Raw genomic sequence first — 57,671 nt, 5'->3', positions numbered from 1 at the left:
TAGGAGTAGGTACATCTGCAATATACATGTTTGTAAAGCCGGTAATAATCTTTTTCCGTGGTACCATTTTAATTCTTCTAGAAAAGAAATAATACTCGGGATTGTCAATATCCTCGGCAGTGGTGAATTTTGCATTTTTGATAAAGACTACTGAGTCGTTTTCCTTTTTTGTCATCTCACCAAAAACATTAAAGTCGTTTTGGGCAGTACGGCTATTCCAGATTAATGCTTTCTCACTATCAAAATTAAATCGTATAGAATCCGGTTCTACAACCTGATCACCTTGTTTAAAGTAGGGGTATTGGGTTAGTATACCTGTACTGTCTTTAATTCGACCCGCATACACTTCATTTTTTGAATAATCTAGTATAATAATACCCGCCTTCAACTCAGTGTTCTGATAATATAACTCTGCTTCATCGTAGAGATAAATCTTATTCTCTTTTCTGTTGATTCTGGTGTATTGCTTAGCTTTATACTTGATTTTGTCAAGTAAAATAGGTTGTTTTTGCTTAGTAGTATCCGTTTTTGTAGTGTCTATTCGGGCACTCGGAATAAGACCTAGACTGTCTTTACCAACAACAATACTGTCTTTAGCTTTAGGCTGCTCTAATTTCTTTTCTTTAGGCGGTTCTTGGGCTAGAGCTGTAAAGCAAAAAAGTAGTAGCCCTAAGGTACTGTATATGTAGCGTTTAGTTATCTGCAACACGAATTATACAACATTAAAAGTATGGCGCGATTGTTGGAGTGTCAAACATACATATATTTTTTTGTCAAATATCATCATTAGTATTAATAGTTTGATAAAAAGTGTTCATAACGAGTTAATAAAAATCGAGCAGTTTGACCAAGTGAAATTAAAATTGTATTAATATAGCTTATATGCTTAAGCCTTTCTAAACATTATATAATAAGTGAAAAATAACGTTATCTATATCGGTATTGTTTTAAGCAGTTTGCTTCTTCTTACTTCATTTAGCATCAAAAAACCTGTCAAGACTGATGTGTTTACTGTGGTTTTAGATGCGGGTCATGGAGGTAAAGATGGTGGTAATTTAGGTGCTGGCAATAAATATAGAGAGAAGAATGTCGCACTGAATATTGTGTTGGAAATTGGAAAGATACTAGAAAAACAACCCGAGATTAAAGTTGTTTACACTAGAAAGACTGATGTTTTTGTTGATTTATATAAACGCGGAGAAATTGCTAATCGCGCAAATGCCGACTTATTTGTATCCGTACATTGTAATGCACATACCAGTCAGGCTTACGGAACAGAGACTTTTGTGTTAGGGCTGCATGGTAATAAACAGAATTTTGAAGTTGCCAAAAAAGAGAACGAAGTAATTTATATGGAGGATGACTACCAGTTAAATTACGAAGGCTTCGATATCAACTCCCCAGAATCGATGATCGGGCTGACGCTGATGCAAGAAGAGTACCTCGATCAAAGTATCAACTTGGCGAGTATGATTCAAAAGAATTTTAAGACGAAACTAAAACGAAAGGACCGCAGTGTAAAACAAGCGGCTTTTATAGTGTTGCATCAAACATATATGCCTAGCGTGTTGGTAGAAACTGGTTTTTTGACTAATACATCTGAAGGTAAGTACTTAAATTCTACTAAGGGTCAACAAGCATTGGCAAAGTCAATAGCATCAGCAATAATGTCATACAAATCAGAAATCGATGAATTTGTAGGGGATCAAATTTTTGATGCAGTTGAAGAAGAAGTTGAGCTGGTTGAGGAAGAAACTACAGCGGATTCATCAGTATTATATAAAATTCAACTTGCTGCCAGTAAAAAAAGTTTAGACACTAAAGCATATAATTTCAAAGGTTTAAGCCCTATTTCAAAGGAAAAATACAAAGACTTCTATCGTTATTTGTACGGTAGTACTTCCGATTATAAAAAGGCAAAACAGCTGCAGAAAAAGGCGTCAGAAACTGGCTATGAATCTAGTTATATAGTGGCTTATAAGGATGGTGTTAAAATCCCTATTAATCAGGCGATTAAAGCACAGCAAAAAGAAAGTACAGCTACTTCTAATAATGGCCGATAAAGCGCCCCTGTTGCAGTTTTAGTAAGTTGTGAAATGTATTAGTCCTATTTATAAGTGTTCTTCGGAAATTATTTCTAATTTTGTTTACAAGAAAAACGGATTATTTGAAACTGTCAAAAGAGCTTAAAACTGGCATGATCGTGCTAGGTGGAATTCTACTTTTTATCATGGGGTTTAGTTATCTAAAATCTAATTCCATTTTTAATGGTAATAAAGAATTTTATGCGGTTTACGATAATGTTGAAGGCCTTGCTCCTTCTACCAATGTAACCATCAATGGTCTTCCGGTTGGTAAAGTAAAATCAATAAATTTTAAAGATAAAACAGGTAAGCTGTTAGTTACTTTTACTGTTGAAAATGATTTTGATTTTTCAATAAATAGTACTGTAGAACTATACGAACCAGGACTTATAAGTGGTAAGGCCCTGTCAATTGTCCCCGCATTCGATGGTTCTACCCCAGCTAAAAGTGGAGATACTTTAGCATCTGCAGTAAAACCAGGTCTTACGGCATTGGTAAATGAAACGATTTCACCGCTTAGAAAGAAAATTGAATCAATGTTGGGGAGTGCCGATTCACTAATGTTGAATATCAACTCGATGTTAGATGACAAGACCAAAAGCGATTTTAAAAATAGCTTAACTGGACTTAATAGAACAATTTCAAGCTTTAACAATACCTCTAAAACTTTAAACGAACTTGTTTCTGGGAATAAAGACAAATTAGAAAGTACGATTAGTAATATAGATAAAGTAACTAAGGATCTTTCAGTGACAACAGATGCACTTGCGAAGGCCGATCTTGAAAAAACAATGAAAGATCTTAAGGAGACAGTTACTAACTTCAATTCGGTGCTAGCTAAAATAGATAAAGGAGAGGGCTCTATTGGTAAACTATTGAAAGATGAAGCGCTGTACGCCAATTTAAGCGGGGCTTCGAAACAATTAGAAGCACTTTTAGAAGATATGAAACTGAATCCTAAGCGTTATGTACATTTTTCACTGTTTGGTAAGAAGCAGGTAAAGTATGAAGGGCCAGAGGAATCAGAGGACAAGACAAACTAATCAAACTAATAAAATTTTAATCGATGCATTTTGGTATTGCTAACATACTTTTCTTAATAATATTTGTAGCAGGGGTCGGATATTTTACGATGAATGTGCGCAAGCTAATGCGTAATATTAAGTTAGGTAAAGATGTTGATCGTAGTGATAATAAATCGGCACGCTGGAAAAATATGGCAATGGTTGCATTGGGGCAGTCAAAAATGGTGACTCGCCCAATTGCTGGCCTTCTTCACATTATAGTTTATGTTGGTTTTATCATTATCAATATCGAAGTGCTAGAAATAATTATTGACGGTATTTTTGGTACGCATCGCATTTTTCAGCCTATTCTAGGTAATACTGTTTATGGCTTTTTAATTGGTACGTTTGAAATTTTAGCCGTACTCGTTTTAGTTTCAGTAATTATATTCTGGTTGCGTAGAAATGCCATTAAATTGGCTCGTTTTATAAAACCTGAAATGAAGGGATGGCCAAAAAACGACGGAAATATTATCCTGTATTTTGAAGTCGTTTTAATGACGTTATTCTTAACAATGAATGCTACCGATACCTCGTTTCAAGAAGCTGGAATAGGGAATTGGATAAGTGGAAGTTTTGCTTCGATTTATGGAGAGAATCCAGAAACACTTCACTTGATTGAGCGCGGAGCATGGTGGGCTCATATCGTAGGCATTTTAATTTTCTTGAATTATTTGTACTTCTCGAAACACCTACACATCTTATTGGCATTCCCAAATACTTTTTATGCCAATCTAAAACCAAAAGGGCAGCTTACTAATGTCGACTCAGTAACTAAAGAAGTTATGTTGATGATGGATCCTACTGCAGATCCTTTTGCGGCACCAGCCGAAGATGAGACTGAAGGCGAACCAGAAAAGTTTGGTGCTAGTGATGTAACCGATCTCAACTGGGTACAGCTACTCAATGCCTATACCTGTACTGAATGTGGTCGTTGTACTAGTGAATGTCCAGCGAATCAAACAGGGAAAAAACTTTCGCCTAGAAAGATCATGATGGATACTCGTGATCGATTGGAAGAAGTAGGGAAAAATATAGATGCTAATAAAGGTGAGTTTGTTGATGATGGCAAATCACTCTTAGATAATTATATCACCAAAGAAGAATTATGGGCCTGCACCTCATGTAATGCATGTGTAGAAGCTTGCCCAATTGGTATAGACCCACTATCAATTATTATTGATATGCGTCGTTACCTTGTAATGGAACAATCGGCTGCACCAACCGATTTGAATAACATGATGTCTAATATTGAAAATAACGGCGCACCATGGCCATTTAACCAAATGGACCGCCTGAATTGGAAAGAAGAAGTTTAAATTAATTAATTACTGTGAACAAAGAAGAAGTAGAGAAGTTATTACATGACAAACTAGAAGATGGAGAACATGTAAGCCCGGTGCTGCCAGAAGGCGTTAAGAATTATCTTATTGACATTGACGGAACCATTACGGAAGATGTACCAAACGAAGAACCGGAACGAATGGGAACTTGCGAACCATTTCCTGATGCGTTGGCAACATTAAATAGATGGTATGATGAAGGGCATATTATTTGCTTTTTCACCTCAAGAACCGAGGATCATCGTGCGGTTACAACGGAGTGGTTAAATCGTCATGGATTCAAATTTCATAGCCTGCTAATGGGTAAACCAAGAGGTGGAAATTACCACTGGATCGATAATCACCTAGTGCGAGCGACGCGTTACAAAGGGAAATTTACCGATCTTGTAGAAAAAGAAGTAACTATTGAAGTATTTGACGACGGACATCACGATTGATTTATTGATCGCGATTTTCTTCGTTTAAATAGTAAAGCATATGAGTGAGACATTAAAGGTGCCTACCATGGCCGAATATATGGCTGAAGGAAAACGACCAGAGGTGTTGTTTTGGGTTGGCTGTTCAGGAAGTTTTGATGACCGAGCAAAAAAAATTACGAAAGCCTTTGTAAAATTAATGCATCGTGCTAATGTTGATTTTGCGGTATTAGGTACAGAAGAGAGTTGTACCGGCGATCCAGCTAAACGAGCAGGTAACGAGTTTTTGTTTCAAATGCAAGCAGTCACTAATATCGAAGTGATGAACGGCTATGAAATAAAAAAGGTAGTTACTGCCTGTCCTCATTGTTTTAATACGCTTAAAAACGAGTATCCAGCTTTAGGTGGTAATTATGAAGTATTGCATCATACTCAATTTTTAAAATCACTTTTAGATAAAGGTCGATTAACTATTGAAGGGGGGAAATTTAAAGGTAAACGTATTACATTTCATGACCCTTGTTATTTAGGTCGTGCTAATAATGTGTATGAAGCTCCTCGTGACTTGATCAGAAAGCTCGATGTGGAGTTGGTCGAAATGCGTAAGTGCAAGAAAAATGGACTATGTTGTGGAGCTGGCGGAGCTCAAATGTTTAAAGAGCCAGAGCCAGGTAACAAAGACGTAAATATCGAACGTACTGAGCAAGCGCTTGAAACAAAACCAGACATTATAGCAGCTGGTTGTCCTTTTTGCAATACCATGATGACAGATGGTGTAAAAGGAAAAGAGAAAGAAGACAGTGTCGAAGTGATGGATGTTGCTGAATTAATAGCGAATGCGCAAGATTTATAGATTATTTGATGAAGTATAAAATTTTAGTTTCCCTCATTCTAATTACATCACTTTCTTTTGCTCAAGGCAAAGACAAGGTTTTAAATGATATTGCAAAAAGTGTTTGCCCTTGTATAGAAGGTAAAAATAGTGAGATAACAGCACAAGACAGTCCCAAGCAAGTAGAAATGATGTTGGGAATATGTATTCTAACTGCGTATTCAGAACATAGGGAAGCCTATGTAAAAGCTTTTGGAAAAGAGTTGAATATGGATAATGATGCTGAAATGGAGGCAGTAGGTGTTGATATTGGTTTGAAAATGGCATCGGAATGTCCTGAGATTTTGATGATGTTTGCGGATGGAGATTACGAAAGTGATCTTGAAAGCGATAGTGCACAAAAGCAAATGACCGGCAAGTTAATCGGTTTTAAAAAAGGAACTTTCACCATGATCGAGTTTCAGGAGACGGGAGGAAGAAAACATAAACTTGTTTGGTTAGATTACTTCGCTGGAAGTGAATTGTTAGAAGATCATACAAAAGCAAAAGGAAATACATTTACTATTTTCTTTGCAGAAAAGGAATTTTATGATCCTAATTTGAAAGAGTATCGTAACTATAAAGTAATGAGATCAATTACTGAAAAATAGTTTTAACTAAATCTCATAACTCAGAACTAAAAAAATGCTTGTCGATTTTAATACATTACCCGATACAGCTCGAGTTTGGATTTACCAAGCAAATCGTAGCTTTACTGAAGATGAGTTAGCCGCAATTCAAGATAAATTAGATGGGTTTATTGCTGAATGGACTGCTCATGGTTCAGATTTAAAAGCGGGATACGATATAAAATACAAGCGCTTTATTACGATCGGTCTCGATCAAAATATGAATGCTGCTAGTGGCTGTTCAATAGATGCATCAGTGCGTTTTATTCAAGAATTGGAAAAGGAATATAATGTCGATTTGCTAGATAAAATGAATGTGTCTTACAAACAAGGCGAATTCGTAGCTTACAAAACACTATCGGATTTTAGAAAAATGGCTAAAAACCGTTCCGTTTCTAAAAAAACGATCGTCTTCAATAATTTGGTTACCAATAAAGCCGAGTATGAGGAGAACTGGGAGGTTCCAGTCGAGGAGAGTTGGCATAATCGATTTATGTAAAATAGGGAAATTCCAATTTTCAAATACCAAATTCATATGAGTTTCCCTCCTTGAGTAGGGATTAAGGGAGGTGTTAGCGTTTGAGTAAGGTTTTAGTGCTTTAAGAATTCAACTATTTTCCTAATAGTTAAGAATTACCCTTATCTTTTAAATTTGGACCCGAGCCATGCATCCATCATCTCCTTTTTGTCCGAATCATTATTGTAATTGATATTTACTCCGAAGTCAAAACCATTAATTAGGCGACTGTATACTATTTGGTTTAAAATCACATCACCGTTTGGGGCGTATATCGTAAATGTATACGACAGAAAATCCAGTCCGTCAATTTTTTCAACTGTAGTTGCGGTCGAATCGGCTTTTATACCTTGTTGCCTATATGCATTATAAATCAGCTCCTTTATTCCAGCATTGTTTTCTTGCCATTCTCCATCATATTCGAGCTGAAATGGTTCTGAAGTTGATTGAAATATGTTAAACCTATCTTTTTCAAATCCGATTAGGTTTCTTAGTCCTGAAACATCAATTTCTCCTTCAACCAGCTCTCCCATTGCATCTAAACCTTTTTCTTGGTATTTATCAGTCTGTTCTTTTGAAATAACGTTCCAATTATTAGGTATCGTAATACTCCATCCAATTTCTTTGCTTGAATAAGAATTTTTTTCGACAGTACCCTCATCAACTTGTTTATTGGGGTCAATTTGGCGACAGGAAGATAAAATTATCGTAAGTGCTAAAAGTGGGAATGTTATTCTTCTGTTCATTATTGTATATACACTATGATTAGTCAGAGTTCCAATAAATATAAATATTATCTCTGGTTTTACTTGCTAATTAATTTATGATTATTCAATCACGCGTCGTTGGTATTAGGAAAACGTTCTTTCAGAAAGGGTCTTTGCAACCTTCAAATAACTTTGTTGATAGCAATTTGTTAAAACAAAATTTTATCCCACTTAAACCGTTATTTTAGGGGTAGAATTATGTACAGATTTTATGCGAGCTAGAATTACTTTTCTGCTTTTTTTGAGCATTACTTTTAGTGTCTTTTCACAACAACCTGATCCTTTATTAGCAAAGGATATTGTAGGACAACAACAATGGGTTGATAGTATTTATAGTCAACTTACTTTAAAAGAGAAGGTCGGCCAATTGTTTATGGTACGTGCTTTTTCGGGCACTAAAAATCAGAATAGCCACAAGATCAAAAAGCTAATTAATGATCACGCAATCGGCGGAATCATTTATTCTTTAGGAAATTCAGTATCACAAGCAAAATTGAATAATGAGTTTCAATCACTTTCTAAAATTCCATTAATAAACGGTATGGATGCCGAGTGGGGTTTAAGTATGCGCTTGGATGATACGTTCCCATTCCCTTACAATGTCACTTTGGGTGCCGTTAAAGATGAAAAATTAATAGAAGAGGTCGGTCGCCAAATGGGTGAGCACTGCAAACGTATTGGTGTTCATATTAATTTCGCGCCAGATGTTGATATTAATATTAACCCGAAAAATCCAGTAATTGGTAGTCGTTCGTTCGGTGAAGATAAGCAGCGAGTGACCGATCTAGGATTGGCTTTTACAAGAGGAATGCAAAGTGCAGGTGTTTTGGCGTGCGGAAAACACTTTCCTGGTCATGGTGATACGGATACTGATTCACATAAAGCATTGCCGACAATCCCATTTACTCGAGCCCGCATTGATAGTATTGAGTTGCATCCTTTCAAACGTTTAATTGAAGGCAATGTTGCGAGTATGATGATCGCACATTTGAATGTTCCGTCTTTAGAGAATTCAGCGAATACACCGTCTTCTATATCGGAAAAGATAGTTACTAATTTATTACAAGAAGAATTAGGTTTTAATGGTTTGGTCGTTACTGATGCTTTAGAAATGAGAGGCGTTGCAGATGCAGGAAACCCTGGAGATGTCGATTTAAGAGCGTTTTTAGCCGGGAATGATATGTTATTGATTTCCGAAGATGTGAAATTAGCCTCAGAAAAAATTATGCAAGCTTACAATCGTCGAATTATTACGGAAGCTCGACTAGAGCGTTCAGTAAAAAAGATATTGAAAGCGAAATACCTCGTTGGATTGAACAACTATTGCGACATCAACATAGAGAACCTTCGATCGGATTTGCATACTTTGAAGAATGATTTATTAGAAGAAAAAGTTTATGAAAATGCCATTACACTGCTAAAGAATAAGGATAGTGTGCTGCCTATACGAGATCTTGAAAGAAGTAAAATTGCATATGTAAAGTTTGGCGATGCTAATGAAGAAGCCTTTGTTCAGATGCTTAAGAATTATGGAAAGGTCGATGTTATAAAAGCACAGAAACTGGATCAATTATCAGCGAAGTTAAAACCATATACACATGTGATAGCAGGTTTACATAAGGCTACTGATACTCCTTGGAAGGACTTCAAATTTACCGATAAAGAAAAAGTTTGGTTATATGAAATTGCTCGGGAGAAAAAACTAATTCTCGATGTGTTTACAAAACCCTATGCCCTAAACGAATTATTGACTACGGTTAATATCGATGCGGTGATTGCTAGTTATCAAAATAACAAAGTGAGCCAAGAAAAATCAGCACAACTTATTTTTGGTGCTTTGCCATTCAGAGGGGTGCTTCCCGTAACTTCGGGCTCCGATTTTCCCGTAGGTACTTCATTAAAAACTAAGTCAGTTAACAGATTGAAATATGGCTTGCCTGAAACTGTAGGGTTAAGTAGCTATGGACTTCAAAAGGTTGATTCCCTAGCTAATTTGGTAGTAAAAGATGCAATGGCACCGGGGCTTCAATTGCTAATAGCTAAAAAGGGAAAAGTGGTATATCACAAGACTTTTGGTCATCATACATATAATAAAAAAATAAAGGTAAAACCAACTGACATTTATGATGTTGCCAGTATGACCAAAATAATGGCAACATTGCCTATGGTTATGAAGTTAGTAGATTCTGGAGCGATCAATATCGATACCCGATTACGAAAGCTCTCTAAAGAATTGAGAAAATCCAACAAAGACACCTTAACAATTAAGCAAGTCTTATCGCATTATGGAAGACTAAAACCTTGGATTCCGTTCTATTTAAAAACATTAGATAGCGGCTCAGGTAAATTATTGGCACAATATTATCAGCGTCGACGTTCTAAAAACTTTTCTGTCAAAGTTGCTGATGATCTTTATTTAAGAACTGACTATAAAGATAGTATTGTTAAAATGGTACTTGAAAGTGGTCTCCGTAATCGTTTGGAGTATCGCTATAGTGACCTGCCTTATTATTTGATGAAAGATTATATCGAAAAAGCCTATGGCGAAGGTTTGGATAAGTTGGTGCAGGATAATTTTTATAAATCACTAGGAGCTAATAATACTACCTATAATCCGCTTCAAAAGTTTAATAAAAAATTAATAATCCCAAGTGAGAATGATACGTACTTTCGTAATCAAACCGTACATGGTTATGTTCATGATATGGGTGCCGCAATGCTTGATGGTGTAGGAGGACATGCCGGTATTTTTAGCAATGCTAATGATGTTGCTAAGCTAATGCAAATGTATTTACAAGGAGGTAATTATGGTGGGAAACAGTATTTAGAAAAAGCCACTATTAATAGTTTTAATACCTGTTATTATTGCCCTGAAAACAATAGAAGAGGTGTTGGTTTTGATAAACCTCAATTGGGTGAGAAAGGGTCGACATGCGGTTGTGTGTCAATGGACAGTTTTGGTCACTCGGGCTTTACAGGGACCTATACATGGGCAGACCCAGATAAAGAAATTGTATATGTTTTTCTATCGAATAGAACATATCCAACGATGGCGAATAGAAAGCTAATAAAAACAAACATTAGAACAGAAATACAACGAGCTATTTACGAATCAGTAATTGAATAATAGTGTAAGTTTTTGATTAAAAAACGCACTAAAAAGAGAAGCTTTTAACTTAAACATAAAAATTTGAAAATAGCGATAGTATGTTATCCTACTTTTGGCGGTAGTGGTGTAGTTGCTACCGAGCTAGGTATAGCACTTGCAAATAGAGGTCATGAGGTGCATTTCATCACTTATAAGCAACCAGTGCGCCTCGCAATGCTGAATAGTAAAATTCACTTTCACGAGGTACACGTGCCACAATATCCATTGTTTAAATATCAGCCCTACGAACTTGCATTGTCTAGTAAGTTGGTTGATATGGTAAAACTATACGGTATTGATTTGTTGCATGTTCACTATGCAATTCCGCATGCATATGCGGGTTATATGGCTAAAAAAATGTTAGAAGACCAAGGAATCACAATTCCTATGGTAACAACATTACATGGTACCGATATAACGTTGGTTGGAAATCACCCTGACTACAAAACAGCGGTTAGTTTTAGTATCAATAAATCCGATGTGGTGACATCTGTATCGCAAAGTTTAAAGCGAGATACTATACGATTATTTGATATCAAACAAGATATTTCTGTGGTACCAAATTTTATCGATGCGGGGAAATATAATAATAATTTCACCGATTGCCAGCGAGATATGATTGCAAATGAAGATGAACGGATAATTACTCATATTAGTAATTTTAGAGAAGTAAAGAGAATTCCAGATATCATTAGAATCTTCCACAAAATACAAAAAGAGATTCCTGCACGTTTACTAATGGTCGGTGAGGGCCCTGAAAAGGAAGGTGCAGAGAAATTGGCTGAAGAATTGGGCATTGCTAATAATGTTGTATTTCTTGGAAATAGCGAGGAAATTGAAAAATTGTTATGCTTTTCTGATCTATTCTTATTACCATCAGAGACCGAGAGTTTTGGTCTTGCAGCTTTAGAAGCAATGATTTGTGGAGTACCAGTAATTTCCAGTAATACAGGAGGTATTCCTGAGGTGAATATTCAAGGAGTATCTGGTTTTTTAAGCAATGTAGGTGATATAGAAGAAATGGCCGCTAATGCACTTAAGATCTTAAAGAAAGATGATGTATTGGCACGTTTTAAACAAAACGCGATAAATGAGGCGAAAAAGTTTGACATAACACATATTGTTCCTATTTATGAGGAAATTTATCAAAAGGCATTCGAACTAGCATAATTTACGACGATGAATAAAATGGTATTGATTTTACTAACAGCGCTTATGGCTGCTTGCGGTCCAGTTAAACAACAAAACGGAAATATGGAAGAGGCATCATCCGAAAATCAGAAACAAGTTTCTTTTGAAGTGTTAGTGCAACATTCCCATGGCGGTTATGACAAACCACAAATAAAAGTTATCAAAGAACCGACGGAATTGCAAGCGGTTTATGCTAAGATCAATATGACAAGACGCCCAGGATTTCCGATACCTGAAGTTGATTTTGACAAGGAAATGATTATAGGTTTATATATGGGCGAAAAAAATAGTGGCGGTTATTCAATTTCCATAGATTCTGTAGAAGAGACCAAAAATGAATTAATCATTAATGTAAAAGAATCTGAGCCTGGTCTTGTCGCCACTACTGTTATTTGTCAACCATTTTGTATTGTAAAAATGCCAACTACCAAAAAAGAGGTAGTGTTTAAGAAGGTGAGTTAGAAGTGTCGAGACTCATTTTCAAATTATCTAAGTGTATAATGAACATCCGGTAAACTGCGCAAAGAATTAGCTGCCTGTTCTGCCGTAATATCCCGTTGTGGTCCTGCGAACATCTCGTATCCTACCATAAATTTTTTCACAGTTGCCGATCGTAAAAGGGGAGGGTAAAATGACATATGAAAGTGCCAGTGCTCATTGTCATTTCCATTGGTTGGGCTTTGATGTATTCCAGCAGAATAAGGAAAAGAAGTCTCAAATAGATTATCGTATTTCGTCGTCAATTCCTTAATGATTTCGGCAAATGCTTGCTTTTCTAAATCAGTTAACCGTCCGATGTGTTGTAGATGCCGCTTAGGAATAATTATTGTTTCATAGGGCCAAACAGCCCAATAGGGAATTAAAGCAACAAAATATTCATTTTCTAATATAATACGCTCATCAGCATCTAATTCTTGTGCTAAATAATCAGAAAGAATACTTCTTTTATTCTTGTTCCAATAGGCTAGCTGATGTGAATCCTTTTTAGCTACTTCGTGAGGTATGGTTTGTTGTGCCCATATTTGACCATGAGGATGCGGATTGCTGCAACCCATAGTTGCACCTTTATTCTCAAATATCTGAATATGGTTGATTTCTTCTAAGGCGCCTAGCGCGCTGTATTCGTCTTGCCAAAGTGATATGACATTAGATATCGCATCAATAGTCATAAGTGGTAAGGTTAACGAATGATTTGGAGAGAAGCAGACTACTTTACAAATTCCTGATTCAGTTTCAGCTATAAACAAACCATTTTCTAAAGTTTCATTTTTATCGCCACTAATTAAGGCGGCGAAATCATTTGTAAATGCAAAGGTGTTTTTATAAATAGGATTGACTTCTCCATTCGCTCGTGTATTCCCTGGACATAAATAGCAATTTTCATCAAAAGCTGGCTGTTTAGTAGGGTTCAGTTTTTCAACTTTGCCCTGCCAGGGTCTTTTAGTGCGATGTGGAGAAACTAATATCCATTCGCCTGTTAAAATATTATAGCGTCTATGCGGTTGCTCGTAAAAATGTACGCTCATTATTGGTTTGTTTTATGAGTTGTTCCACCATCAGGCTCTACAACAATAGGGCTTAGATTCAAAGAAAATTCCTGTTCATAAGCCATACTGACCTTATTTATATAATCTTCGATTGCATCTTCATGAATGATGTTAATAGTGCAACCACCAAAACCACCGCCCATCATTCTTGAACCTAGAATATGCTCGTTATTCTTTGAAAATTCAACCAAAAAATCTAACTCTGGACAACTTACTTCATATAATGTACTCAGTCCGTGATGCGACTGGTATAGCATATCTCCAAATGTATTCAGGTCTTCAGTTCTCAATGCATCGGCCGCTTTTTGAACTCGAGCATTTTCATTTACAATAAAGTGGCTTCGCTTGTATAAAGTTTCGTCCATTTTATTTTTTAAATCATAAATCATATGGTTTTCTGCATTGCGCAATGAATTTACTTCCGGGTAGTATTTTTGAATAAATTCAACTGCCGCCTCGCATTCCGACCTTCTAGTATTGTATTCGCTAGTAGCAAGATTATGAGAAACATTAGTGTTTAAAAGCAATAATTTATAAGGTTTCAAATTCATTGGTATTAACGAGTAAGAAACCGATTCACAATCGAGCAATACAACATGTTCTTTTTTACTGATCATTACAGCAAACTGATCCATAATGCCACACTTGGTGCCAACAAATTCATGTTCGGCATCTCTTGATAATTTAATCATATCAAGAGTAGAAATACCAAGGTCAAAAAGTTGATTTAGTCCGTATGCCATACCGCATTCTAAAGCAGCTGAAGAGCTAATACCAGAACCAATAGGTAATTGACTATCAATAATACAGTCAAAACCGGTAATTGCGTTATTCCGTTTTTGTAAGCCTTGAACAACACCAAGAATATAGTTTTCCCATTGTTTGTTACTTTTTTTGACTGAATGAAGATCGATTTTCAATACTTCATCAAAGCCAATACTGGTGACAGAACATTGGTTGTTAGAACTATTTTTTCTAAAGTACAGATGAATTTTTTGATTGATTGCTGTTGGTAAAACCAGCCCATTATTATAATCAGTATGTCCACCAATAAAGTTTATTCTGCCTGGTGAATGCACCACGAGTTCTGGGGAAAACGCTTCGATAAAAGCAGTTTGATCCTTCTTTACGTTACCCTTTAGATCTGCTGGTTTCAATTAGTGGGTTTTTAATATTGGCTTAATAATTCTTGTAGATGATGAGAGCAAATATAATAAATGTATTTTTTACGTTAATTAATTTTTTTATACTTTAAAAAGGATTTATTAATCATCATTAATGTTGAATGGAATAAAAACCTAGAAAATAAAAGAGTTGACTTATTTTTGAGGAAATCAAAGAATCATTATGAGTAACAAAACCTCACCCTGGTCGAAAGATTGGTATAAGGAGCATGATCCTATATATATAGCAACTGATTGTATCATTTTTGGTTTTGATGAAGGGATATTAAAACTTTTGGTTTTTAAGCGAAGGGTAGAACCCCAAAAAGGGGCTTACTCCTTAATAGGTAGTTTTGTGAAGTTAAATGAGAGTGTGACTGATGCTGCCAAAAGAGTTCTAGAAGAAATCACAGGTTTGAAGAATGTTTTTATGGAAGAACTTCGGACTTATAATGAGGTGATGAGAGATCCTGGTTATCGCTGTATATCGATCGGACAATATGCTTTGATTCGCATCAGCGATTATGACAACGAATTGGTGGAAAAGCACGGAGCGATCTGGTATCCCTTTAATGAGTTGCCTGAATTGGTACTAGACCATGATATAATGGTAAAAGATGCGTTGACAAGATTGCGCAGAAAAGCACGATACCAGCCAATAGGCTTTGAATTACTTCCTGAAAAATTTACAATCCCACAATTGCAAAATTTATACGAAGCCATCTACCAAAAACAAATGGATTCTAGAAATTTCAGAAAGAAAGTATTGTCATTTGGTGTCTTGATTAAGTTGAATGAAAAGGATAAGCTCAGTTCAAAAAAAGGGGCTTTCCTGTATAAATTTGATTATGATAAGTATCAGCAACTGGTAGCCAGCGGAATTAATTTTGAGGTTTAATCTAGATTATTGGATGACTATCAGTTTTTTAAATGGTTATTTTGCTCTTTTCAATAAACTTGCTATAATTTAAATCGACCAAAACGAAAACGTTAGAGGGATTACAATTTTTTAGAAAGCAATAGTTATTATCCTTAATGATGATAATTTCATTATTTTAACTGAATTATTCAATAAAATTGATTTTACTATTGAATAGATCTTTACTAACAAACCAACACGACAAATTCTTATGGATGCATTTTCGATTATTTCATTTATTGGCTTTACGCTTTTAGTTGCAGTTATTGCCTGGTATGCTACAAGAAAAACAAATGAAAAATCGGCTGATGGGTACTATTTAGGTGGACGAAGTTTAGGAGCCATAACAATTGCAGGATCTTTATTGTTAACCAATCTATCTGCAGAACAAATTGTTGGACTAAACGGGCAAGCGTTTACCGAAGGAATTTTGGTGATGGCCTGGGAAACCTTGGCGGCAATTGCAATGGTGATTACCGCACTTTGGTTATTGCCTAAGTATATGCAAGTAGGTATTACTACCATTCCTGAATTTATAGAGAAACGATTTGATAGTAATACAAAAGCAATCCTGTCTATACTATTTTTGATTGCTTTCGGCATTGTTTTATTACCAACTATATTGTATGCGGGTTCCAAAGCATTCATTACGATGTTTAAGCTTAATGAAATGTTGGGTCTTTCTGAAACAGCTACGTATTGGGTCTGCGTTTGGAGTATTGGTTTAATAGGAATTGTATACGCAATTTATGGTGGATTAAAAGCTGTTGCTGTATCTGACTTGGTCAATGCCATTGGACTATTAGTTGGAGGAATTTTAATTCCCATTTTTGGTCTTAAAATGATTGGTGACGGTAATGTAGGCGAAGGGTTATCAACCTTATGGATGGAAAGTCGAGATAAGTTCGATGTCACGGGTGGTGTTACGTCATCAATTCCATTTGGCACCATATTTACAGGTATGATGATTGCTCAAATGTATTACTGGGGAACAAATCAGGCAATTTTGCAGCGTGTTTTTGGGGCGAAAAGCCTTGCTGATGGTCAAAAAGGAATGATGCTAGCGTCTTTCGTGAAGTTTTTAATTCCCGTAATTGTTGTACTTCCTGGTATCATTGCTTGGCAATTATTCGGTTCGGAATTAAATGATGCCGATGCTGCATATCCCGAATTGGTAAGACGTGTTCTACCAGCAGGATTACTCGGATTTTTTGCAGCAGTATTATTCGGTGCAGTATTAAGCTCGTTTAATAGCCTTTTAAATAGTAGTGTTACTCTGTTTGGTTTTGATCTGTATAAAAAGTTTTTCAATAAAGCAGCAAATGAATTACAAACTGTAAAGGCTGGTAAGCGATTTGGTCTTGGATTGGCCGCCGTTTCTATGACGATAGCTCCTTTTATCCGTAATGCACCTGATGGATTGTTTGCTTATATACAAGAGTCTTTAGGAAGTTTAAGTGTGCCAATTTTAGCAGTTGTAGCAATTGGAATTTTGACTAAAAAAGTACCAGCCATAGGCGCAAAAGTGGTGCTTGTTGGTGGAGTCATTATGTATTTGATAAGTCAATTTATAATGAGTCCGATATTTATCCAAAGTGCATTAGATAAAGCGGGAATTCAAGGGTCTAATTTCTTAGGTGGATTGGAAGACGAACAACTAGCAGCTTACTTTAAAGAAATAGGGGTGACCGATATACCCGCCCACATGGAAAAAATCAGTCTGATAGAAGCTGAAGCATATCCCCACTTTTTACATGTTATGGGAATATTGTTCGTGGTTAATATTATCATTATGTTGATATTTGGCGCACTAAAACCAAAACAAAATATCTACGTTCCAAAAGTAACGAGAGTTATAGATACAACTCCTTGGAAATGGGCAGTTCCGGTCGGAATTTTTATAACACTATTAGTACTAAGCACCTATTTGATTTTTTAGGCGTTTAGGTGAGCATTAGGATGTGTGTGATTTTGTTTAATGTTTGATGCCAATTAAAACGTTTTCGTTGTTATTTTACTTAAAAATAGAGGGGAACAGGGTATGCTAATCCTTATTAGGCCTAACTTTAAACGAATCATCCATACATTATGAAAAAGAAATACGTCATTGCCTTCGATCAGGGTACAACTAGTACCCGGGCTATTATTTTTGATGTAAAAGGGAACATTGTTGCCATCTCTCAAAAAGAACTCAAGCAGCATTATCCTAAGTCTGGTTGGGTAGAGCATGATGCCAATGAGATCTATGCTGATCAACTTGCAGCTTTCAAAAATGTGATGAAAGATTCTGGTATTTCACCAGAAGAAGTAGCTGCTATTGGTATTACCAATCAACGTGAAACTACCGTCGTATGGGATAGGAAAACTGGAGAGCCTATTCACAATGCCATTGTATGGTTAGATAAACGAACTACAGATATTTGCGATGATATTAAAGCTAAAGGGCTAGAAGATTATATTCGAGAAAATACTGGCCTCGTAGTTGATTCTTATTTCTCAGGAACCAAGCTAAAATGGATTCTAGATAATGTTGAAGGTGCTCAAGAAAAAGCTGAAGCTGGAGATCTACTATTCGGTACAATCGATAGCTGGCTTATTTATAAATTCACGGGAAATCACTTAACAGATCATACGAATGTCTCGCGAACAATGATCTACAATATCAAAGACCTGACATGGGATGAGACCATGCTTAAGGCACTAAATATTCCAAAGTCATTATTACCTAAAGTTCAAGCCTCTTCATCTGATTTTGGTTCGGTTGAATACAAAGGACATAAAATTCCCATTTATGGAGTTGCAGGTGATCAGCAAGCTTCTTTATTTGGTCAAGGCGGATTCAAATCTGGGATTGCAAAAAACACCTATGGTACGGGTTGCTTTATGTTGTTGAATACAGGAAAAAAGCATGTCGTTTCTAAAAACGGATTGTTGACCACACTCACAGCCAGTTTGAATAAGGATGAGGTAAAATACGCTTTAGAAGGAAGCATTTTTGTCGGTGGTGCATCTATACAGTGGTTGCGAGATCAATTAAAAGTGATAAAAAAAGCGTCGGAAACTGAAGCAATTTGCAATAGCATTCCACCGCTTCAAGATTTATATGTAGTTCCGGCTTTTGCAGGCTTGGGTGCCCCTTATTGGGATGCAAACGCTAAGGGAGCGGTTTACGGACTTACATTAGATTCTGGTAGAGAAGAGTTGATAAAAGCAACAGTCGAAGCATTGGCATATCAAACACGTGACGTGATTGATGCGATGATGGAAGATAGCGGCAAGCAAATGACCACCTTAAAAGTAGATGGTGGTGCTTGTGCTAATAACTATTTAATGCAATTTCAATCTGATATTTTAAATGTGGAGGTAGACCGACCAAAAATGTTAGAAGTTACTGCCTTAGGCGCTGCGTTTTTAGCGGGAATTAAGCAAGGTATCTGGAGTTTGGAAGACATTGAATCGGTGAGAGAAGCAGAGCGTATTTTCAAGCCTGAAATGAAATCGAAACAACGCAAGCAAAAATATAAAGGCTGGTTAAAAGCAGTTGACAGAACACGTTCTACCAAAACGAAAAAAAAGGCTAAGGCTCATAAATTCTCCATTTTAAATCGGGAAAATCAGCTTAAAAAATTAGCTACTGACACCTTCGATCTTATAGTAATAGGTGGTGGAGTTACGGGGTCTGGAATTGCACTTGATGCCGCTGCAAGAGGAATGAAGGTATGTCTAGTAGAGAAGAATGATTTTGCTAGTGGGACTAGTAATAAATCCACCAAATTAATTCACGGAGGACTTCGATACTTAAAGCAATTGGAGATCGGATTGGTTAAAGAATCAGGATCAGAACGTGCGATAGTACACAAATTGGCTCCGCATTTAGTAGTTCCTGAAAAAATGCTATTGCCTTTGGTAGAAGGAGGTACTTATGGAAAAGTAATGACTTCTATTGGCTTAAAAGTATATGATTTTCTTGCAAATGTAGAGGGGAATGATCGCCGTAAAATGCTGGATAAAGAAGAGACGATAAGTAAAGAGCCTCTATTAGATGAAAGTACATTGTTAGGTGGAGGTTATTATGCGGAATACCGAACAGACGATGCGCGTTTGACAATTGAGCTGTTAAAAAAAGCAACTGAATTTGGCGCAACAGTAATTAATTACTGTGAGATGGAGGAGTTTGTATATGACAATGAGGGAAAGGTAAAAAGTGTGAACTGTGTTGATCATAACACAGGAACAAAATTGAATATTACCGCAAGAAAATTTGTTTCTGCAGCTGGACCTTGGGTCGATCTTTTACGGAAGAAAGATCATAGCATGAATAACAAATACTTGCATCACACCAAAGGGGTGCATATAGTATTTCCTGCCGAAAAACTACCTATAAAACAATCAGTTTATTTTGATGTGCCGGATGGCAGAATGATATTCGCTATTCCACGTGGTCGAGTTACCTATGTTGGGACTACCGACACGAATTATAAAGGAAACCTAGATAGAGTAGTGGCAACAAAAGATGATGCTATCTATTTATTAGATGCAGTAAATGCCACATTCCCGACAGTAAATGTAACAATCGATGATATTGAATCAAACTGGGCGGGATTACGTCCACTAATTCACGAAGAAGAAAAAGACCCTTCTGAATTATCGCGTAAGGATGAAATTTTTGTTTCTGATACGGGACTTATTTCGATAGCTGGAGGAAAGCTAACGGGATATCGTAAAATGGCACATCGTACCATTGATGCTGTTTTAAAAACAATGAGCAGTAAGCGTCGTGACAAATTCAAGAAATCAAAAACAGAAAAAATCCCATTGACATCACCCGCTTTAACATCAATGAAAGAGGTGAATGCATATCAAAAAGAATTAGAGACTAGGTTGGGTGAAATAGGAATTGATAATGCCTATTTCGCTTGGTATTTAGCTACTACGTACGGTAAACAAGCCGATACCATTTTAAATAAGATAAACTACTTTGCCAACGATAATGTGCATGAGCGCTTAATTCGCGCTGAGCTTTGGTATTGTATTCACAACGAAATGACAAATAGTCTTACCGACTTTTTTGTAAGACGGACAGGTCGACTTTATTTTGATATCACTTCGATTCCCAAATATCTGGATGTGGTTTTAGAAGATATCGTAAACTATCTTGATTGGGATGAAAAACGCGTCGAGAGCGAAAAATCATATCTAAATGATTTGGTTTATGATGCTACGCATTATTATGAGGAGGAGTTGGGCTAGCTATGTGGTTTATGGATCATATCTATGTAGAGAATCCGTCATCGGTTAAATAACTTGTGGTATTTCTACATTTAAATCGTACATGCGTTCTATTTATTGGAACTTCGCTTTTCTTTAGGTTTAGTTTCCTTTTTGAATTCAGTTTTCGTTTTTGGAGTAATGAACTTTGGAGTTTTAATTAAGCGGCCATTAAAAGCTTTTTTAAGTATATCATCATCTTTCTTTTTCATATTCTATGAATCTTGATTATCGTTGGATTCGGTTGTATTTTGATTAGGTTTTTCATTTCCTGTATCACTACTTTGAGGATTTGTCTGAGGAACGTGAATAGTTCTCCCTTTTTCAATTCTGTCCTTGTCTGGCATATCTATTTTGCTTTTGTTATTAATATTTATAGAAGAAAAAATTACTATCATAAAAATTCCTGATAATAGTTTCGCGAGTGAAATAATGTCTAAGTTGGAAATAAACTTATTTCTTTTTTTTACATTTTTAATTAATTCCTCTTCTTTTATTTTCTCTCTCTCGAAATCATCATATTCATCTATAGTTTGGAGATTCAATTTTCGGGAAACAAGGATAGAGATTAAATTAATGGATAGTGTTAATGTTAATAATATCCAGCCAACTATTAATATCCAGAAATGCTCGGCTTTAGATAAATCAACTATTTTATCGATGAAGGTTATAGATAGCGCTAATGCTCCTGCAGAAATTTGAGTTATTTTTTTCTCAAAATCGTCTTCAACTTTCTCGATTGTATTGAATATATTTTCCCTATTTGAGTTTTCTGCCAAAATCACACTTGGTTTAATATTTTAAAATTACAAATTGATTCTCTGTTGGTTATTAAATAGAAACACTTTTTTATGCACAAAAAATGTTTATTAATAGTTGTAAAAGGAAAGTAAATTATCTATGTGTGTCGGAAATGCTGAATGCACTATAAAATAGTTAACCAATTACAATTGTTTACTAATACTATTAGAATAAAACATTTTCTCAATTTTCAATTCAAAACACCATTAATCGGTAAACATTGCTAGATAGCCACTTTCTCACGTACTAAGTAAGGATTATACTATTTTGTACTAGCAAGTATTTCTAAAACCAACTAACATGAGACTAGTATTAGTAGTATTCTTGCCCCTTACATTTCTTTTTACAACTTCAATTAATGCGCAAGACAATGACAAAGTGTTGCACGCTGCAGCAGGATTTGGTATTAGTGCGGTAACCTACACCATAGTAAAGTCGACCACAAAAAATCGAAAAAAAGCATTAATCTGGAGTTTTGTTACATCAACCGCAGCCGGTATCGCAAAAGAATTAATTGACAGTGGAGAAGATGGCAATAAATTTGATGCTGTTGATGCACTCGCAACTACCGGAGGTGGAATTGTTGGTGGATTCACAATGCATTTAATTTTAAATGACAAAAAGAAGCGCACCGCTGAGATTAATGAAACAGAATTAGCTCAGGAAGCATTTTTTGCGTTGGATGCGGAGATATCTGGCTCAATGGAAAGCAGTAGGTAACTCCCTTCCCTTGAGGGAAGGGGCGGGGATGGGTGTCCATTTTAGTATAGTACAATTTTGTAATGAAAATTTAGTCTAATTTGAGAAAAACACCCCTCTAAACCTCCCCTCCAGGGGAGACTTCAAAAATACGTTAAATAGGAAATCACCTCTCCATAAGTTCTTAGCGAATATCTAACTTATATTTCTTCAGTAAACCCGCTAACCCATCTTTCGAAAATTTAGCTCCCTTTAATTGATTTTCTTCAGGATCAATTGAGAAGTTGTATGCGGTTGTCAAATCTGCTTTGGTAATATCAGTCTGATCAAAAATGGCATTTTTTAAATCGCAATTTGCAAAGAGACCTTGACTAAAATCGGCATCGGTAAAATCAACATCGGTTAATTTGCAGTCATTAAATGGGGTTGCTTTCAAATTAGCATTGGCAAAGCTTGAGAATTCTAGGTTACAGTTTTCAAACTGCAGTGATACCAAAAAGAAATTCATCTCACTAAAAATGATTCCAATCATTTTACAATCTACGAAGCGAGCATCATTAAAGGTTGTGTTTTTTAAACGTACTTTGGTCAAATTGCAATCGACAAAAACACATTCATTAAAACAAGAATTGGAAAGATCGGCATCAGTAAAATCACAATTTTCAAACCGACAGTTTTCAAATTCTTTATGTGTATAGAAAGACCCAGAATGATCTTCTTTCTTAAATGTAGTATCCAACACCATAAATTCTAATGTTTTGCAAACAAGGTCGACGCTAATGTAGCTATATAATTTTCTATTTTAGCATGAATTAATGACGAGATTGGATTTAAAGAAGCTTCATTTATTTATTGTTTTTTTTGCTATAACACTGGCTATTCATAGTCAGCAAAGTAGCGCGGGATACACCGCTTTCGCAACGAATCCTGCTAAAGTTCCGAAGTCGTTATTAGATAGTCTTAAAAATGAATCGAATCCTCTTTCTCGATTTCGATTAATAGATACCATTTCAAAAATTCACCTGAAATACGGCTTTACAGATTCAATTATAAGCTATGGTCAGATGCTTCAAAGAGAAGTGGAATTCAATAGAGGTGAGTTTGTAAACAAACCATATTGGCTTGCAAAAGCGTATTACATCACTGGTGTAGGCAAACAATTAAACGGACTTTTTGATCCTGCACTAGGATATCATTTAAGAGCCTTAGAACTTAATATTCAGGATGCTTTGCTGCTAGATCAAATTCAACTTGGTATCGCCAAGGCATATTATTCCAAAAGGGAGTACGAAAAAGCCCTGCCACTTTTCCTATCAATATTCGAGGATAGCAAGGATTTATCTATCTCTTCAAAAGCCGCCTTATACACTTCTCTTTTATATAGGGCGAAGGGAGAAAAGTCAGAGTCAGAACAATTTTTATTAGCTGCACTTGGTAAAGCAAAGAAGGCTGGTAATGATAAACTTAGAATGATTATTGAGTTGAGTGAAATTCAAATGATTCAAAATGGTGAATATGATGAATCATTGTTTAACCGGCTTGAGAATATAAAGAATGAGGCATTAGCAGGTGATTACTATGATGTATATACGGAGGTGGTCATAGAGATTGGTAAGATGTATATGGCAAGTGGTAATACGGATGCTGCTAATATGACCTTAAGTATGGCATATACTAATGCCATACAATGGAATCGTTGGCAATTAGAAAAACGGTTACAACGAGTATTGACGAAATTTTATAGCGATCAGGGCGATTACAAAAATGCCTACGCATTGATGACACAATACACAGCATTAAATGAAAGGATCGTTAAAAACCAAAACTATAATGCAGTAAAGGAGCTTGAGATTAAACACGAAGTTGACAAAATAGAGCAAGAAACTGATAGGCAACGTTTGATTAAAAACAGCTTACTTATTGGTTTTTTAGTACTTCTTATTCCTGTAATTGCTTTGTTGGTTACATACTACCAAAAATTAAAAACTCAGATTGCCTTAAACGAATCTCAGGAAGAAGTAAATCAGCAAAAAGTGACTTCTATAATAAAGGATCAAGAATTAAAATTGATAAAAGCATCTGTTGAAGGAGAGGAGAAGGAACGAAAACGACTTGCACAGGAACTACATGATAGTATAGGCGGAAATTTGGCCAGTATCAAATTGCAATTAGCAACTAATGAAACCCAATCACCTGCCTATAAAAATATTGCTAAACAATTGGATGATACCTATGAGCAGGTACGAAATCTGTCCCATAATTTAACCGCCAAAAAATTTGAACAAAACGCTTTCACCCAACTTGTTGCCGAATACATTGGTAATATTAATTCGGGTACTGAGGCAACAATTAGCTTTAATCCCCATCCGGAGGAAAAAGTAAATACTGTTGAGCAGCATATTCAAGTGGAGGTTTTTAAAGTAATTCAGGAATTACTAACGAACACCCTAAAACACGCAAAGGCGACTAATATTGAAATTCATTTGAATGTATATGACCAAAAACTTACCGTTTTATTTGAAGATGATGGTGTTGGTTTTGATCTCGATAAAGTAACTTTGGGAATGGGATTGTCTGGAATGAAAAATAGAATTAAAGCCATTGATGGGACTATGTTTATAGATGCAATTTCGAATAGAGGAACGGCTGTTAATATTGAAATTCCGGTTTAAAAAAAGTATGTATGGGTCCTAATATTATTATTGTTGATGATCATAAGATGTTTTTGGAAGGTTTATTGGGAATCCTTCAAAAAGAAAAGAATTTCAATATTCTATTTACCGCGAATACCGGAGCCAATGTGGTGAAGTATCTTGAGATTAATGATCCTAAAACGGTTCAACTAGTCGTAACGGATATTAGTATGCCTGAGGTCGATGGCATAGAATTAAATCAGCTTATAAAGAAAAAGTATCCTAGTGTAAAGGTCTTAGTGGTTAGTATGCATCATGATCCTGTTAAGATAAGTACTTTAATTAATGATAAGGTGGACGGATATGTGCCAAAAAATGCGGAAAAAGAAGAACTTTTATTGGCGATAAATACCATTTTAGGCGGGAAAAAGTATTTTTCTGATAGTATTAAAAAGGTTTATTCTAATAGCATTTTTAATGATGAAAGTATAACTGTTGCTCCTTTGACCAAACGAGAAAAAGAAGTACTAACATTAATCGCTCAAGAACATACTACTCAAGAAATTGCTGATAAGTTATTTCTAAGTAAACATACCGTTGAAAGCTATCGCAAAAATTTAATCGCAAAACTAGACGTTCGCAATCTAGCGGGCTTGACCAAGCAGGCAATTAAAATGGGACTTGTGGAATAGTATTCAGTAGGCAGTAGAAGTCTTCAGTTTGCAGTCGTAGTTTAAAATCTAATCCGTTAACAACAAAAATACTCCTCCCTTTAGTAAAGGGAGGTGACTCCGATTTTATCGGAGTCGGAGGGATTCAACCCCAGACTAATAATGATTAGAAAGAACCTTACACATCTCCCCCCTATTCAGCAGAGCTCAATTCATTCCCCTCTTTACTAAAGAGGGGAGCTTAATAAAATAGTAAGATATTTAGTTCAACTTTGAAACTAATAATAAAAAGAAACCCGGACTATAGGAATAATCCGGGTTTAATTGTTTCACTACATATGGTGATCTAATGTGTGATGTGCATCAATCAAAGGACCGCCATTTATTATTTCGTCAGATGCCTGATTAATAAACTTATCAAAGTTTAAGTGAAAAGAATGTGCCAGTTGAATAGATTTACTGATATATGCTCCTTTCTGTAACCATGTATTTATGGGATCTAACATTTCTGTTGGAACATCATGTATGTATTTAGGCATATATAAGCCAAAAATTGGATGCTGCTCAAAATCAATATTGTCAAGGTCACCATTCATGGCCGCTGTAATCATAGCTCTTGTATATTTAAGCTTAATACGAGATCCTACGCCATAAGGACCGCCACTCCAACCGGTATTGACCAACCATACATTTACTCCTGCATCTTGCATTTTTTTGCTTAACATTTCTGCATATACAGTTGGGTGTAATGGCATAAAAGGTTCACCAAAACACGCAGAAAACGACGGAACTGGTTCGGTAATCCCTGCTTCGGTACCGGCAACTTTAGCCGTATAACCAGAAATAAAATGGTATGCAGCTTGCCCAGGACTTAGTTTCGATATAGGAGGTAATACTCCAAAAGCATCACAGGTTAAAAAGAAAATGTTAGTGGGATTATCGGCATATGAGGGTTTCATAATATTGTCAATATGCTCGATAGGGTAACTAACTCTTGTATTTTGAGTAATAGAACTATCCTTATAATCGGGTTGTTTAGTGCCTTCTTTGAAAACTATATTTTCTAATAAAGCGCCCGGTTTTATGGCTCGATAAATATCCGGTTCTTTTTCCTCAGTAAGATCAATCACCTTGGCATAACAGCCGCCTTCAAAATTGAAAATTACATTTTCAGCGGTCCAACCGTGTTCATCGTCACCAATAAGTTTTCTTTTAGGATCGGCAGATAGTGTAGTTTTTCCTGTTCCCGATAGTCCAAAGAAAATAGCGGTGTCACCATCTTCTCCTACATTGGCAGAACAGTGCATTGGTAAAACATTTTTCTCAACTGGTAGTATAAGGTTTAAGGCGGAGAAAATACCTTTCTTCATTTCGCCTGTATAGGCTGAGCCACCTACTAAGGCAATTTTTTTAGAAAAGTTTAGAATCGAAAAATTACCCTGACGAATTCCATAAGCTTTTGGATCGGGGCAAACATAGCCAGGGGCGCAAAGCACTAGCCATTCCTCTTCAAAATCTTCCATTTCATCTTCATTTAGCCTTAGAAACATGCTGTTGACAAAGAAGTTGGACCAAGGATATTCAGTAACCGTCCTTACATTCATTCTGTAACTAGGATGGGCACATACATAACCATCACGGGCGTAAATTTCCTTGCCAGATAAATATTTTATAACCTCACTATGCAACTTGTCAAAGTTATCGGGGTCAATGGGTTTATTAATTCTTCCCCACCACACTTTATCTTTTGTATAATCGTCTTTTACTAAAAAACGATCTTTAGGGGACCTTCCAGTAAACTTTCCTGTATTTACAGCCAAAGTGCCATTTTCCGTTTCCTGTCCCATTCCGCTCTCGACAGTTCTTCTTTGTAGTTCCTCAGCGGAAAGATTCCAATTTACATTCGCTTCTGTTATCCCATAAATGGATAAATCAGATTTCTTGGGTGTTCGAGATAAAATTTCCATATCGTTTCTTTTAAGTTAATATTTAAAATGGCCAGAAAACAGGTACTATTAGTAATGTGACAATAAAGAATAATAAAAGCAATGGAGCTCCGACCTTTACATAATCCATAAACTTATATCCGCCTGCTGCCAATACCATGGCATTTGTTGTCGTACCTACAGGTGTTAAAAATGCTGTTGATGCGCTTACTGCTACTGCAATCATAAATGGTTTGGGCGATACGCCTAATGAGGTAGCTGCCAAAATCGCTATTGGCGCCATTAATACGGCAGTTGCCGAGTTATTAATAGTCTGACTAAAACTAGTCGTTAGCAAGAAAATGCCTGCTAATAACATTATGGGGTGAATATTACCTAAATAGTTTACCAAACCTTTAGCTGTTAGCTGTGCCACTCCTGTTTTTTGCAACGCAATACCCATTGGGATCATTGCGGCTATCATGACCACACTTGTCCAGCTAATACCTTTGTATGCCTTTGAAATTGGTACACAACCAGATAACATCATAATTCCAGCACATACTAAAGCGGTAATGGCACCAGGCAGTATATTAAAGACTAATAAAATGATCATTAGCAGCAAAGTGCCCATTGCTATGTATGATTTGGTATTAAGTTTATCCACATTTTTTGCCATTGCCTCAGGACTTCCTGCTATTAAAAGGTGCTCATATGCAGTTTGTAATGCTTCAATGTCTTTCCATGAGCCTCTTATAATAAAGGCATCCCCAGCCCGTACTTTTATACGAGTGTCTTTTAAAGGCATATTATTTCTTGAAGCACCCAATAGCTGAATACCAGCCTGATCAAGGTAATATCCCAGTGGTATGGTATTACCTACAAAGGCTGACTTTGGAGTAATAATCATTTGTGCCATGCCTACCTCATGATTAATAAGCTCTTCCTTTAATTCTTTGTTATCGTATTTGGTAGGAATTATACCAAGTTTGAGTCCAATTATTAGTTTATCAATGGCTTCTGTTTTTCCTTTTAAGGTGATAATATCATGGTAACGAAGCTCAGTTTCTGGTTTTGGGAATTCGACAAAAGGCTGAATACCCTTCATTGTATTGGGATGTCGTCGTCTTAACCTCATGACTGAGACGTTGTATTTTTTTTCAAATTCCCAATCCCCAAGTTTGGTGTTAATCATTGGAGACATTGACCGTATGCGTAATCTGTATACATTATCATCAATACTGTAATCTTCAATCCATTTATGCATTTCAGAATCAATATTTACTGGTTTATTTTTTGTTCGGTTGTCTGGCAGTAATTTGTATCCTAAATACCTGAAATACACAATTGCGATAATTAATAGCGGCAGACCTATTAAAGCGAACTCAAAAAATGAAAACCCCTCTAATCCTTCTTCTACTAATGCATTGCTAACTATAATGTTTGGCGGAGTTCCTGTCAAGGTCAAAAGCCCACCTGTATTGGAGCCAAATGCGACTGGCATTAAAAGTTTAGATGGCATAGTGCCAGCATTCCAGGCGGCAGAAATCGTAACTGGTAATAAAGCGGCTACAGTACCTGTATTGCTTACAAAACCCGATAATACACTTGAACCAAGAGTTACGATCATTAACAATCTAGGAGCGCTTTTTTTAGCCCAACCCACAAACTTTTGCCCTGCTAAAGCAGTCCAACCAGTTCTTGATAAGCCTTCACCAATTATGAAAAGTGCCGCAATCATTATTACTGTAGTATTGCTAAACCCTACTAATGTTTCTTTTAAATCAAGTATTCCTGATATATATAAGGCTAACATTGACATGAGCGCAACCACATCTGGCGGGAATTTCCCCCAAATAAATAATGCAATGGTAATAGTTAGAATGATAAGAAGTATGGTCATAGTATGAAACCTCTTAAGTTTTAATCAATTGCTAGTACAGGTACCTGAGAATGTAATGTTAGAAGCTTGGTAAGTTTTCCTTTTGAAGCCTCTCCTTTTTTGATATGATTTCTTGGTAAAATAGCCAACAAATCAATTTGATTTTTATTTACATAATCAAAGATGCCTTGTAAAATATCACTGCTTTCTGGGAATGCATGTTTCGTATAAAAAGACTCTAAATAGTACTCCAATGTATTTTCTGTTTTTTCATCAATAGCCGAAAAATTAGTGGAATCATTATCTATTGAAAGTACATGTACCTGAGCACCAAAACGTCTTGATACATCTAGTAAAACATTTAATGAAGAAGGTTCATCAATTGGTTCAGCACCTATAGCTAGAGCTATCTTACTTATTGAGTTAGTCTTAATATGTTTAGGTACAACGATTACTGGACAATCTGCCGCAAGGACTAGTTTAGAGGTGTTGCTTTCAGCAGTATCAGAATCACTAGTTCCTTTGGTTCCCATTATGATAATATCTGCCCTTTTAGCTATTTGTAATTCAACCAAATTATTAATTAAGTCACCTTTTCCTGTCAGAAAATCAACTTTTACTTTTGGAGGCCTTTTGTATGTACTAATCACCCTGTCAAAATGCACTCTAGGATCATAATTAGGCACAACATCACCATTTTCAATAGTTGCTAATAGTATTGTTATGTCTTCTTCATTTTTAGAAAAATTGATGGCATAGTTTAAAGCAACTTCAGAAGTGACAGAATTATTGAAAGGGACGAGTATTGTAGTAATTGTATTCATCTTAACGCGCTTAGATTGTTAGTAGATGTATACAAAAGTATAAGTGTAGTTTCTTGAAAATTATGACAAATATCAATTATTGAAGAGAAAGTATTTCCTTAACAACAAGATCAAAATTTGTTATTAATAGAACTAAAGATTAGAAATTAGAAGGTTTCCTTGATCATAAAAAAATTAATGTTTTCTGATCAAGATCTACTTGTATCCCTGTTTTCAGGGAGGGCATTTTCACGCTTCCTAGTGTATTCTCAAGCAGGCATTTGCTGCAACTTTGTCGGCAACAATAATCTTTAAAATAACATATTATGATCTGGGGAATTTCATTAATCCTATTGAGTATTATCGCAGTACCATCTCTAATACTTTCAAAAAAACCAAATGCTAAAGAGCTTTTAGAAAAAATTGAACCGTACCAAGGTTGGATTGGTATTGTTTTCTGTTTCTGGGGTGTTTGGGGAATTATCTCATGTATTCTAAACATGGGTCTTTTAACGTCGGCACCTATCTGGTGGATTACTTGGTTAGCAGGATGTGTAGTTGAAGCCACTTTAGGTTTTATGCTAGGTTACGGACTTATTAGCAAGTTTTTCTTGTCTAAAAACGAGGCGGCAAAAGAAAAAGGAGAGCAGCTAAGAAAGAAAATTGCTCCCAAACAAGGTAAGTTAGGCATACTAGGAATAGCAGTAGGTGCTTGGATGATCGTTGCTACATTCATCTTTACTATCGCCTAATTACACAACTTTAAAATCAAACAAAAATTTTTAAATAGATGAAAAAGTATTTCGCACTATTGACAATTTTGTTGGCTATTGGCTTGGCTAAAGCACAGCAAACAGGAACTAAAGAAACAAGTTCTAAATTAAAAGTAACTGCCTATGTTAAGTATGATCTAAAAGCAACTAAGTATCGAATTAAATTAATGGTTCGCGAGGATACTTATGCCGACCAATACGGGAAAATAGCAACAATTGATGAGCTAAAGGCTGCTTTTTTTACTTCACTTGAAGAAAAAGGAATCGATACCTCAAAATTTGTTGACAATAGAATGGAGTATGCATTATCGAGTTATTACGATACTGGTACTATTCTTACCTATGAAACCGTAAAAAAGAAAGATCTAGAAACTATTTTGATGACTAAGAAACCTAAAAATGTTACTGTTTTTAAGGCAGAGATGTATTGCAAATCGTCCAAGGACCACTACAAAAAAATTGTCACAAAAGGACTAGAAGAGGCCGATTCAAAGGTAAGAACACTAGCAAGACAGATTGGTAAAAGTGTAGACAAATTAGAATTAGTAGAAGACACATATTACGACCGTAGCGAATGGTTTTATATGACTGGAGAAACGAAACAATACTATACTATAACAGCTACTTATAGTATCAAGTAAAAGCAAACACTAAAGTTATTTTTTGTTTGAGTAGAAAGTCGCTCCTTAGTTAATTGGTTGGTATCCTGGAGCGGCTTTCTTATTTGTAATCAATAACAATGAAAAGTGACCTACAAGGTTTTTAAAACTTTGTAGGTCACTTCTGTTTATAAGCATATGTAAAAAAATTTCGCGACCCTATAGTATGAGTGAGTAATCAAGGATTATCAACTAATCGGTTTTAGGCCTATTTTGCCGAGGTTTTAACATAAAAATAACAGCTTTATTGAATACTTTTTGAAATCTTGTAGGGCAATACAATTTATCTATTTTTAGTACACCACAATTAATCAACCAAAATAACACAATCAAAAAATGAATAATTTATGAAACGAAGAGAATTTGTTCAATACGCAGGGCTCGGAGCGGGTGCCTTAATGGTACCTTCTTTAATGTTAGGTAATAACATTTCCGCAGAAGCTTTGCTCGCACCCGGAATGGATGTTGCGGTTAAAAAGCGACTAGCTGATGTGGCACTTAATACTGCCAAGTCCCTGGGCTCATCTTATGCAGATGCCAGAATTGGTCGCTACCTTAATCAGTATGTTTTTACTAGAGAAGACAAAGTGCAAAATGTTGTAAATACCGAGTCGTTTGGTATAGGAATACGTGTCATTACCAACGGCACATGGGGTTTTGCTTCTACCAACGATGTTTCCGAAAATGGAATTAAAAAAGCTACAGAGCAAGCAGTTGCAATAGCGAAAGCTAATTCCAAAATTCAGAAAGTACCGGTAAAACTTGCTCCTGTAGAGTCGTACGGAGAGGTTTCTTGGAAAACACCTATTAAAAAGAATTTTAAAGATGTTCCTGTTTCCGAAAAAGTGGATTTGCTATTAAGTGCAAATGCCGCAGCAATGAAAAACGGTGCAAATTATGTGAACTCAGCACTATTCATGGTGAATGAGCAAAAGTATTTTGCATCTACTGAAGGTTCCTATATTGATCAGGATGTACACCGCATTTGGCCAACATTTGGCGTTACATGTATTGATAGAGGTACGGGTAAATTTAAATCGCGCCAAGCCTTGAGTGCACCAATGGGAATGGGTTATGAATATATGGATGGACTTGATTCTGAGAAGTTAGATGGCCCAGCGGGTATTAAGCTATACAGAAACAGTTACGACATGGTCGAAGACGCTGCTTTGGGTGCGCAACAGGCCAAAGAAAGACTAACAGCTAAGTCAGTTGAAGCAGGCAAGTATGATTTGGTGCTAGAACCTAATCATTTAGGATTGACCATCCATGAATCTGTAGGACATCCGTTAGAGCTGGATCGCGTTCTTGGTTATGAAGCAAATTACGCGGGGACCAGTTTTGCGACCCTTGATAAATGGGAATCAAAAGACTTTAAATATGGTAGTGACATCGTCAATTTAGTAGCCGATAAAACGCAGGTAGGATCCCTTGGTGCTGTTGGTTATGATGATGAGGGTGTTAAAACGAAAAAATGGGATTTAGTGCGCAATGGCGTACTTAAAAATTATCAAGCAATACGTGATCAGGTTCATATGATTGGGCAAAATGAGTCACATGGTTGCTGTTATTCCCAAAGTTGGAACGATGTTCAGTTTCAGCGTATGCCAAATGTGTCCTTAGAGGCAGGTAAAGAAAAATACTCTGTTGCCGATATGATCAAGGACGTTGAAAAAGGTATTTATATTGCCGGGCGAGGCTCATATTCTATCGATCAGCAACGCTACAACTTCCAGTTTGGTGGTACCGTGTTCTATGAAATTAAAGACGGTAAAATCGTGGGTATGCTAGACGATGTAGCCTATCAATCAAATACGCAGGAATTCTGGAATTCTTGTACTAAGATTTGTGATGAAAGTGATTATCGAATGTTCGGTTCTTTCTTTGATGGTAAAGGGCAGCCTTCGCAGGTAAGTGCTGTTTCTCACGGAAGTTCTACTACAAGATTTAATGGTGTAAACGTCATTAATACAGGTAGAACTATTTAATACATCGTTTTATAACAAATAGAAAATATCATGGCAATATATACAAAAGAAGAAGCAAGAAAAATCATGGAAAAGGCTTTGAGCTTTTCCAAGGCAGATGCTTGCGAAGTTAATTTAAATGGAAGTGAAAGCGGTAATATCCGTTACGCCCGGAATACAGTTTCGACCGCCGGACATAGATCAAATCAAACGCTGGTTGTTCAATCTAATTTTGGTAAAAAATCTGGAACAGCTACTATTGATGAATTTGATGATGTATCATTAGAGAAAGTGGTTAGAAGAGCAGAAGAATTGGCAAAACTATCTCCCGAAAATCCGGAATTTATGGAGCCTTTGGGGCCACAGAGTTACGATGAATCAATAACATTTAGCGAAGCTACGGCTAACATAACACCGGAATATCGAGCAAAAGTTGCAAATAGCAGTATAGAGCCTGCTGCAGCGAAGGATGTTACAGCTGCTGGATTTTTAAACGACTCTGCAGGTTTTTCAGCAATGATGAACTCAAAAGGTCTTTTTGCTTATAACAAATCTACAAGTGCCAATTTTACGGTTACCATGCGTACTAATGATGGCACTGGTTCTGGTTGGGTGACTAGAGATTATAATGATATAAGCAAGTTTGATGCTGCTGAGGCCTCAAAAATCGCAATTGACAAGGCTTTGATGTCTAAGGAAGCAAAGGCTATTGAACCTGGTAAGTATACGGTTATACTTGAACCTGCAGCTTCAATAGGACTTCTTGGAAATATGTTTGGAGCATTTAATGCGCGTACTGCCGATGAAGGTCGAAGCTTTATGTCAAAAGAAGGCGGAGGTACTAAACTTGGAGAAAAGATAGTCGATGAGCGTATTCAATTATGGTCAGACCCATTGAACTCTGAAGTACCAACAGGTACATGGAATGGATCTGGGCAGCCTCTTAAAAAGATGAAATGGATTGAAAACGGAGTAGTAAAAAACCTTTCGTATAGCCGTTATTGGGCAAAGAAGAAAGGCGTAGAAGCTGTTCCTTTTCCATCAAATGGAATTATGGCGGGAGGTGATGCTTCATTGGAAGACCTCATAAAAGATACTAAGAAGGGAATTTTAGTTACTAGATTGTGGTATATACGCAGTGTTGATCCGCAAACGCTGCTTTACACAGGCTTAACCCGTGACGGAACTTTCTATATTGAAAATGGGAAATTAAAGCATCCAGTAAAGAATTTTAGGTTTAATGAAAGTCCGATAATTATGCTTAATAATCTAGAGACTCTAGGCCAGCAGGTTCGTATAAATGGTAATTTAATACCGTATATGAAGGTTAGAGACTTTACTTTTACAAGCCTTTCTGACGCGGTATAATTTTCATTAATAATAGTAATAAACTGGTTGTTTTGATAACATCATAATGGCCAGTTTTTCTTTTAGATAAACAATTCGTGTATTGAGTAATAAGTTTTTCTTTACTAGGCTGCAATATGAATCAGGTGATTGGGATGTCGATCAGCGTATGCCTTCTAACTTGCTTAATTCGTTAGTAGAGTATACTACTTTGGCTGTCGATACCCAGGAAAAAATAATTTCACTTAGTAGTAACGATATATTTAAAAGCCCATTTTGTTACTTATCGGGGCATAAACTAGTGCAATTCACAAAAAAAGAACGTGAAAACTTTAAGAAATACATAAGTAACGGGGGGTTTGTTTTTGTTGATGATTGTAATCATGATATTGATGGTTTGTTTTCAAAATCTTTTGAAAGACAGATGGAAGATATCTTTCCAGGACAATTAAAAAAAATCCCTAATGATCATGAGCTTTACAAAGTCTTTTTCGAATTTGAAAATGGACCGCCTACTACTTCCCAAGAACTTAATGGTTGGGGTGATGACTTAGTGCATGACTACCTCAAAGCCATTACAATTAATGGGCGGATAAGTGTGTTGTTTAGCAATAAAGATTATGGATGTGAATGGGACTATGATTTTAGAAATAAACGTTGGTATAAAATTGATAATACTCGATTTGGTGTTAACATTGTTATGTATGCACTAACATCTTAAACCACCTCAGGTCAAGCCAAAGAGACATTCGTTTGGAAAAACATTTAAATTAGAGGCAAGCCTCGGAGCATTTAAATCTCAATTATCGAGTAAAAAAGTATATATGAATAAAGAATTAGCAAGTATTGAGCAGGAGGTAAGTACACTTACTGATAAGATTGATGCTTTACGAGTGGAAATTGCAAAAGTTATTACCGGTCAACAAGAAACGGTCGAGCAACTTCTAATTACTTTTTTGGCTGGTGGGCATGCACTTTTAGAAGGTGTACCCGGCTTGGCGAAAACATTAATGATACGAACCCTAGCTCAAGCAATTGATTTAAAGTTCAGACGTATTCAGTTTACACCCGATCTCATGCCGTCGGATATTATTGGGACGGAAATTTTAGAAGAAGATCATAGCACAGGAAAGAAGTTTTTTAAGTTCAATAAAGGACCAATTTTCGCTAATATTATTTTGGCTGATGAAATTAACCGTACGCCGCCCAAAACCCAAGCTGCACTTTTAGAGGCGATGCAAGAATTTAAGGTTACATATTCCGGAAAAAACTATCCTTTAGATAAACCATTTTTCATTTTGGCAACACAGAATCCTATTGAGCAATCTGGGACATTTATGTTGCCCGAGGCGCAGCAAGATCGGTTTCTTTTGTATATAAAAATCGGTTACCCGACCGAGTCTGACGAAACTACTATCCTAAAAAATACTACCGGAACAAAAAAGGAAACGGTAAATGCCATTATTAGTGAGGAAGAAATACTTCGCTTACAAGAGTTGGTTAGAGAAATCCCGATTAGTGATGACTTAATTGCTTTAGTAAGCAAGTTGGTTCGGGCTACTAGACCCGAAACTACTTCAAGTAATTATGTAAAGGAATGGGTTAGTTGGGGTGCCGGACCAAGAGCGGGTCAGGCAATGATATTAACAGCTAAAGCGAGGGCATTAGCGCAAGGTAGGTTATCGGTTACTTTAGATGATTTAAAACATGTGGCCTTTCCTGTATTGCGTCACCGTGTCATCATAAATTTTAGAGCGGAATCCGAAGGCATTACTGCTGATGATGTCACCCAAGAGCTTCTAAACAAGATGACATAGGTTAACAAACGTAGACGTGAAACAAGACTATCATCAACTTTTAAAACCAGAATTAATACGAAGTGTATCTGGACTGGCACTTATTGCTAAGGTTATTGTTGATGGATACCTTTCTGGTTTAAACCATAGTCGTAGAGTAGGATCCGGGATGGAATTTAGCCAGTTTAGAAATTATGAAGCTGGCGATGATCTAAGATTGTTGGACTGGAAAATGCTAGCAAGATCAGGTCGGTATTATATTAAGCAGTCAGAAATTGAAACCAATATAGCGGTCAAGTTTGTACTAGACGCTAGTGGTTCAATGATGCATACCGAAAATGAGCTGTCAAAAATGGATTACGTCCGAGTTTTGATCGCTACAATGGCTTATATGTCACAAAATCAAGGTGACGCTATTGGGTTGTTTGCTTTAAATGATGATGAATTATATAGCCTCACTCCTAAAATACAGAAACAGCATTTTAATCAGCTACTCGGCACCTTAACCAAGATTGAAAGTGGTGGTAAATGGCCTGAAAAATCAAAAGAATCCAATATTTTTCATGATCGCGGACATAAGGAATTGATTTTCTTTATAACCGATTTTTATGAGCATAGTAATGAGCTAAGCAGTTTTGTAGAGAAATTGAAAACTCCTAGAAACGAAGTTATGGTGCTGCATGTGATGGGAAAAAACGAAATGGACTTTGACTATAAAGGCACATTGACTTTTGAAGATTTAGAAACTGGTGCTAAGCGGAAAGTTGATACTAAGGAGGCTAAGAAATACTATCTACAATCGCTTAAAACTCATATTGCCGAAACGAAAAACAACTTACTAGCCAGCAATATTGGCTATCATCTTTTTAGGTTAGATGAACCTATTGGTAACGCACTGCAATTATTCATCAAAATGAGAAATAGAATTGCTTAACATGACCTTTTTAAACCCTACATACCTTTGGGCGCTGTTTGCGCTTGCTATTCCAATAGCGATTCATTTGTGGAGTAAAAAAGAGGGTAGAACTATTAAGATAGGTAGTATCAAATTAATTGAAGAGTCTGATTCAAAAAAATCTAGTAGTATCCAACTCAACGAGCTTTTACTATTGTTGCTACGTCTTTTTTTAATTACTGTTTTGGTTTTCATTATTGCCGAACCACAACTAAGAAAAAATGTTACTACGACTCCATTGACATATATAGTCGAGCCTTCATTATTAAATGACACTAAAATAGCTGCCATAATCGATACGCTGGATGAAAGTAGTATAAGACTATTACAAAAGGATTTTCCTGAATTTGAGGATGTAGATTTAAATGCTATTGTTGAAACTCCAAATTATTGGGATTTGGCAAAGCAGATGAAAGATATACGAACTGATAGTATTGTCGTTTTTACCAGTGCTTTTTCAAAAGGAATAAAAGGAATTCGCCCTGTATTAGATAACAGAATACAATGGGTGGTATTCAATACTGAAATGTCTCTTCGAGAACCTATAAAGGCTGAAAGAAAAGGAGATTCTATCAAGTTAGTGTCGGTTTTGAGTAACTCAGAAAAACACATCTATGACAGAAATATAGTTAAGGTTAACGATAACGCAATTCAACTAAATAATATAGGAGATAGTTTGGTCTTTAATGAAAATGGACTTGTCAAAAGACTAAAGGTAGATAGCGCAAGAGAGATCAAGACACACATCTTTTTTGAGGATAGTCTCCTTAATGAAAAACGGTATGCGGAAGCATCGCTAAATGCAATTTCTAAGTATACAAAATATCATATTGAAGTTAGTAGTAGCAATGATAGTAGTAGTGTAAAAAATATAGAATACGATCTTTTAGTTTGGTTAAGCAATAAGCAAGCTCCTAAAAATGAAGGTAAGTTATTAGTCTATAAACCTGATAATCTAGCAAATAGTCTTATTGAAAAGAGCGAAGAGCCGGATATGTTTTACTTAACAGCATCACTGAACTCAGACACGGTTATAGGACAACATTTTGCAGAACAACTATTAAAAATACTAGGGCTGAATAACGATCTAAAAAAAGAGAAAATCGAACAGTACGATAATACCTCAGTCGCATTAAATGAAATAAGTACTACGGGCGATGAATCAATAAAAAGCATTCATAAAACTGTTAATGTTTCTATTACCAAATGGTTATGGTTACTGTTGGTAGTATCTTTAATAGCCGAAAGGATAGTTTCAAAAATGAGAAAACAATAATGAGTGGGGCGACCAACATATTGATTCAATTTAAGAGAAAATGGCAGCTACTAAATTGGCTAGAAGTTTTTTTATATGCCTTTGGAATTGCATTCTTAGTATATTTTTTATTGGTTAATGTGTTAATTGCTATGGTTGTTTTTCTATCAGTTGGAACCATAATCTCTTTCCTCATCAAGCCATGGTCATCAAACTTAAATAGGGTGACTACTTACATTGATAAAAAGCTTGACATTGCTGAATACAGTACGGGTTTACTGCTTAAGCGAAAAGATACGCTTTCAGGTTTAGCGCAGTTGCAGCAGCATAAAGTTCTCGAGACGCTTAAGAAGAATTTAAATACTATAAAACCACCAAATAATGTATTAAAAGCCAGTTTGGTGATGCTCGCTTTCGTTTTAGTAGGCTTGGCCGTATATCAATTCAATTTAGTTGAATATGTCAAGGGGACTTCACCTAAAAGGCCGGCATCAGAAAGTATTGCTTTTGTGCCAATTGATTCTACTGAAACAAATTTTAAGCCCCCTAATATTACTGATCAATTGGTTAAAGTTCGATATCCTAGATATACGAATATTGGTGTGTTTAAAAACACTAATATGAATGTAAAGGCTTTAGAGGGCTCAAGCTTATCTTGGGAGCTACGCTTTGATATGAATATTAAGGATGTTTCTATTGAAAGCATGGGTAAAAGTTATCCGATGCAATTAGATGAAGGGATTTATAAAAAATCTTTTGTAGTACAGGCATCGGGGTTTTACAATTTTAAATTTACTGACCTTAAGGATAATGAATACACTTCAAAATTGTATTCAATAGAAATGCTAAAGGATGAACAACCGAATATAAAAATTAGGGATATTGAGCAGTTTACTTCTTTTGATTTCGATGAAGATATGAAGTTGTCATTTCGAACGGATATCACTGATGATTATGGTTTGGCCGATGCTTATATTATTGCAACTGTAAGCAAAGGTTCCGGGGAATCCGTTAAATTCAGAGAGGAAAAATTAAATTTTGATAACCCAATTTCAATAGGAAATAAAAGGCAAACTGTATCAAAAACAATGCAGCTAGAAAGCCTAAAAATGGAACCGGGGGATGAGCTTTATTTTTATGTTGAAGCTCTAGATCGCAAAAAGCCCAAATCAAATCAGGCAAGAAGTGAAACTTATTTTGCAGCAATAAAAGACACCGTATCCGATCAATTTGCTGTTGAGGCAACCATGGGTGTTGATTTGATGCCAGAGTATTTCAGGAGCCAACGACAATTAATTATCGATACTGAAAAGCTTATTAAGAATAAACCCAAACTAACAACAAAAGATTTTAAGTTTTCGAGTAACGAATTAGGTTTTGATCAAAAATCGCTGCGTTTAAAGTATGCAGAGTTTATGGGAGAAGAAACCGATTTTGGTGAATCTATTGAAAGTCAAGAAGAAACACCTGATCATGAAGCCGAACACAGTGAAGAAGATCCGCTTGCGGAGTATACCCACGATCATGATAATGAAAACGAGCATAATCTTGTTGAAGAAAAGGATAAGGACAAAAAGAATAACCCTCTAGAGGAGTTTATTCATGACCATTCTGATCCTGAAGAAGCAACGCTTTTTACTGAATCATTAAAAAGTAAATTACGCCAAGCCCTAAATGAAATGTGGGATGCAGAACTTTACTTACGCTTGTACACCCCAGAGAAATCCTTACCCTATCAATACAGAGCATTAAAACTGATTCAAGAAATTAAGAATAGCGCGAGAATTTATGTGCATCGTATTGGGTTTGACCCGCCGCCAATTAAAGAGGACAAAAGATTAAGTGGAAAACTTGATGAGGTTTCTAATTTTAGAAAAAATGAGGATTTAAAAATACCTGAAGTCTACCCATCAATACGACGAACTATTGATAGACTAGCGCAACTGATCTCAGAAAATAAAATGCCGACGACCGAGGATAGGGTTTTGTTTAAAAATGCAGGAAGTGAACTTGCTGCAAAAGCCATTGAAAATCCAGGAAACTACCTAAAAACGTTGCAACAACTAAAATTAATATCCGATACAAATCAATCAACACAGGTGCTATTGAGATCAGTTCAAAGAGGGTTGTATGCGGCCGTCCCATCAAAAAAGCCGAATCCATCAAAAAAATTTGTTGGTCAAAGTGAGATAAACGAGTTATTGATTAATGAACTTAATATTAATGACTAGTCTCCTGCTATTCCTGAATAAGACTTGGCTTTGGCAAGTGCTAATCATAGGACTTTTGTTAATGATTGTTTTTACCTGGAAAGAATGGCAGGAACGTGGTAAAAAGCGCTTTTGGATACGACTTTTTGCCGGCCTTATTGCAATTGTATCATTGGCAATGCTCGCTTTAAAACCTGTTATTAATAAAGAGACTAAATCGTATAAAGCAGTTGTAATTACAGAAGGTCATACCAGAAAACAGCTCGATAGTTTAAAAAGACAACAGAAGAATATAAAGCTCATTTCATACAAAGTAAATGAACCGTTATTTAAAGCTGGAGCTATTCCTGATACCACCTTTATAATCGGAAACGGCATTAAACCCTTTGATCTTTGGCAATTGGATTCTGTAAATACTATTTATTTAAAAGGAACCTTACCTAAGGGAATTACTAGATTTAAGTATACTAATGACGTAACGGTCGGCGAGCAGTTTTTATTCAATGGTATTTATCAAAAAGCACAAAATGGAAGGGTTTTGATACTTAAAGGACCCGGAGGCATTGACTTAGACTCCATTGCATTAAAGGATACACTAGTGCAACCTTTTAACTTAAAAACGGATATAGCTGTAAGTGGTAAGTTCGTTTTTTCTATTCAAGAAAAAGACTCAACGGGTACTGTTTTATCTTCAGATCCAATTCCCGTAATAGCAAACAATCCAAAAGCATTGAAGATTCTAATGCTCAATGGTTTTCCCACTTTTGAATCGAAATATCTCAAAAACTATTTGGCTGAAATGGGGCATGAGCTATTAATACGAACCCAAATCACCAGAGGTCGCTTTAAGTATGAGTATTTTAATAGAAAGAGGGCTCCTTTGAGTCGACTTACTGAAAAGAATTTAGGTGAGTTCGACTTGGTGATATTAGACCCACTTACGCTCAGAAATTTTGGTGGTAGTACTAAGCTTGAATTAAAAAATGCAGTACAACAGGATGGTTTGGGGATTTTTGTGCTAATGAATAACGGCGGTATAAACACCTTGAAAAGCTTTGGTGATTTTTCGTTTAAATCTGACGGATTAAATGAAATAAGTGTTTTGGATGATTCAAAGCTTAGGCTATCAAAATTGCCAATTTCGTTTAATGAGAGTTTAGGAATTAACGGTATTCACAAGAGTAAAAACAAATTAGTATCTGCCTATAAAACAATCGGTAATGGCAAGATTGGTTCAAGTGTATTGCAAAATAGTTACGAGCTACTTTTACGTGGAAATACAGATGAATACCAGCAGCTTTGGAGTAAAATAATTGGTGAGATTAGCGAAAAAGAATCTAAGCTAGTTGAATGGAATACCGATTCAAAAATTGCATACAAAGATTACCCTTTTGAGTTTGGTGTGAGAACAACAAATGACAACGTAAGAGTAAGATCGAATAACGAATTTAGTATCCCTTTGAAGGAGGATATTGATATTACCAACCTCTGGCATGGAAAAACCTACCCTAAAAATTTAGGTTGGAACTTATTGTCGACACAAGAAGACTCTGCATCAGTAATGAACTATTTCGTAACGGATACTTTAAAATGGAGGGCACATAACAAGTACCGAACTATCCTTGAAAATAAAAGATTTTCTAATAGGGCTTCTCATACTTTGAAAAAGTCATACATCTCAAAGGTCATTTCTCCTTTGTGGTTTTTCTTCGCTTTTATGTGTTGTGTAATATACTTGTGGTTAGAACCTAAGGTTTTGGGTTGAGAACCCTTGCTTAAATCTTTTTTACATACTTCGTAATGATTACGATTTGCTGCCCGTCTACTTTTCCTTCTATGTATTCAGCATTTTCATGATCTAAGGATACTCTTCTAACAGCGGTACCGCGTTTGGCAATCATACTTGATCCTTTAACAGGAAGATCTTTGATTAAAACCACACTATCACCGGCATTAATAATAGCACCATTACTATCACGATGCACAATTTTATCCTCATCATTTTCACCTTCGCCGCTAGCTTTTGCCCATTCTAATTCATCTTCCTCTAAATAGATTATATCAAGAAGATCATGTTTTTTTAAACGAGCCAGCATTCGCCAGCTTATTACTTTTACGGCTGCATGTTCACTCCACATGCTATCATTTAAACATTGCCAATGATTAGGGTCAGTTTTATCGGGGTTTTCAATTTGAGAAGTACAGTTAGTACAAGCATAAATGCTCGAGTATAAAGCATCTTTCTTTATGGGTTGAACCTCATAAATATTTAGCTGTTCATCGCTACCACATAATTCACATAAATTCCCACTACGTTTGCCCAATTCTCTTTCAATACTCATGTTTGGTTGTTTGCCGTAAAAATAATTAAATAGCCAAGGAATGGGGCGGCTGTCGCATTAATTACATAATTTTATCTTACCAACCAGTACATATACCCTTGAGTATTAAAAAGACAACACTAATTATATTATTGCTTTTTTGTGCATTGTACGCCGATCTTTCTGCACAGGATACTGATGCAGTAAAAGCACAAATTGAGGATGCATTGACTACGTCTAAAAAATATGCATTGGTTAATCGAGATAGTGCACTTTATTATGTTAATCGGGCAGAAGATCTTTCAAAATCTTTAAAAGATAAGACCCTAACTATTCGCGTAAAAAATCAAAAATCCGCCATCCATATTTATCGAGCTGAATTTGATAAAGCACAACAACTGCTAGAAGAAAACATAGACGAGGCAGAAATAGATGAGGTGTCTTTAACGACTTCTTATCAAAATTTAGGAACTGTTTTCAACTACAAACAAGATTTTGAAAAGGCAGTAGCCTATTATTTAAAAGCGTCTGAACTTGCTGAAAAAAATAAGGATACGGCCAGTCTGGGCAAAATATATTCCAATGTAGGAGGTATTCACGCTCGACTTAAAAACACTGACAAGGCTTCCGATTATCTCAATAAAGCCATTGAGTTTTTAGATAAAAATGAGCCTCAGAAAATGCAGGTGATAGTCAATCTTGCGGCGTTGGCATTTAGTGATAAAAAGATTGATGAGGCAATCTCACTTTCTCTAGAAACAGAGCAGTTGGCAATTAAAAATAAGATTCCCGTATTTCTAGGTATTATTTATTCTAATTTATGTAATTATTATCTAGGGGATGAGCAGTTTGAAAAGTCTATCTATTATGGTAAAAAGGGAATTGAGTATAAGAAACAGTTCAAACAAAACACCGATGTAATTCTAAATAATCTAGGATATGCATATTTGCAAAAAGGAGATCCTGATGAAGCGATTCGATATTTAGAAATGCTTTCTCCTAATATAAGTGCCGAGCTTCGGGTGTTAACTTATAATAATCTTCGCGAAGCATATCAATTAAAAAACGATACAAAAAAGGCACTTGGTTATGCCAATTTATATGCCGTTTTAAAGGATTCTATTTCGGAGGTGTCGCAACGTCGAGAAGTTGCTGAATTGACAGAGAAATACGAGTCTGCTAAACAAGAACAGCAGATTGAAGTACTGGAAGCAAAAGATGAATTAAATAGTGCAAAAATAAACGCGCAGCGCAGCTATTTTCTGATCGCAGGAATACTGGGGATATTGTTATTGGTCTCGGGTTTTTTGTGGTATCGAAATCAACGGACTAAGCAATCACTTAAGACGGCTAAAATTCAACACAAACTATTGCAAACACAGCTAAATCCACATTTTTTATTTCATGCATTAAACAGTATTCAAAGTTTTGTATTTCAGAATAGGAAAGACGAGTCCGTTAACTATTTAGGAAGTTTTAGTAAACTCATGCGCTCTATTCTAGAAAGCTCCGATCGTGATTTTATAGATGTAGAAGAGGATGTTAAGGCCTTAGAATCATATTTAGACCTTCAAAAACTGAATACAACAAATCAATGGGATTTTGAGATTGAAATGGATGATGGGATTGAAGATAGTATGCTTTTAATTCCTCCCATGTTCACACAGCCGCATGCGGAAAATGCCATTTTACACGGATTCAAAGAAATTGAAAATGGAATCTTAAAAGTAAAATATCAATTAATAGTGGATGGTTTACAAGTAACTATTTCCGACAATGGAAATGGAATAAATGAGAATAAAGAAGACGCCAAACAGTTAAACCGCTCAATGAGTACACAAATATTAAGTGAGCGTATTGATAATCTGAAAAAAACGCATCAATTTCATTGCAAAGTAAAAACAGAAAGTACAATGAAAGGAACCACGGTTTATCTTGATTTTCCCATTAGATACGGCAAATTGTAGTTATATTTAATTGATGAAGAAATCCATGTCGTGTATAATTATTGAAGATGATGTTTCAGCTGCTTCCATGGCACAAGAGATCATTACGACTAACTTTAATGAGATTTCTATTGCAAGTATTATCCCGGATATCCAGTCTGCCTATATTCAATTAAAACAAGAGCAGCCCGATTTTGTGATACTCGATGTTAATTTAAAAGATGGGAATGCATTCGATTTATTAAAGCAGTTAGACGCAATTAATTTCAAGATTATTTTCACCACTTCTTTTGATAAGTATGCTGTACAGGCATTTAAGTTTAGCGCTTTAGATTACCTACTTAAGCCCTATATCCCCTCTGATTTAGTAACTGCTGTAGAAAAGGTCATTGCAGATCTTGATAGGACTACGCAAACCAATCAATTAGACGCTTTTTACCATAATGTCAACACATCGAACATAGATAAAAAGCTTGTTTTAAAAAATTTAGATGCTATTTACGTGGTGTTGGTTAACGACGTCATTTATGTTGAATCTGATAATAATTATTCGAAGTTCTACCTTAATGATGAGCGAAAAATTCTTGTTTCAAAAACATTAAAAACCTTTGAAGAACAACTTAAGGAAAGCCGATTTTTAAGAGTGCACCAACGTTTTTTGATCAACTTAGATCATATACAAGCATATCATAAAAAAACGGATATGCTGCTACTTTCTGGCAATAGAGAAATCCCGGTTTCGCAAAGCAAAAAAGCGATTCTAACCCGTTTTCTTGATCAGCTATCATAAATTCTCAGGAGACACTATCAAATTCTAAACCGTTTAAGTCAAATTCTCATTAAGCCCTATAAACACTGCTATATGGGGTATCTTTAGTTTGGTTTTTGTTCATCATAATAAAACGATCAATCATGAAAAACACACTAAAGATATTATTCGCTGTAGTCGCAATAGCGTTCGTACAACAATCAGAAGCCCAAATTTGGAAGAAAATAAAAAAACGTGCTGAAAAGAAAGTAGAACAAAAAGTACTTAAAGAAACTGACAAAAAGATTGATAAGGTTCTTAATCCAAAACAAGCGGAAGAAAAACGAAAAAAAGATTCTATTACTGCTGCCAAGAATCCAAAAAAGGGAACTACAAAACCATCACAAAACCAAAATGAGAACCCTAAAGAAGGAGAAGAGAAGATAGGCTTTTGGATGAGCTATGATTTTATACCGGGTAAAGAAGTGATCTTCTTTGATAATATGCAAGAGGAAGATTATGGGGATTTTCCTCGTAGGTGGGATTTATTAGGAGGTAATGCTGAGGTTGGTCGATTTGGTAAGGAGAAAGTGCTTCTTTTTTATAACACAAATACTGTGATCAATCCATTGTTTAAGGAAGAGAAATATCTTCCTGATGCATTTAGTATTGAGTTTGACATTTATTTTGATGAGGTAGCCCAAAATAACAGATCTGAATACAAGCTTTACTTTAATGATGATTTGTATAACCCAATCGAAATCAAGTCCTACTTCCCTTTTGAGGTTACTTATAAAGCGTTCAAGCATAGCACCAGTCAGTATAAAAATATTCGTGATTTTAATGGTTGGCATCATATTGCCATTAGTTATCATAAAGGCTATTTAAAAATGTACTTTGATGAGCAAAAAGTATTGAATATCCCTAGGTTGGACTTTGTTCCGGAAAAGTTGAATAAAATCAAAGTGTACTATTCGGAGAGTTCTAAACAAAAACGCGTACTGAGTATAAAAAATTTCAAACTAGCAAAAGGTGGCGGTAAGCCCTATGCTCAAGTTATTGCTGATGGCAAATTTGTTACTCATGGTATTTTATTCGATACAGGGAAGGCAACATTAAAAGCCCAATCGGCTGGTGTCTTAAAACGTGTTACCGATATGTTGTTAGATAATCCTGATTGGAAATTCGAGATCGTAGGACATACTGATTCCGATGGTGATGATGAAAGTAATTTAGTATTATCTCAAAAAAGAGCAGAAGCAGTAAAACAAGCATTATTAGATAGAGATATTGATGCAATGCGACTTACTACTTCAGGAAAAGGAGAGGCGGAAGCTCTAAACGGTAATAGCACTCCTGAAGAAAAGGCGAACAATAGAAGAGTGGAATTCATCTTAAAAAAGTAGGGTAATGAAGATACGATCGATTATAGTGATATGTTTTTTGTTGGTATTAAGCATAGGAGAGGCACAGGAATGTAAGTCGGCTATTTTCTTTAAAGAAGGTTCTGTGTTGACCTATACAGACTATAATAAAAAAGGAAGGGCTAAGAACACCAACTCACACGAAACAACTAAAGTAATCTTTGTAGATGGCGGCATAGTAGCGGAGTTTAAGACTACACTCTACGATTTAAAGGGAAAAGAGCAATTTAGTAGTAATTATGGCGCAGGGTGTAAAAATGGACTATTCACAGTTGATATGCTTCGGTTTTTTGATATGGGGAAATTATCAGAACATAATGATGACGATATTGAATTGAAAATTGATGGGTCAGTAATTTCTTTTCCGGTTGAAATGAACGCAGGCGATGAGCTTGAGGATGGAGATATCACGATTAAGGTTAATAAAAATGATTTCACTTTGGTTACGATGACCTTTGATGTTTTTAATCGAAAAGTACATGAAAATGAAGAAATTACTACAGCTGCTGGAACTTTTGATTGTCAGGTAGTTACTTTTGACTTCGAATCAAAATTTGGGATCTTAAAAATTAGGGGTTCCGGCAAAGAGTGGTATTTAGATGATAAGGCAGTAGTTAGATCAGAATCATACAATAAAAAGGGTAAATTGATTGGGTATCATGAGTTGACCAAGATAGAATAGCTTAGTAGATTGTTTATTAGGAACTATTTAGTAATTTATACCAGATATTTCCTATTTGGATCAACATAAAGCTATGTCAACGCAAACATGCATTTTGGTAGACGATGAACAAGACGCATTGGAAACACTACAATGGATGCTTGATCGATATTGTCCTGAATTAGAAATTATAGGAACTTACAACGATCCTCTAAAGGCCGTTGAGGCCATTAAAAAACAAAGTCCTACCTGTTTATTCCTAGATGTGCAAATGCCCAAAATGTCTGGTTTTGATCTGCTAGAACAATTTAGTGAACCAGCATTTCAAACAATTTTCACCACGGCCCATGATCAATTTGCAATTCCTGCAATAAAGGTCTCGGTACTAGACTATTTACTAAAGCCTATTGAAAAAGAAGATTTAATTGCAGCTGTAGCCAAATTATCGGCAATAGTGCCTCAAAAAATAACTACCAAAGAAAGAATTGGTGTTGGGAAGGTGAAAATTCTGTACGAAGGAAATTTTCACTTGTTTGAACCAAACGAGCTTATTTATTTAAAGGCAGAGAAAAATTATACCCGAATTTATTTATCTGATGGCACGAAAATTTTGCTATCCAAAACATTAAAAAGTGTGGAGGCTGATCTGCCTCAGGATATTTTTTTTAGATCACATAACTCCTATCTAATCAATCTAAATCATATAAAAAAAATAAGCAAGGGTAATGATGCGGTAATCGAACTTACCAATGGTAATACTGCTTCTTTAAGTCGTACTAAGAAAGAGGAGCTGTTTAACAAATTATGAGTTTTATACAATTTCTTGAAAAGAGTGTAGAAGGCACTAATAGTTATGCACCTTTAAGTGGTATACAGGACCCAGATTGGCCTTTAGGGTTTTTCGCTTGGGTACAGGGTATGTTATTAGTGATGTTTTTATATCACTTTTTTATTTACGGACAGAATAAGAGTAGGACTTTCTTATTCTATAGCCTGTATATTTTGGCCTTAACCATATATTTTTTATTTGAATCCCCTGCCATATTTCTAGAGCCGATTCGTATTCCATTTATTCCGGTTATATACCATCAAATTCATCTGTTGGCCTATGTTTTTTATATCTCTTTTATAAGAGAGCTTGCAGAGACAAGAATCACTGTACCCAAATGGGATAAGGTTTTGAAATTTCTAGTGTACTTTTTACTTTTTTACATTGTTTTTATTGCGGTAATAGGCTATTTTATCGGTCCAAGTTTGTTATCGACATTAGCTTCTGTGGCACTTACTATATTGTCAATAGCGAGTATTACAAATGCAGTTATACTTTTCAAAATAAAATCGCCATATATTTATTTTTTCATCCTTGGTACTATTTGTTATGTGATCGGAGCTAATTTGGCATTGTATGCTTCCTACACTGTGCCTTCGGAACAAATTCAAAACCATTTGGCATTATCTCCTTCAGTTTACGTACAAGTTGGCGCCGTTATGGAAATTCTCTTTTTTGCTTTAAGTATTGGATCTAGAATAGCTTCGATAGAAAGAGATAAGAATTTATCTGAAATCGCTCTATTGCAAAAAACTTTAGAAGCTTCCGAATTAAAAATGACTGCCCTTCGAGCACAGATGAATCCACATTTTGTATTTAATGCCTTAAACTCAGTAAGAAGTTATATTATAAAAAACGATGCTGAAAAGGCATCAGATTACCTCGCTAAGTTTTCAAAACTAATAAGGCGAATATTGAAAAATTCTAACAAGAATAGCATAAGCTTAAGTGAAGAATTAGAAACTATAAAAACCTATGTACAACTAGAAGCGATACGTATTAAAGGAGGATTTAACTTTAATCTAGATTTAGATGAGAATATAGTGCCAGAGGACATTGAAGTGCCTGCACTTTTTTTGCAGCCCTATATTGAAAATGCCATTTGGCATGGTCTTAGTCATAAAGACGGAGAGAAAAAGCTTGACCTAACTATTCGTCAAGTAGATAACAATATTGAATTGTCGCTAACTGATAATGGTATCGGAATTATGGCTTCTTCAGAACTTAACAAGAATCTTGGTAAAACATCCGTAGGTACCAAAATTACTTCAGATAGAATACAATCATTTTACGATGATAATGCTTCAATACAAATTCGCGAACGGGATTATGACCTTGAAGAAGAGAAAGGTACAGAAGTGAAAATTATACTTCCAATCAACAAATAATCAAATTCTTACCATTCGTTCAGTAAAAATATCCATTGGTTCAAACCTGACCATTCCATAATGTGGATTCAGATATATTTACTTTAAAAGTTAAGGTCATGAAAAAGATTATTATTCCCCTACTATTGATTGTTCTAGTATTAGGCTGCTCTGAAGACGAGCCGCAGATAGGAGTATTATTAAGTGATGAAAAAGAGCTTTTAGAATTTAAATTCTTGAAGTCCGCAAATCAAATCGAAGTAAATTCTATTGGAGAAATAGATAACACGGGGGTTCTTCTTTTTTTACCTCCTGGAAGTGATTTGACAAATCTGAAGCCGGAGTTCGTGATTTCTTCAAAAGCAAAGGCAACAGTCAACGGTCAAGAAATTATTAGTGGGCAAAGTACTGTTGATTTTCAAAATGGGGCTTTGATAAAGGTAACTGCCGAAGATGGATCTGATAAGATTTGGGATATAAATATAATTATGGATTTCCCTGCCTTAGATGCAGCAATCGCAAGTCTGATGACACAGTATGAAACTCCGGGCTTTCAATTAGCCATTTTAAAGGACGAAAAATTAGTCTATAGAAAATCGTATGGAGAATCGAATGTAGAAACAGGAGAGAAGGTAACCAACAGTTCTCGATTTAGAGTGGCGTCAGTATCCAAACCTATTACACAGGCAGCTATTTTAAAGCTGGCCGAAGATCTAAGCGATTTTAGTCTTGACGATAAGGTTTTTGGACCAGGCTCTATATTGGGCAATCAATATGGTACTGCACCATATACTGCAGACAAATTAGATATAAGTGTACGTCATTTAATGGACCATGAGTCCGGTTGGACCAATACGCCTAATGACCCAATGTTTAGTGATATAAATTTGAGTCAGACTCAAATAATAGATGATATGGTTGATAACAGAGCGTTGACGACAACACCGGGATCTACTTATTCATACTCAAATTTTGGGTATTCGTTATTAGGTCGAATTATTGAAGAGCTTTCTGGAATGACCTATGAGAATTACATTAATCAAAATATTTTAGCTCCCTCTGGAGTATATAATATGGAGATTGCTGGAAATACGATTGCAGAACGTAAAAGCGATGAAGTGTATTACTATAGCCAAGAGTCAACAAGTGCTTATGATATGAATGTTCGTAGGATGGACGCTCATGGTGGCTGGATTGCTAATGCCACTGATCTAGCAGAGTTTTTGACGCATATTGATAGAAACTCTGTTGTTGCTGATATCATTACAACCAGCAGTTCAAATGAAACTTACTTTGGATTTTTTAATTGGCTTCATACTGGCTCTCTACCTGGAACAGCAAGCATACTTAATAGACTGAATGATTCTTTTGGGTATGCTATTATTGGAAACTCTCGAACCCGACCTAGCGATACAATTTTAGATGGGATGCAATTAGCGGTTGAAACGGAAATTAATACCCGAACACTCTGGCCGAGTTATGATTTGATCGATCGCAGTCTGCCAATAAGTAGTAGTAATAACTAAATATTACTTAAAAGCGGTTAATAGACGATATTTAATGTTTATTTATGACTTTCTATGCAATAAGTAAGTAGAACACAGTCTATCTTTGCCAGTCCTAAAAGAAAAGGATTGCTGGAAGATATCGTCATATCGTTTTTATGGAGTATTTCGCCTTTTGGTGAAGCCAAGGTTGGTATCCCTTACGGTATGCTCAACGGTGCAAATATTTATGTGATATTTTTTATTTGTTTAGCAGCCAACATCTTGGTGTTTCCTATCATGATGTTTTTCCTAGATAATATTAATCGATATCTACTTCGATTTCGTTGGTATAAAAGGCCAGCTATTTTTGTCGCAAGAAGGGCTAAATCAGGCTCTGGTGATAAAATCAGAAAATACGGTTTCTTAGGACTCACCTTCTTTGTAATGATTCCGCTTCCTGGTACTGGGGTATATGCTGGTAGTATTGCCGCTTATTTGTTTAGCATGGATAGGAGTAAAGCCTTCTTGGCAAATAGTGTCGGTATATCAGTATCTTCTATTATTATTTGGATCACTACTTTTTTAAGTATGGGAGCTAGTTTTTAACTGCCTATTTTTTAGATAAATTTTTTCGCGGAATCTTCCATAAATTATCATTTTGTAAAGACCCATAGTAACAAATTGATCTCAACCAAGACCTTGAAGTAATAACTCAAATAGTCAGAGACATTTTTTAAAGTTGCTCATTAGATGTTACGACTATCCTAATTACAGAAACAGAGCGTACCTGAAATTCCTTTGCCTTACCCTTACATACTACTCTATGTTATATTAACGGTCAGTACCAAAAAAATCAAAGAAAAATATTTTAAAAAGACCACGGTTTAAGGTACTATTTAAAAATGAAGATTAGGTTCTTATAGCATTTAAGATCAATCGGTTAAAAAACCTAATTCTGCTATTCTTCTTATCTCAACTCGTTAAAAAACAGCTAGTTGTGTGACTAATGTTACACAACTTTTTTAGTCATATGATAATTGTCATAGATGATTAGCGACTTGTAAAATACCTTTATTCACATAAAAGAGGGATCAATAAATTCAAGAATGATGAAAAATTTAGTCATATTAGGAGCAGGAACTTCAGGAACTATGATGGCAAACCATCTCATTAAAAAGTTGCCTAAAAGTGAGTGGAAAATTACCATAATCGATCAATATAAAACACACTATTACCAACCTGGGTTTTTATTTCTTCCTTTTGACATTTATACGACGAAACAAGTAAAGAAAAACGGAAAAAAGTTTATACCTAAGGGCGTTCGATACATTCAAGAAAAAATTGAGTTGATTGTACCAGAAAAAAATAAGGTAATCCTTGAAGAGGTTGGAGAGTTGACTTATGATATTTTGATTGTTGCAACAGGCACAAAGATTGCACCTGAAGAGATTGATGGCATGAAAAGCCCTAAATGGTATAAAAATATCTTTGATTTTTATACATACGAAGGCGCCAAAGCATTGCGTGATAAATTGCGCGATTGGGAAGGTGGTAAATTGGTAGTGCATATTTCGGAAATGCCAATTAAGTGTCCAGTAGCGCCACTAGAATTTGCTTTTTTGGCTGATTCCTACTTCAAGAATAAAGGAATAAGGGAGAAGGTTGATATCACTTTTGTTACTCCTTTAGATGGAGCATTTACAAAACCAAAAGCAACCAAAGCACTTCATTATCTATTAGAAGAAAAAAATATAAAGGAGGTCACCGATTTTAATATTGAACGTGTTGACTTTGAAAACAACAAGATTATTGATTATGCTGATACCGAAGTCGAGTACGATTTATTAGTAACGGTACCTACCAATATGGGGGATGCCTTGCTAGAACGATCTGGTATGGGCGATGACCTAAACTTTGTACCTACCAACAAAGCTACCTTACAGACCAAAGACTATGAAAATATTTTTGCTATTGGTGATGCTACTGACTTACCTGCCTCTAAAGCGGGATCTGTGGCTCATTTTGAGGCAGAAATTTTGACCGATAATATAATGAGGCATATTAATGGTGAGCCTTTGAAAGAAGAATTCGATGGACATGCCAATTGTTTTATAGAAACAGGAGGAGGAAAAGCACTCTTAATAGATTTTAATTACACCCATGAACCTGTTGAAGGTACATTTCCCTTTCCTGGTGTAGGGCCTTTGCAACTATTAAAAGAAAGCAGAACGAACCATATGGGAAAAATGGCCTTCAGATGGATTTACTGGAATATGTTGATAAAAGGTATACACATACCATTTGTTTCTGCAACGATGAGTACCAAAGGCAAGCAATTAGAAGAAGTAAACACGTAATAATAATTTTAAAATTCAATAAAAATGAACAAAACTATAGCACAAGCAACAATTTCTGTAAATGAAGAAGGCTATTTAACTGATTTCAGCCAATGGACAAAAGAAATAGGAGAAGAAATCGCTAAAGAAGAAAATATTGATATGTCTGATAGACACTGGGAGGTTATTGATTACATCCATAATCAGTACAAAAATGAAGTGGCTTTATCAATTAGAGGCATCAAAAAAAGTGGTGTTATCAATATTAAAGAGTTTTACGGTTTGTTTCCAGGAGGTCCTTTAAAAAAATGTACCAAGATAGCGGGTATTCCAAAGCCTAAGAGCTGCATATAAGTTTTATCGAAAACAGCTAAGAAATTAAGAACATTTAACTATTAAATTATGAGCGATACTAAAGTCAAAAAAATGCTTTTCATCTTATCAAAAGCTACCATAGAAAATGTGTATGCTGCTTTTATCATGGCAAATGGTGCTCGAATGGAGGGTATTGAATCGGAGATATTTTTTACATTTTTCGGATTGGAAGCTATCCAGAAAAAAAAGCTAGAACACCTACGTGTAGCAACAGTAGGAAATCCGGCTATGCATATGCCGACAATGTTAGGTGGTTTGCCAGGTGTTGAGGCACTGGCCACTAAAATGATGAAGAGAGAAATGGAGAAACTAGATATGCCTCCTGTTAATGAGTTTATAGAAATATTATCAGACTCGGGATGCAAATTATGGGGTTGTAAACTCGCAATTGATATGTTTCATTTAGAAAAAGAGGATTTAATTGATGAGCTTGATGGGATTTTGACTATAGGAGACTTTTATAATAGAGCTGATCGCGAAGATACCCATCTATTATTTATTTAGTACCATAGCGTTTATTAGAAGAAAAACCCCGTTTTAACGGGGTTTTTACTTTTAATAGAAAGATCAGATGAGTTATTGCTGCATTAGATTTTTGATTTTTCAAATCCATCATTTGTCATTCCATCTACTTCAAGCTTTTTGAAATCTAGAAAGACAACGGTATTGAAAGAAATATACCATTTTATAGATCTGTATTGTTAGAAAAACTCGGTAATACAGAACCTAATAGCCCTAAAGTAAGAAGTGATACACAACGTATATCACTTCCTACTAAAACTTTAAAAAATACGGTGTTAGTTATTATTGTTTTTTGATTTACCAAAGGTGTAGCTTGCACCAATCATGATCATTGAAGTGGTCATGTCATAAGACACCTCACTATCAGGAATAGCACCGTAGGGTGGAAAATTTTGTATGAATTGTGGATTTAAAACTGGTCCAGTAGTAGCATCTCCGCTAGATCCATAATGGTAAACGGCATCAAATGAAAATGCGTCACTAGCCTTATATGTGAAACCTAGTTGAAAGGCATTTTTAATGATTGCTGTTGCAGGGATATTAAAAAATGCTACATCACTGTTAATTGGATTTGAACTATAGGTGTAGCCAGCTCTTATGGGTAATTTATCGATCCCTTTATACTGAATACCGGCGGATATTATGTTGATGTTTTCCCAACCAAAGCCCGATACTGCCGCTGTCGGTGTCCAACCTGTTTCCGAAAATCCGTCTGTATTTTCATAATCTACAAGTCGATAATCAACGGCGAGATCAATATTTCCTAGAGAATACCCAAGACCGAATGACAAAATAGCAGGATAATCCATATTAAATTCATTAGTAGCGGTTGAACCATCTAAATAAGTATTGTCGAGATCAAAATCACTAAAAGACTGAGTGGTTTTATAAGATGCTCCAGCTTTAAATCCAGATTCAGAGTTAAAAAATACACCAACCTGACCACCAAAACCAATTGCAGTTGCTTTATCGGTTGATGGATACCCTGATTGATTTGGATTGGCAGTAGGGTTCGGAATAAGTTCTAAAGTTGCATAGTTTATCGTGGGCTGCACACCAATAGAAAATTGATCTGATATGTCATAGGCCCAAGCAAAACCAACTTGTAATAGAATATAATCAGATTCTATTCTTCCAAAACCGCCCTGACCTTGTGGTAGATTTATCGGGTTTGTGGTACTTTCAGGAAAAGTCACTCCAAAGCCACTAATTCCAAAAGCCGAAGCACCAAATGTATGTTTACTATCTTCTTTACCCCATACAAATGCGAGTGCAGGCAATGGTGAGATACCTCTGTCATCTTCTGTTACCCCATTGAAAAAATTGCCAGTTGGTTGTCCGTTAATGTCAAATTCTGGTACTGTCGAACTCAATTCAGGAGAGGAAGAGAAGAACCCTATATCAAATTTCAGAATACTTCCGTTAAAAGCTGATATTGTTGCGGGATTCCAGTGCAAAGCTCCTGAAATATCTAAAGGCTGTGCTGTAGCAGCGCCTCCCATAGACATATTTACAGATCCTACGCCCTGCATTATATGACCAGCCTGGGAAAATACTAGGGTAGAGAAAAGTAGTAAGCAAAAATTTAAAAAGTAATTTTTCATAATCGGATAGTTTAATATTTGAACATAAAACAAAGTCTTATTACTATGTTTTATATATCGAAAATATGATGTTTACTCGAGCTAAAGTATCTTATATGCACCTACGTTAAAATGATTATAATCATTGTTCAGAAAGGATTATAGTTATAGTTTCAATATATAATAATGAGTACCAGAGAGATTGTTGTTTTGTTTGAACAAATTATAAAGTATTTAATTTTAAATAGTAACATTTGTTACAAAAGGACTTTCGAAAAAGAATTAGCTTAGTACGATTTTATTTTCTAAATAACACTTATGAAAAGAAGAAAATTTGTCAAGAATGCCATGTTAGGCTCGATGGGTGCTATTATTGGCACAGAAATAGTGTTTGGGTCGTCTATGCCCGATGGTTATAAACCATTGGCGCTGCAAGATCCTGATCCGTTTAAAATGTTCGACAAAGACAGGGATATGGTGGTTCTTAATGACAAGCCATGGAATATCGAAGCACAAGCACACTTGCTAGATGATAAAATCACCCCCAATAAGTATATGTTCATCAGAAACAATGGTCTTATACCAGAAGATATTGATGAGAAAAATTGGACCTTGACTATTGAAGGAGAATCTGTAAAACAAAAGAAAACATTTACTCTTGCAGAGCTAAAATCAAAATTTACACAACACACCTATCAGCTTACTTTAGAATGTGGCGGTAATGGGCGTAGTGAATTCGATCCACCAGCCAAGGGAAATCAGTGGACTA

50 protein-coding genes (2 of these 50 running past the window's edge) are annotated in these 57,671 nt (G+C 35.7%); 38 read left to right on the top strand and 12 right to left on the bottom strand.

The window, feature by feature from the left end; genetic code table 11:
* Positions 1-709, bottom strand: partial view of a putative LPS assembly protein LptD gene (locus GWK10_RS01770; protein WP_317164662.1) — the 5' portion only. Its footprint begins 2,006 nt before the window's first position; 709 of the gene's 2,715 nt are visible here — the first part of the coding sequence; the start codon lies at positions 707-709; its stop codon lies beyond the left edge, outside the window.
* 205 nt (positions 710-914) lie between these two features.
* On the opposite strand from GWK10_RS01770, the gene GWK10_RS01765 reads away from it, so the two are divergent.
* The 7 genes from GWK10_RS01765 to GWK10_RS01735 all read left to right on the top strand — a co-directional run bounded on the left by GWK10_RS01765 (position 915) and on the right by GWK10_RS01735 (position 6,906).
* Positions 915-2,063 (top strand): N-acetylmuramoyl-L-alanine amidase family protein, encoded by a 1,149-nt coding sequence (locus tag GWK10_RS01765; protein ID WP_164029179.1) that lies wholly within the window; start codon positions 915-917, stop codon positions 2,061-2,063.
* Positions 2,064-2,167: 104 nt separating this feature from the next.
* A complete protein-coding gene (locus GWK10_RS01760) occupies positions 2,168-3,127 on the top strand; it encodes an MlaD family protein (RefSeq protein WP_164029178.1) in 960 nt (319 codons plus the stop codon).
* Positions 3,128-3,150: 23 nt separating this feature from the next.
* A complete protein-coding gene (locus tag GWK10_RS01755) occupies positions 3,151-4,467 on the top strand; it encodes a (Fe-S)-binding protein (RefSeq protein ID WP_164029177.1) in 1,317 nt (438 codons plus the stop codon).
* A 14-nt stretch (positions 4,468-4,481) separates the two neighbouring features.
* Complete coding sequence (locus tag GWK10_RS01750; RefSeq protein WP_164029176.1) at positions 4,482-4,928, top strand: LNS2 domain-containing protein; 447 nt, start codon at positions 4,482-4,484, stop codon at positions 4,926-4,928.
* Positions 4,929-4,968: 40 nt separating this feature from the next.
* Positions 4,969-5,760, top strand: coding sequence for a (Fe-S)-binding protein (locus GWK10_RS01745; protein WP_164029175.1), 792 nt, complete (start codon positions 4,969-4,971; stop codon positions 5,758-5,760).
* Between the two features lie 8 nt (positions 5,761-5,768).
* A complete protein-coding gene (locus GWK10_RS01740) occupies positions 5,769-6,389 on the top strand; it encodes a hypothetical protein (protein ID WP_164029174.1) in 621 nt (206 codons plus the stop codon).
* A 34-nt stretch (positions 6,390-6,423) separates the two neighbouring features.
* Positions 6,424-6,906, top strand: a complete 483-nt coding sequence (locus tag GWK10_RS01735) for an ABC transporter ATPase (protein ID WP_164029173.1) — start codon at positions 6,424-6,426, stop codon at positions 6,904-6,906.
* A gap of 140 nt (positions 6,907-7,046) precedes the next feature.
* Here GWK10_RS01735 and GWK10_RS01730 read toward each other — a convergent pair whose 3' ends face one another.
* The gene (locus tag GWK10_RS01730) at positions 7,047-7,670 is read right to left on the bottom strand and encodes a hypothetical protein (RefSeq protein ID WP_164029172.1); all 624 of its coding nucleotides are present in this window, start codon (positions 7,668-7,670) and stop codon (positions 7,047-7,049) included.
* Between the two features lie 262 nt (positions 7,671-7,932).
* On the opposite strand from GWK10_RS01730, the gene GWK10_RS01725 reads away from it, so the two are divergent.
* The 3 genes from GWK10_RS01725 to GWK10_RS01715 all read left to right on the top strand — a co-directional run bounded on the left by GWK10_RS01725 (position 7,933) and on the right by GWK10_RS01715 (position 12,492).
* Positions 7,933-10,818, top strand: coding sequence for a glycoside hydrolase family 3 N-terminal domain-containing protein (locus tag GWK10_RS01725; RefSeq protein ID WP_317164661.1), 2,886 nt, complete (start codon positions 7,933-7,935; stop codon positions 10,816-10,818).
* 63 nt (positions 10,819-10,881) lie between these two features.
* Positions 10,882-12,009 (top strand): N-acetyl-alpha-D-glucosaminyl L-malate synthase BshA, encoded by a 1,128-nt coding sequence (bshA, locus tag GWK10_RS01720; protein WP_164029170.1) that lies wholly within the window; start codon positions 10,882-10,884, stop codon positions 12,007-12,009.
* A 9-nt stretch (positions 12,010-12,018) separates the two neighbouring features.
* Positions 12,019-12,492, top strand: a complete 474-nt coding sequence (locus tag GWK10_RS01715; RefSeq protein WP_164029169.1) for a protease complex subunit PrcB family protein — start codon at positions 12,019-12,021, stop codon at positions 12,490-12,492.
* Between the two features lie 23 nt (positions 12,493-12,515).
* On the opposite strand, the gene GWK10_RS01710 is transcribed toward GWK10_RS01715, so the two are convergent.
* The gene (locus tag GWK10_RS01710) at positions 12,516-13,556 is read right to left on the bottom strand and encodes a UDP-glucose--hexose-1-phosphate uridylyltransferase (RefSeq protein WP_164029168.1); all 1,041 of its coding nucleotides are present in this window, start codon (positions 13,554-13,556) and stop codon (positions 12,516-12,518) included.
* Positions 13,556-14,734, bottom strand: coding sequence for a galactokinase (galK, locus tag GWK10_RS01705; RefSeq protein ID WP_164029167.1), 1,179 nt, complete (start codon positions 14,732-14,734; stop codon positions 13,556-13,558). Before galK ends, GWK10_RS01710 begins: the two co-directional genes overlap by 1 nt.
* Positions 14,735-14,924: 190 nt before the next feature.
* Here galK and GWK10_RS01700 point away from each other — a divergent pair, with 190 nt between their 5' ends.
* The 3 genes from GWK10_RS01700 to glpK all read left to right on the top strand — a co-directional run bounded on the left by GWK10_RS01700 (position 14,925) and on the right by glpK (position 20,909).
* Entirely contained in the window at positions 14,925-15,638 is a 714-nt protein-coding gene (locus tag GWK10_RS01700) for an NUDIX hydrolase (protein ID WP_164029166.1), read from the top strand.
* Positions 15,639-15,870: 232 nt separating this feature from the next.
* Complete coding sequence (locus GWK10_RS01695; RefSeq protein WP_164029165.1) at positions 15,871-17,598, top strand: solute:sodium symporter family transporter; 1,728 nt, start codon at positions 15,871-15,873, stop codon at positions 17,596-17,598.
* Between the two features lie 149 nt (positions 17,599-17,747).
* The gene (gene glpK, locus GWK10_RS01690; protein ID WP_164029164.1) at positions 17,748-20,909 is read left to right on the top strand and encodes a glycerol kinase GlpK; all 3,162 of its coding nucleotides are present in this window, start codon (positions 17,748-17,750) and stop codon (positions 20,907-20,909) included.
* 89 nt (positions 20,910-20,998) lie between these two features.
* Here glpK and GWK10_RS01685 read toward each other — a convergent pair whose 3' ends face one another.
* The gene (locus GWK10_RS01685) at positions 20,999-21,139 is read right to left on the bottom strand and encodes a hypothetical protein (protein WP_164029163.1); all 141 of its coding nucleotides are present in this window, start codon (positions 21,137-21,139) and stop codon (positions 20,999-21,001) included.
* Positions 21,140-21,142: 3 nt separating this feature from the next.
* Positions 21,143-21,706 (bottom strand): hypothetical protein, encoded by a 564-nt coding sequence (locus GWK10_RS01680; protein WP_164029162.1) that lies wholly within the window; start codon positions 21,704-21,706, stop codon positions 21,143-21,145.
* A gap of 322 nt (positions 21,707-22,028) precedes the next feature.
* Between GWK10_RS01680 and GWK10_RS01675 the strand changes: the two genes are divergently transcribed.
* On the top strand, positions 22,029-22,448 hold the full coding sequence (locus tag GWK10_RS01675) for a hypothetical protein (protein WP_164029161.1): 420 nt from the start codon (positions 22,029-22,031) through the stop codon (positions 22,446-22,448).
* 163 nt (positions 22,449-22,611) lie between these two features.
* Here GWK10_RS01675 and GWK10_RS01670 read toward each other — a convergent pair whose 3' ends face one another.
* The gene (locus tag GWK10_RS01670; RefSeq protein WP_164029160.1) at positions 22,612-23,172 is read right to left on the bottom strand and encodes a pentapeptide repeat-containing protein; all 561 of its coding nucleotides are present in this window, start codon (positions 23,170-23,172) and stop codon (positions 22,612-22,614) included.
* 70 nt (positions 23,173-23,242) lie between these two features.
* On the opposite strand from GWK10_RS01670, the gene GWK10_RS01665 reads away from it, so the two are divergent.
* Both GWK10_RS01665 and GWK10_RS01660 read left to right on the top strand, forming a co-directional pair.
* Positions 23,243-25,099, top strand: coding sequence for a tetratricopeptide repeat-containing sensor histidine kinase (locus GWK10_RS01665; protein WP_164029159.1), 1,857 nt, complete (start codon positions 23,243-23,245; stop codon positions 25,097-25,099).
* Between the two features lie 11 nt (positions 25,100-25,110).
* Complete coding sequence (locus tag GWK10_RS01660) at positions 25,111-25,752, top strand: response regulator transcription factor (protein ID WP_164029158.1); 642 nt, start codon at positions 25,111-25,113, stop codon at positions 25,750-25,752.
* 311 nt (positions 25,753-26,063) lie between these two features.
* Here the strand turns inward: GWK10_RS01660 and pckA are convergent, their stop codons facing one another.
* Genes pckA through GWK10_RS01645 form a run of 3 tightly spaced genes read right to left on the bottom strand, consistent with a single transcriptional unit; the run spans position 26,064 to position 30,362 of the window.
* Positions 26,064-27,698 carry a phosphoenolpyruvate carboxykinase (ATP) gene (gene pckA, locus GWK10_RS01655; protein WP_164029157.1) on the bottom strand — a complete coding sequence of 545 codons (1,635 nt, stop codon included), beginning with the start codon at positions 27,696-27,698 and terminating at the stop codon, positions 26,064-26,066.
* A gap of 22 nt (positions 27,699-27,720) precedes the next feature.
* On the bottom strand, positions 27,721-29,559 hold the full coding sequence (locus tag GWK10_RS01650) for an SLC13 family permease (RefSeq protein ID WP_164029156.1): 1,839 nt from the start codon (positions 29,557-29,559) through the stop codon (positions 27,721-27,723).
* A gap of 20 nt (positions 29,560-29,579) precedes the next feature.
* Positions 29,580-30,362, bottom strand: a complete 783-nt coding sequence (locus tag GWK10_RS01645) for a universal stress protein (protein ID WP_164029155.1) — start codon at positions 30,360-30,362, stop codon at positions 29,580-29,582.
* Between the two features lie 305 nt (positions 30,363-30,667).
* Between GWK10_RS01645 and GWK10_RS01640 the strand changes: the two genes are divergently transcribed.
* The 10 genes from GWK10_RS01640 to GWK10_RS01595 all read left to right on the top strand — a co-directional run bounded on the left by GWK10_RS01640 (position 30,668) and on the right by GWK10_RS01595 (position 43,068).
* On the top strand, positions 30,668-31,093 hold the full coding sequence (locus tag GWK10_RS01640) for a hypothetical protein (RefSeq protein WP_164029154.1): 426 nt from the start codon (positions 30,668-30,670) through the stop codon (positions 31,091-31,093).
* A gap of 38 nt (positions 31,094-31,131) precedes the next feature.
* Entirely contained in the window at positions 31,132-31,755 is a 624-nt protein-coding gene (locus GWK10_RS01635) for a hypothetical protein (protein ID WP_164029153.1), read from the top strand.
* A 365-nt stretch (positions 31,756-32,120) separates the two neighbouring features.
* Entirely contained in the window at positions 32,121-33,761 is a 1,641-nt protein-coding gene (locus GWK10_RS01630) for a TldD/PmbA family protein (RefSeq protein WP_164029152.1), read from the top strand.
* Between the two features lie 30 nt (positions 33,762-33,791).
* The gene (locus GWK10_RS01625; protein ID WP_164029151.1) at positions 33,792-35,108 is read left to right on the top strand and encodes a TldD/PmbA family protein; all 1,317 of its coding nucleotides are present in this window, start codon (positions 33,792-33,794) and stop codon (positions 35,106-35,108) included.
* A gap of 82 nt (positions 35,109-35,190) precedes the next feature.
* Positions 35,191-35,808, top strand: a complete 618-nt coding sequence (locus tag GWK10_RS01620) for a DUF4159 domain-containing protein (RefSeq protein ID WP_164029150.1) — start codon at positions 35,191-35,193, stop codon at positions 35,806-35,808.
* Positions 35,809-35,911: 103 nt separating this feature from the next.
* On the top strand, positions 35,912-36,904 hold the full coding sequence (locus GWK10_RS01615) for an AAA family ATPase (RefSeq protein ID WP_164029149.1): 993 nt from the start codon (positions 35,912-35,914) through the stop codon (positions 36,902-36,904).
* A gap of 16 nt (positions 36,905-36,920) precedes the next feature.
* Positions 36,921-37,817, top strand: coding sequence for a DUF58 domain-containing protein (locus GWK10_RS01610; protein WP_164029148.1), 897 nt, complete (start codon positions 36,921-36,923; stop codon positions 37,815-37,817).
* A 1-nt stretch (position 37,818) separates the two neighbouring features.
* The gene (locus tag GWK10_RS01605) at positions 37,819-39,114 is read left to right on the top strand and encodes a BatA domain-containing protein (RefSeq protein ID WP_164029147.1); all 1,296 of its coding nucleotides are present in this window, start codon (positions 37,819-37,821) and stop codon (positions 39,112-39,114) included.
* On the top strand, positions 39,114-41,324 hold the full coding sequence (locus GWK10_RS01600; protein ID WP_164029146.1) for an ABC transporter permease: 2,211 nt from the start codon (positions 39,114-39,116) through the stop codon (positions 41,322-41,324). The genes GWK10_RS01605 and GWK10_RS01600 overlap by 1 nt, the downstream gene beginning before the upstream one ends.
* On the top strand, positions 41,302-43,068 hold the full coding sequence (locus GWK10_RS01595) for a hypothetical protein (RefSeq protein WP_164029145.1): 1,767 nt from the start codon (positions 41,302-41,304) through the stop codon (positions 43,066-43,068). Before GWK10_RS01600 ends, GWK10_RS01595 begins: the two co-directional genes overlap by 23 nt.
* Positions 43,069-43,078: 10 nt before the next feature.
* Here GWK10_RS01595 and GWK10_RS01590 read toward each other — a convergent pair whose 3' ends face one another.
* Complete coding sequence (locus GWK10_RS01590; RefSeq protein ID WP_164029144.1) at positions 43,079-43,645, bottom strand: PhnA domain-containing protein; 567 nt, start codon at positions 43,643-43,645, stop codon at positions 43,079-43,081.
* Between the two features lie 98 nt (positions 43,646-43,743).
* On the opposite strand from GWK10_RS01590, the gene GWK10_RS01585 reads away from it, so the two are divergent.
* From GWK10_RS01585 to GWK10_RS01535, 11 genes are all read left to right on the top strand, one after another.
* Entirely contained in the window at positions 43,744-45,591 is a 1,848-nt protein-coding gene (locus tag GWK10_RS01585) for a tetratricopeptide repeat-containing sensor histidine kinase (protein ID WP_164029143.1), read from the top strand.
* A 13-nt stretch (positions 45,592-45,604) separates the two neighbouring features.
* Positions 45,605-46,360: a LytR/AlgR family response regulator transcription factor gene (locus GWK10_RS01580; RefSeq protein ID WP_164029142.1), complete on the top strand. Its 756-nt coding sequence runs from the start codon at positions 45,605-45,607 to the stop codon at positions 46,358-46,360.
* A gap of 122 nt (positions 46,361-46,482) precedes the next feature.
* Positions 46,483-47,724 carry an OmpA family protein gene (locus GWK10_RS01575; RefSeq protein WP_164029141.1) on the top strand — a complete coding sequence of 414 codons (1,242 nt, stop codon included), beginning with the start codon at positions 46,483-46,485 and terminating at the stop codon, positions 47,722-47,724.
* A gap of 4 nt (positions 47,725-47,728) precedes the next feature.
* Positions 47,729-48,424: a TapB family protein gene (locus GWK10_RS01570; protein ID WP_164029140.1), complete on the top strand. Its 696-nt coding sequence runs from the start codon at positions 47,729-47,731 to the stop codon at positions 48,422-48,424.
* 73 nt (positions 48,425-48,497) lie between these two features.
* Entirely contained in the window at positions 48,498-49,211 is a 714-nt protein-coding gene (locus tag GWK10_RS01565) for a LytR/AlgR family response regulator transcription factor (RefSeq protein ID WP_164029139.1), read from the top strand.
* Positions 49,208-50,620 (top strand): sensor histidine kinase, encoded by a 1,413-nt coding sequence (locus GWK10_RS01560; RefSeq protein WP_164029138.1) that lies wholly within the window; start codon positions 49,208-49,210, stop codon positions 50,618-50,620. The genes GWK10_RS01565 and GWK10_RS01560 overlap by 4 nt, the downstream gene beginning before the upstream one ends.
* 98 nt (positions 50,621-50,718) lie before the next feature.
* Positions 50,719-52,125 (top strand): serine hydrolase domain-containing protein, encoded by a 1,407-nt coding sequence (locus tag GWK10_RS01555; RefSeq protein ID WP_164029137.1) that lies wholly within the window; start codon positions 50,719-50,721, stop codon positions 52,123-52,125.
* A gap of 108 nt (positions 52,126-52,233) precedes the next feature.
* Positions 52,234-52,692: a COG2426 family protein gene (locus tag GWK10_RS01550; protein WP_164029136.1), complete on the top strand. Its 459-nt coding sequence runs from the start codon at positions 52,234-52,236 to the stop codon at positions 52,690-52,692.
* Positions 52,693-53,195: 503 nt separating this feature from the next.
* On the top strand, positions 53,196-54,443 hold the full coding sequence (sqr, locus tag GWK10_RS01545; RefSeq protein ID WP_164029542.1) for a type III sulfide quinone reductase, selenoprotein subtype: 1,248 nt from the start codon (positions 53,196-53,198) through the stop codon (positions 54,441-54,443).
* Positions 54,444-54,467: 24 nt separating this feature from the next.
* The gene (locus GWK10_RS01540; protein WP_164029135.1) at positions 54,468-54,776 is read left to right on the top strand and encodes a TusE/DsrC/DsvC family sulfur relay protein; all 309 of its coding nucleotides are present in this window, start codon (positions 54,468-54,470) and stop codon (positions 54,774-54,776) included.
* A 48-nt stretch (positions 54,777-54,824) separates the two neighbouring features.
* A complete protein-coding gene (locus GWK10_RS01535; RefSeq protein ID WP_164029134.1) occupies positions 54,825-55,301 on the top strand; it encodes a DsrE/DsrF/DrsH-like family protein in 477 nt (158 codons plus the stop codon).
* A 293-nt stretch (positions 55,302-55,594) separates the two neighbouring features.
* Here the strand turns inward: GWK10_RS01535 and GWK10_RS01530 are convergent, their stop codons facing one another.
* On the bottom strand, positions 55,595-56,923 hold the full coding sequence (locus tag GWK10_RS01530) for an OmpP1/FadL family transporter (RefSeq protein ID WP_164029133.1): 1,329 nt from the start codon (positions 56,921-56,923) through the stop codon (positions 55,595-55,597).
* A gap of 297 nt (positions 56,924-57,220) precedes the next feature.
* Between GWK10_RS01530 and GWK10_RS01525 the strand changes: the two genes are divergently transcribed.
* Positions 57,221-57,671: the start of a sulfite oxidase gene (locus tag GWK10_RS01525; protein ID WP_164029132.1), read on the top strand. It continues 770 nt past the right edge of the window; 451 of the gene's 1,221 nt are visible here — the first part of the coding sequence; its start codon is at positions 57,221-57,223; its stop codon lies off the right edge, out of view.

The sequence above is a fragment of the Spongiivirga citrea genome (genome assembly GCF_010671565.1).
In the GTDB taxonomy this organism is placed as follows: Bacteria; Bacteroidota; Bacteroidia; order Flavobacteriales; family Flavobacteriaceae; genus Spongiivirga; species Spongiivirga citrea.
Note: the sequence above shows the minus strand (reverse complement) of the source record. Positions and strands in the feature narration are given on the sequence as shown.

Coding starts and splice junctions, on each gene's coding strand:
- GWK10_RS01755 (WP_164029177.1), top strand. CDS start 3,151: ATGCATTTTGGTATTGCTAACATACTTTTCTTAATAATATTTGTAGCA.
- GWK10_RS01740 (WP_164029174.1), top strand. CDS start 5,769: ATGAAGTATAAAATTTTAGTTTCCCTCATTCTAATTACATCACTTTCT.
- GWK10_RS01555 (WP_164029137.1), top strand. CDS start 50,719: ATGAAAAAGATTATTATTCCCCTACTATTGATTGTTCTAGTATTAGGC.
- GWK10_RS01645 (WP_164029155.1), bottom strand. CDS start 30,362: ATGAATACAATTACTACAATACTCGTCCCTTTCAATAATTCTGTCACT.
- GWK10_RS01670 (WP_164029160.1), bottom strand. CDS start 23,172: ATGGTGTTGGATACTACATTTAAGAAAGAAGATCATTCTGGGTCTTTC.
- GWK10_RS01665 (WP_164029159.1), top strand. CDS start 23,243: ATGACGAGATTGGATTTAAAGAAGCTTCATTTATTTATTGTTTTTTTT.
- GWK10_RS01570 (WP_164029140.1), top strand. CDS start 47,729: ATGAAGATACGATCGATTATAGTGATATGTTTTTTGTTGGTATTAAGC.
- pckA (WP_164029157.1), bottom strand. CDS start 27,698: ATGGAAATTTTATCTCGAACACCCAAGAAATCTGATTTATCCATTTAT.
- GWK10_RS01530 (WP_164029133.1), bottom strand. CDS start 56,923: ATGAAAAATTACTTTTTAAATTTTTGCTTACTACTTTTCTCTACCCTA.
- GWK10_RS01540 (WP_164029135.1), top strand. CDS start 54,468: ATGAACAAAACTATAGCACAAGCAACAATTTCTGTAAATGAAGAAGGC.
- GWK10_RS01695 (WP_164029165.1), top strand. CDS start 15,871: ATGGATGCATTTTCGATTATTTCATTTATTGGCTTTACGCTTTTAGTT.
- GWK10_RS01535 (WP_164029134.1), top strand. CDS start 54,825: ATGAGCGATACTAAAGTCAAAAAAATGCTTTTCATCTTATCAAAAGCT.
- GWK10_RS01575 (WP_164029141.1), top strand. CDS start 46,483: ATGAAAAACACACTAAAGATATTATTCGCTGTAGTCGCAATAGCGTTC.
- GWK10_RS01685 (WP_164029163.1), bottom strand. CDS start 21,139: ATGAAAAAGAAAGATGATGATATACTTAAAAAAGCTTTTAATGGCCGC.
- GWK10_RS01595 (WP_164029145.1), top strand. CDS start 41,302: ATGAACTTAATATTAATGACTAGTCTCCTGCTATTCCTGAATAAGACT.
- GWK10_RS01560 (WP_164029138.1), top strand. CDS start 49,208: ATGAGTTTTATACAATTTCTTGAAAAGAGTGTAGAAGGCACTAATAGT.
- GWK10_RS01675 (WP_164029161.1), top strand. CDS start 22,029: ATGAGACTAGTATTAGTAGTATTCTTGCCCCTTACATTTCTTTTTACA.
- GWK10_RS01735 (WP_164029173.1), top strand. CDS start 6,424: ATGCTTGTCGATTTTAATACATTACCCGATACAGCTCGAGTTTGGATT.
- GWK10_RS01700 (WP_164029166.1), top strand. CDS start 14,925: ATGAGTAACAAAACCTCACCCTGGTCGAAAGATTGGTATAAGGAGCAT.
- GWK10_RS01635 (WP_164029153.1), top strand. CDS start 31,132: ATGAAAAAGTATTTCGCACTATTGACAATTTTGTTGGCTATTGGCTTG.
- GWK10_RS01565 (WP_164029139.1), top strand. CDS start 48,498: ATGTCAACGCAAACATGCATTTTGGTAGACGATGAACAAGACGCATTG.
- GWK10_RS01730 (WP_164029172.1), bottom strand. CDS start 7,670: ATGAACAGAAGAATAACATTCCCACTTTTAGCACTTACGATAATTTTA.
- GWK10_RS01605 (WP_164029147.1), top strand. CDS start 37,819: ATGACCTTTTTAAACCCTACATACCTTTGGGCGCTGTTTGCGCTTGCT.
- GWK10_RS01650 (WP_164029156.1), bottom strand. CDS start 29,559: ATGACCATACTTCTTATCATTCTAACTATTACCATTGCATTATTTATT.
- GWK10_RS01600 (WP_164029146.1), top strand. CDS start 39,114: ATGAGTGGGGCGACCAACATATTGATTCAATTTAAGAGAAAATGGCAG.
- GWK10_RS01710 (WP_164029168.1), bottom strand. CDS start 13,556: ATGAGCGTACATTTTTACGAGCAACCGCATAGACGCTATAATATTTTA.
- GWK10_RS01580 (WP_164029142.1), top strand. CDS start 45,605: ATGAAGAAATCCATGTCGTGTATAATTATTGAAGATGATGTTTCAGCT.
- GWK10_RS01630 (WP_164029152.1), top strand. CDS start 32,121: ATGAAACGAAGAGAATTTGTTCAATACGCAGGGCTCGGAGCGGGTGCC.
- GWK10_RS01660 (WP_164029158.1), top strand. CDS start 25,111: ATGGGTCCTAATATTATTATTGTTGATGATCATAAGATGTTTTTGGAA.
- GWK10_RS01625 (WP_164029151.1), top strand. CDS start 33,792: ATGGCAATATATACAAAAGAAGAAGCAAGAAAAATCATGGAAAAGGCT.
- glpK (WP_164029164.1), top strand. CDS start 17,748: ATGAAAAAGAAATACGTCATTGCCTTCGATCAGGGTACAACTAGTACC.
- sqr (WP_164029542.1), top strand. CDS start 53,196: ATGAAAAATTTAGTCATATTAGGAGCAGGAACTTCAGGAACTATGATG.
- GWK10_RS01715 (WP_164029169.1), top strand. CDS start 12,019: ATGAATAAAATGGTATTGATTTTACTAACAGCGCTTATGGCTGCTTGC.
- GWK10_RS01640 (WP_164029154.1), top strand. CDS start 30,668: ATGATCTGGGGAATTTCATTAATCCTATTGAGTATTATCGCAGTACCA.
- GWK10_RS01615 (WP_164029149.1), top strand. CDS start 35,912: ATGAATAAAGAATTAGCAAGTATTGAGCAGGAGGTAAGTACACTTACT.
- GWK10_RS01590 (WP_164029144.1), bottom strand. CDS start 43,645: ATGAGTATTGAAAGAGAATTGGGCAAACGTAGTGGGAATTTATGTGAA.
- GWK10_RS01745 (WP_164029175.1), top strand. CDS start 4,969: ATGAGTGAGACATTAAAGGTGCCTACCATGGCCGAATATATGGCTGAA.